The organism is Muricoccus nepalensis (genome assembly GCF_006438825.1).
Classification (GTDB): Bacteria; Pseudomonadota; Alphaproteobacteria; order Acetobacterales; family Acetobacteraceae; genus Roseomonas; species Roseomonas nepalensis.
The window spans coordinates 109,066-157,671 of the sequence record NZ_RCZP01000010.1; the positions used below are offsets into that span (position 1 = coordinate 109,066).

At 75.5% G+C, this 48,606-nt stretch carries 39 protein-coding genes and 1 pseudogene (1 of these 40 only partly in view); 17 read left to right on the forward strand and 23 right to left on the reverse strand.

Features of this window, described 5'->3' with window-relative positions; translation table 11 throughout:
* From EAH89_RS12820 to EAH89_RS12835, 4 genes are all read left to right on the forward strand, one after another.
* Nucleotides 1-1,400, forward strand: partial view of an NAD-glutamate dehydrogenase gene (locus EAH89_RS12820; RefSeq protein ID WP_140883608.1) — the 3' portion only. The gene continues 3,289 nt to the left of window position 1, outside the view; 1,400 of the gene's 4,689 nt are visible here — the last part of the coding sequence; its start codon lies beyond the left edge, outside the window; the stop codon is at nt 1,398-1,400.
* Between the two features lie 34 nt (nt 1,401-1,434).
* Complete coding sequence (locus EAH89_RS12825; protein ID WP_140883611.1) at nt 1,435-2,703, forward strand: MFS transporter; 1,269 nt, start codon at nt 1,435-1,437, stop codon at nt 2,701-2,703.
* A 97-nt stretch (nt 2,704-2,800) separates the two neighbouring features.
* Nucleotides 2,801-3,784 (forward strand): TAXI family TRAP transporter solute-binding subunit, encoded by a 984-nt coding sequence (locus EAH89_RS12830; protein ID WP_140883614.1) that lies wholly within the window; start codon nt 2,801-2,803, stop codon nt 3,782-3,784.
* A complete protein-coding gene (locus EAH89_RS12835; protein WP_140883616.1) occupies nt 3,784-5,838 on the forward strand; it encodes a TRAP transporter permease in 2,055 nt (684 codons plus the stop codon). Before EAH89_RS12830 ends, EAH89_RS12835 begins: the two co-directional genes overlap by 1 nt.
* Nucleotides 5,839-6,150: 312 nt before the next feature.
* Here EAH89_RS12835 and EAH89_RS12840 read toward each other — a convergent pair whose 3' ends face one another.
* Complete coding sequence (locus EAH89_RS12840; RefSeq protein WP_241666997.1) at nt 6,151-7,584, reverse strand: MFS transporter; 1,434 nt, start codon at nt 7,582-7,584, stop codon at nt 6,151-6,153.
* Nucleotides 7,585-7,685: 101 nt separating this feature from the next.
* Between EAH89_RS12840 and hemW the strand changes: the two genes are divergently transcribed.
* Nucleotides 7,686-8,891, forward strand: coding sequence for a radical SAM family heme chaperone HemW (gene hemW / locus EAH89_RS12845; RefSeq protein ID WP_241666998.1), 1,206 nt, complete (start codon nt 7,686-7,688; stop codon nt 8,889-8,891).
* A gap of 118 nt (nt 8,892-9,009) precedes the next feature.
* The gene (locus tag EAH89_RS12850) at nt 9,010-10,710 is read left to right on the forward strand and encodes a methyl-accepting chemotaxis protein (protein ID WP_140883621.1); all 1,701 of its coding nucleotides are present in this window, start codon (nt 9,010-9,012) and stop codon (nt 10,708-10,710) included.
* A 24-nt stretch (nt 10,711-10,734) separates the two neighbouring features.
* Here EAH89_RS12850 and EAH89_RS12855 read toward each other — a convergent pair whose 3' ends face one another.
* From EAH89_RS12855 to rsmI, 4 genes are all read right to left on the reverse strand, one after another.
* Nucleotides 10,735-11,490 carry an SDR family oxidoreductase gene (locus tag EAH89_RS12855; RefSeq protein ID WP_140883624.1) on the reverse strand — a complete coding sequence of 252 codons (756 nt, stop codon included), beginning with the start codon at nt 11,488-11,490 and terminating at the stop codon, nt 10,735-10,737.
* Nucleotides 11,487-13,829 (reverse strand): xanthine dehydrogenase family protein molybdopterin-binding subunit, encoded by a 2,343-nt coding sequence (locus EAH89_RS12860; protein ID WP_140883626.1) that lies wholly within the window; start codon nt 13,827-13,829, stop codon nt 11,487-11,489. The genes EAH89_RS12855 and EAH89_RS12860 overlap by 4 nt, the downstream gene beginning before the upstream one ends.
* A 119-nt stretch (nt 13,830-13,948) precedes the next feature.
* On the reverse strand, nt 13,949-15,106 hold the full coding sequence (locus EAH89_RS12865; protein WP_140883629.1) for a glycosyltransferase family protein: 1,158 nt from the start codon (nt 15,104-15,106) through the stop codon (nt 13,949-13,951).
* A 332-nt stretch (nt 15,107-15,438) separates the two neighbouring features.
* The gene (gene rsmI, locus EAH89_RS12870) at nt 15,439-16,287 is read right to left on the reverse strand and encodes a 16S rRNA (cytidine(1402)-2'-O)-methyltransferase (protein WP_140883716.1); all 849 of its coding nucleotides are present in this window, start codon (nt 16,285-16,287) and stop codon (nt 15,439-15,441) included.
* A gap of 98 nt (nt 16,288-16,385) precedes the next feature.
* Between rsmI and EAH89_RS12875 the strand changes: the two genes are divergently transcribed.
* From EAH89_RS12875 to murJ, 4 genes are all read left to right on the forward strand, one after another.
* The gene (locus tag EAH89_RS12875) at nt 16,386-17,603 is read left to right on the forward strand and encodes a penicillin-binding protein activator (RefSeq protein ID WP_161993566.1); all 1,218 of its coding nucleotides are present in this window, start codon (nt 16,386-16,388) and stop codon (nt 17,601-17,603) included.
* A gap of 19 nt (nt 17,604-17,622) precedes the next feature.
* Nucleotides 17,623-18,990 (forward strand): ATP-binding protein, encoded by a 1,368-nt coding sequence (locus EAH89_RS12880; protein ID WP_140883634.1) that lies wholly within the window; start codon nt 17,623-17,625, stop codon nt 18,988-18,990.
* 174 nt (nt 18,991-19,164) lie between these two features.
* Complete coding sequence (gene trpS / locus EAH89_RS12885; protein WP_140883636.1) at nt 19,165-20,166, forward strand: tryptophan--tRNA ligase; 1,002 nt, start codon at nt 19,165-19,167, stop codon at nt 20,164-20,166.
* A 13-nt stretch (nt 20,167-20,179) separates the two neighbouring features.
* On the forward strand, nt 20,180-21,709 hold the full coding sequence (gene murJ / locus EAH89_RS12890; protein WP_140883638.1) for a murein biosynthesis integral membrane protein MurJ: 1,530 nt from the start codon (nt 20,180-20,182) through the stop codon (nt 21,707-21,709).
* Between the two features lie 277 nt (nt 21,710-21,986).
* On the opposite strand, the gene EAH89_RS12895 is transcribed toward murJ, so the two are convergent.
* Entirely contained in the window at nt 21,987-23,300 is a 1,314-nt protein-coding gene (locus tag EAH89_RS12895; RefSeq protein WP_241666999.1) for a UbiH/UbiF/VisC/COQ6 family ubiquinone biosynthesis hydroxylase, read from the reverse strand.
* Between the two features lie 145 nt (nt 23,301-23,445).
* On the opposite strand from EAH89_RS12895, the gene EAH89_RS12900 reads away from it, so the two are divergent.
* The 3 genes from EAH89_RS12900 (at nt 23,446) to EAH89_RS12910 (ending at nt 26,881) form a co-directional block, all read left to right on the forward strand.
* Complete coding sequence (locus EAH89_RS12900; RefSeq protein WP_140883641.1) at nt 23,446-23,784, forward strand: P-II family nitrogen regulator; 339 nt, start codon at nt 23,446-23,448, stop codon at nt 23,782-23,784.
* Between the two features lie 38 nt (nt 23,785-23,822).
* A complete protein-coding gene (locus tag EAH89_RS12905; RefSeq protein ID WP_140883643.1) occupies nt 23,823-25,190 on the forward strand; it encodes an ammonium transporter in 1,368 nt (455 codons plus the stop codon).
* A gap of 122 nt (nt 25,191-25,312) precedes the next feature.
* Nucleotides 25,313-26,881 carry an ABC transporter substrate-binding protein gene (locus EAH89_RS12910; RefSeq protein WP_140883646.1) on the forward strand — a complete coding sequence of 523 codons (1,569 nt, stop codon included), beginning with the start codon at nt 25,313-25,315 and terminating at the stop codon, nt 26,879-26,881.
* A 6-nt stretch (nt 26,882-26,887) separates the two neighbouring features.
* Here EAH89_RS12910 and EAH89_RS12915 read toward each other — a convergent pair whose 3' ends face one another.
* From EAH89_RS12915 to lysA, 7 genes are all read right to left on the reverse strand, one after another.
* A complete protein-coding gene (locus EAH89_RS12915; RefSeq protein ID WP_140883648.1) occupies nt 26,888-28,600 on the reverse strand; it encodes a porin in 1,713 nt (570 codons plus the stop codon).
* 75 nt (nt 28,601-28,675) lie between these two features.
* Nucleotides 28,676-29,170: a MarR family winged helix-turn-helix transcriptional regulator gene (locus EAH89_RS12920; protein ID WP_140883650.1), complete on the reverse strand. Its 495-nt coding sequence runs from the start codon at nt 29,168-29,170 to the stop codon at nt 28,676-28,678.
* A gap of 6 nt (nt 29,171-29,176) precedes the next feature.
* Nucleotides 29,177-30,172 carry a tripartite tricarboxylate transporter substrate binding protein gene (locus tag EAH89_RS12925; RefSeq protein ID WP_161993567.1) on the reverse strand — a complete coding sequence of 332 codons (996 nt, stop codon included), beginning with the start codon at nt 30,170-30,172 and terminating at the stop codon, nt 29,177-29,179.
* Nucleotides 30,173-30,272: 100 nt separating this feature from the next.
* Entirely contained in the window at nt 30,273-31,925 is a 1,653-nt protein-coding gene (locus EAH89_RS12930) for an FAD-dependent oxidoreductase (protein WP_140883656.1), read from the reverse strand.
* 62 nt (nt 31,926-31,987) lie between these two features.
* Complete coding sequence (locus tag EAH89_RS12935) at nt 31,988-32,371, reverse strand: MAPEG family protein (protein ID WP_140883658.1); 384 nt, start codon at nt 32,369-32,371, stop codon at nt 31,988-31,990.
* A gap of 33 nt (nt 32,372-32,404) precedes the next feature.
* The gene (locus EAH89_RS12940; protein ID WP_140883661.1) at nt 32,405-35,230 is read right to left on the reverse strand and encodes a DUF4175 domain-containing protein; all 2,826 of its coding nucleotides are present in this window, start codon (nt 35,228-35,230) and stop codon (nt 32,405-32,407) included.
* Complete coding sequence (lysA, locus tag EAH89_RS12945; RefSeq protein WP_140883664.1) at nt 35,227-36,576, reverse strand: diaminopimelate decarboxylase; 1,350 nt, start codon at nt 36,574-36,576, stop codon at nt 35,227-35,229. The genes EAH89_RS12940 and lysA overlap by 4 nt, the downstream gene beginning before the upstream one ends.
* Before the next feature lie 243 nt (nt 36,577-36,819).
* On the opposite strand from lysA, the gene radC reads away from it, so the two are divergent.
* The gene (gene radC / locus EAH89_RS12950) at nt 36,820-37,857 is read left to right on the forward strand and encodes a RadC family protein (protein WP_408906292.1); all 1,038 of its coding nucleotides are present in this window, start codon (nt 36,820-36,822) and stop codon (nt 37,855-37,857) included.
* A 7-nt stretch (nt 37,858-37,864) separates the two neighbouring features.
* Here radC and EAH89_RS12955 read toward each other — a convergent pair whose 3' ends face one another.
* The 10 genes from EAH89_RS12955 to EAH89_RS31225 form a co-directional block, all read right to left on the reverse strand.
* Nucleotides 37,865-38,530 (reverse strand): glutathione S-transferase family protein, encoded by a 666-nt coding sequence (locus EAH89_RS12955; protein ID WP_140883667.1) that lies wholly within the window; start codon nt 38,528-38,530, stop codon nt 37,865-37,867.
* 130 nt (nt 38,531-38,660) lie between these two features.
* Nucleotides 38,661-38,897, reverse strand: coding sequence for a CsbD family protein (locus EAH89_RS12960; protein WP_140883669.1), 237 nt, complete (start codon nt 38,895-38,897; stop codon nt 38,661-38,663).
* A gap of 112 nt (nt 38,898-39,009) precedes the next feature.
* Nucleotides 39,010-40,410, reverse strand: a complete 1,401-nt coding sequence (locus tag EAH89_RS12965; RefSeq protein ID WP_140883672.1) for an amidase family protein — start codon at nt 40,408-40,410, stop codon at nt 39,010-39,012.
* A 25-nt stretch (nt 40,411-40,435) separates the two neighbouring features.
* Nucleotides 40,436-41,221 (reverse strand): enoyl-CoA hydratase/isomerase family protein, encoded by a 786-nt coding sequence (locus tag EAH89_RS12970; protein ID WP_241667000.1) that lies wholly within the window; start codon nt 41,219-41,221, stop codon nt 40,436-40,438.
* Nucleotides 41,218-41,871: a 3-oxoacid CoA-transferase subunit B gene (locus EAH89_RS12975; protein ID WP_140883674.1), complete on the reverse strand. Its 654-nt coding sequence runs from the start codon at nt 41,869-41,871 to the stop codon at nt 41,218-41,220. The genes EAH89_RS12970 and EAH89_RS12975 overlap by 4 nt, the downstream gene beginning before the upstream one ends.
* 14 nt (nt 41,872-41,885) lie before the next feature.
* Nucleotides 41,886-42,566, reverse strand: a complete 681-nt coding sequence (locus EAH89_RS12980; protein ID WP_140883677.1) for a 3-oxoacid CoA-transferase subunit A — start codon at nt 42,564-42,566, stop codon at nt 41,886-41,888.
* On the reverse strand, nt 42,563-43,396 hold the full coding sequence (locus tag EAH89_RS12985) for an isocitrate lyase/PEP mutase family protein (RefSeq protein WP_140883680.1): 834 nt from the start codon (nt 43,394-43,396) through the stop codon (nt 42,563-42,565). The genes EAH89_RS12980 and EAH89_RS12985 overlap by 4 nt, the downstream gene beginning before the upstream one ends.
* Nucleotides 43,393-43,995, reverse strand: coding sequence for a 3'-5' exonuclease (locus tag EAH89_RS12990; RefSeq protein ID WP_140883682.1), 603 nt, complete (start codon nt 43,993-43,995; stop codon nt 43,393-43,395). The genes EAH89_RS12985 and EAH89_RS12990 overlap by 4 nt, the downstream gene beginning before the upstream one ends.
* Nucleotides 43,996-44,041: 46 nt before the next feature.
* Nucleotides 44,042-46,192 carry an acetate--CoA ligase family protein gene (locus EAH89_RS12995; protein WP_206667540.1) on the reverse strand — a complete coding sequence of 717 codons (2,151 nt, stop codon included), beginning with the start codon at nt 46,190-46,192 and terminating at the stop codon, nt 44,042-44,044.
* Nucleotides 46,193-46,296: 104 nt separating this feature from the next.
* Nucleotides 46,297-46,506, reverse strand: a complete 210-nt coding sequence (locus EAH89_RS31225) for a hypothetical protein (protein WP_161993568.1) — start codon at nt 46,504-46,506, stop codon at nt 46,297-46,299.
* Between the two features lie 288 nt (nt 46,507-46,794).
* Between EAH89_RS31225 and EAH89_RS13005 the strand changes: the two genes are divergently transcribed.
* The 3 genes and pseudogenes from EAH89_RS13005 to EAH89_RS13015 form a co-directional block, all read left to right on the forward strand.
* Nucleotides 46,795-47,535: a MotA/TolQ/ExbB proton channel family protein gene (locus EAH89_RS13005; protein WP_140883687.1), complete on the forward strand. Its 741-nt coding sequence runs from the start codon at nt 46,795-46,797 to the stop codon at nt 47,533-47,535.
* A gap of 6 nt (nt 47,536-47,541) precedes the next feature.
* Nucleotides 47,542-47,985: an ExbD/TolR family protein gene (locus tag EAH89_RS13010; RefSeq protein ID WP_140883689.1), complete on the forward strand. Its 444-nt coding sequence runs from the start codon at nt 47,542-47,544 to the stop codon at nt 47,983-47,985.
* A 10-nt stretch (nt 47,986-47,995) separates the two neighbouring features.
* A pseudogene (locus tag EAH89_RS13015) lies at nt 47,996-48,606 on the forward strand (hypothetical protein); the annotation flags it as partial.

The following is a 48,606-nucleotide window of genomic DNA, read 5'->3' on the forward strand; positions in this document are numbered from 1 at the left end:
GGGGCGCCGAGAGCCAGGCGGAGGCCGGGGACCGCGCGAACGACGCGCTGCGGATCGACGGGCACGAGCTGCGCGCGCGCGTGGTGGGCGAGGGCGCGAACCTGGCGGTGACGCAGGCCGGGCGGATCGAGGCGGCGCGGGCGGGCGTCGCGATCGACACCGACGCGCTCGACAACTCCGCGGGGGTCAGCACGTCGGACCACGAGGTGAACATCAAGATCCTGCTGGCCGAGGCGGAGCGGGGCGGCGCGCTGACGCGCACGCAGCGGGACGCGCTGCTGGCCTCCATGACGGACGAGGTGGCGGCGCTGGTGCTGGCGGACAACGCCGCGCAGTTCGGCGCGCTGTCGCTGGAGCAGGCGGCGGGGGCGGAGGCGCTGCCGGCGCAGGCCGCGCTGATGACGCGGCTGGAGGGGGTGGGGCTGCTCGACCGCGCCGTGCTCGGCCTGCCCTCCGCGGCCCGGATGGCGGAGCGGATCGGGGCGGGGGACGCGCTGACGCGGCCCGAGATCGCGGCGCTGCTGCCGGTGGCCAAGCTGTGGCTGGCGGACGCCGTGGAGGAGGGCGCGCTGCCCGACGACCCCGCGCTGCTGCCCACCCTGCGAGGCTATTTCCCGCATCCGCTGCAGGAGCGGTTCCCGGCGCTGATCGAAGGGCACCGGCTGCGGCGGAACCTGGTGGCGACCATGCTGGCGAACGCGGCGGCCAACCGACTGGGCCCGGCGGGCGTGTCGCGGCTGGCGGCGGAGGGGGACGGCGCCTCGGTGGCGCGCGCCGCCTGGCTGGCGGACCGGCTGTTCGGGATCGCGGCGGCCGAGGATTCGCTCGACGCCGCGCCGGTGCCGCCCGCGGCGCGCCGGGCCGCGCTGCTGGTCCTGCGGCGGCTGCACGAGGACGCCGCGCGGGCGCTGCTGGGCGACGCCACCCCGCTGGCCGAGGCGGAGGCGCTGCTGCGGCCGGGGGTGGAGGCGCTGATCGCCGCGGTGCCGATGCCTCGTGACGGGGGGCCGCGGGACGGGGTGCTGCCGGAGGCCGCGGCGCGGCTGGTGGCGGGGGCGGGCTCGCTCTCGGCCGCGATCGGCATCGTGCGGCTGGCGGCGGGCGCCGGGGTCTCGCCGGGGCGGGCGGCCGCGGCCTGGGACGCCGCCGGGCGGGAGTTCGGGCTGGAGGCGCTGCGGGGTGCGGCCCTGGCCGCGGCGGCGCCAGGGGCCTTCGGGCCGAGGGCGCGGGCCGCGCTGCTGGAGGACCTCGGCGCGATGCAGGCGCGGGTGGCGCGCGCGGCCCTGGCCGGCGAGCCCGTGGCGCCGCCGGCCGAGGCCGTGCGGCTCGCCCGTGAGGCCGCGGGGCTGGGCGAGCTCTCGGCCGTCGCCGTCGCGCTGCGCGCGCTGGAGCGCGCGTGACCCCGGCGCGGCCCGCCTTCCCGGCCGCTCGCCCGTGAACCGCCGCGAGTTCGCCTGGTCGCTCTACGACTGGGCGAACAGCGCCTTTCCCACGGTGGTGACCACCTTCGTCATCGCCACCTGGTTCGCCCAGGCCGTGGCGCCCGACCCCGTGGCGGGGCAGACGATGTGGGGGTGGATGCAGACCGCGGCCGGGCTCGCGATCGCCCTGCTGTCGCCGGTGCTGGGGGCGGTGGCGGACGCGGGGGGCCGGCGGCGGCTGATGCTCGGGCTCTGCACGGTGGCGACCGCTGCCTGCACGGCCGCGATCTGGTTCGCGCGGCCGGAGGCCTCCTCGGCCATCTACGTGCTCGCCTGCGTGGGGCTGGCGACGGTGTTCTTCGAGGTGGGCACCGTCTTCTACAACGCGATGCTGCCGGAGGTGGCCTCGCCCGCGCGGATCGGGCGGGTCTCGGGGCTGGCCTGGGGGCTGGGCTACGCGGGGGGGCTCACCTGCCTCGTGCTGTGCCTCTTCGGGCTGATCCGGCCCGATCCCCCGCCCTTCGGGCTGGACAAGACGCAGGGGGAGACGATCCGGGCGGCGGCGGTGCTCGTGGGCGCCTGGATGCTGCTGTTCGGCTGGCCGGTGCTGGTGGCGCTGCGGGACCCGCCGGGGGTGAAGCCGGGCTGGAGGGAGGCGGCGCGGGCGGGGCTCGCGGAGCTGCGCGGCGTGCTGCGGGGGCTCACAGGGCGGCCCGACATGCTGCGCTTCCTCCTCGCGCGGCTGTTCTACACGGACGGGCTGAACACGCTGTTTGCCTTCGGCGCGATCTTCGCGGCCGGGGTGCACGGGCTCGGCTTCCAGGAGGTGCTGCTCTTCGGGATCGCGATGAACGTCTCGGCCGGGATCGGGGCGGCGCTGGGCGGGCTGGTGGAGGATCGGGTGGGGTCGCGGCGGATGGTGCTGGCCTCGCTCGCGGCGCTGGTCGCGATCGGCCTCGCGCTGGTGGTGGTGGAGGGGGCCGCGCTGTTCTGGGGCCTGGCGCTGGTGCTCGGGCTGTTCTTCGGGCCGGCGCAGGCGGCCTCGCGCACACTGATGGCCCGGCTGGCGCCCGAGGGGGAGATGGCCGCGCATTTCGGGCTCTTCGCGCTCTCGGGCCGGATCACGGGGTTCCTGGGGCCGGCGGTGTTGGCGGCGGTGACGCAGTGGAGCGGGAGCCAGCGCCTGGGCATGGCGACCACCGCGGGCTTCATGGCCCTTGGGGCCGTGCTGCTGCTGGGGGTGCGGGAGAGGCCGGGTGGAAACGGCGTAACGACACCGTAACGAGAGCCGGGGGCGCGGCCCTTCCGCCGCCTCCGAAGGGCGGGCTATGGTGCACCCAGGGAAACGGTACCCAGAAGCGAACCAAGGAGAACGGGCGATGGCAATCCCGCGTCGAGGCATCCTCGCGGCCGGCACGGTGCTGGCGGCGCCGACCCTGCTGGCATCGCGGCGCGCATCCGCGCAGGGGCAGCAACTCGCGATCGCGACGGGCACCACGGGCGGCGTCTACTACCCGCTGGGCGGGGCGCTGGCGAACCTCATCTCGCGGCAGATGCCGGGCATGTCGGCCACCGTGGAGGTGACGGGGGGCTCGGTCGGCAATCTCCAGCTTCTCGGCGCCGGACGCGTCGGGCTGATCTTCACGCAGGTGGACGCGGCGGTGGACGCGGTGCGCGGGAACGAGCGCTTCCGGGGCCGCCCGGTGCCGGCGCGGGCGATCGCGGTCATCTACACCAACCGCATGCAGGTGGTGACGGTCGCGAGCACGGGCATCAAGTCGATCCCGGACATGAAGGGCAAGCGCGTCTCCACGGGCGCGCCGGGCTCGGCGACCGAGGTGATGGCGCTGCGGCTGATCGAGGCGGCGGGGCTCGATCCCGCGAAGGACTTCCGCGCGCGCGAGCGCCTGTCGCCGGCGGAATCGACCAACGCGGTGAAGGACGGGAAGCTCGACGCCTACTTCTTCGTCTCGGGCATCCCGACGAGCGCGATCACGGACCTCGGCGCCAGCCCGGGCGTGCAGATCCAGATGATCGACCACGCCGAGTACACGGCGAAGATCGTGGAGAAGCACGGGCCGGTCTACTTCAACGAGGTGATCCCGGCCGGCACCTATCCGGGGCAGGCCACCGACAACAAGCAGATGTCGGTGGCCAACGTGCTGGCCGTTCGCGAGGACATGCCGGCCGAGATGGTGACGAGCCTGCTGAAGCTGACCTGGGAGGGGCGCGAGGACCTGGCGCGCACCCACGCGGAGGCGCGGAACTTCAAGCTGGAGGGGCAGAAGACCGCGGCGGCCGGCATCCCCTGGCACCCGGCGGCGGAAGCCTACTGGCGCTCGGCCGGCGCGACGCTCGCCTGATGCGCCGCGAGGAGGTGGCGGTTCCGTCGGACGGGCCGGCGGGCGCGGCCCCGGGGCTGGGCGCCGGGCTGCCCTTCGAGGTGGCGCCGGGCTCGCTGGACGCCGCCACCACCGCGCGGGTCGAGGCGCTGATCGAGGAGGAGGAGGGCGCGCAGCACCGCTTCCGCGGCGTGCTCGCCTGGATCGGCACGGCGATGGCGCTGGCGATGAGCCTGTTCCATCTCTGGGCGGCCTGGGACATCGTGCCGACGACGACGCTGCGCTTCGTGCACGTGGGCTTCGCGCTGGCGATCGGCTTCTTCCTGTTTCCCGTCTCCAAGCGATTCCGGCACCGCTTCATGGCCTGGGACGCCGTGCTGATCGCGGTGTCGCTCTACGTCATCTGGTATCTCGTCTCCGGCGGCGACGACCTGCAGGACCGGGTGATCTTCCCCGAGCCGATGGACCTCGTGGTCGGCTGGCTGCTCGTCGGGCTGGTGCTGGAGGTGACGCGGCGCACCACGGGGCCGGTGATGCCCGTCGTGGCCCTCGCCTTCATCGCCTACGCCTTCCTCGGCAACCACCTTCCCGCGCCCTGGACGCACCGGGGCTATGATTCCGAGCGGCTGATCCCGCATCTGGCGGTGGGGCTGGACGGCATCTTCGGGACGGCGGTGGACGTCTCGGCGACGCTGATCATCCTCTTCACCATCTACGGCGCCATCCTGCAGCTCAGCGGCGCGGGGAAGTTCTTCGTGGACTTCTCCTTCTCGATCATGGGGGGCAAGGCGAGCAGCGCGGGACGGACGGTGGTGCTGTCCTCCTTCCTGCTCGGCGGTCCGTCGGGCTCGGGGGTCGCGACCACGGTGACGCTCGGCACCGTCGCCTGGCCGATGATGAAGAAGGTTGGCTACAAGGCGTCGGACGCCGGCGGGCTGCTGGCGGCGGGGGGCCTGGGCGCCATCATCTCGCCGCCCGTGCTGGGGGCGGCGGCCTTCCTCATCTCCGAGTACCTGAAGATCGGCTACCTCGACGTGCTGCGCATGGCGATCGTGCCGACCTGCCTCTACTACGCCTCACTGCTGTTCATGGTGGAGCTGGACCAGCGGCGGCTGGGGGCGGCGGGCAAGGCGGTGGAGGTGCCCTCCGCCACCCCGGCGCGGGAGCTGGTGCGGAAGTACGGGTTCCACTTCTCCTCGCTGGTCGCGATCATCGTGTTCATGGTGCTCGGCTACAGCTCCACGCTGGCGGTGCTCTACGCGATGGCCGTCGCGGTGGTGCTGTCCTTCCTGCGGCGGGACACGGCGCTGGTGCCGAAGAAGCTGGTGGAGGCGCTGGCGATCGGCGCGATCCAGTCGGTCGGCATCGCGGCCACCTGCGCCTGCGCGGGGATCATCGTGGGCGTGATCACGCTGACGGGGCTCGGGCTGAAGTTCTCGGACATCGCGATCCAGGCGGCGAACGGGTCCATCCTGGGGACGGCGCTGTTCACGGGGCTGATCGTCTGGGTCATCGGCCTCGCGGTGCCGGTGACGGCCAGCTACATCATCTGCGCGGTGGTGGCGGCGCCGGCGCTGATGAAGCTCGGCGTGCCCGACTACGCCGCGCACATGTTCGTCTTCTACTACGCCGTGCTGAGCGAGGTCTCGCCGCCGACCGCGCTGTCGCCCTTTGCGGCCGCGGCCATCACGGGGGCGGGGCCCTACTCCACGACGCTCCAGGCCTGGAAGTACACCTTGCCGGCCTTCGTGCTGCCCTTCGTTTTCGTGACGGATCCGGAGGGCGTGGGGCTGCTGCTGAACCTGACGCCGAGCATGACCTGGCTGGACGTGGCCTGGCAGATCCTGCTGGCGACGCTGGGTCTCGCGGCCCTGGCGGCGGCCTGCCAGGGCTTCTTCCGGCGGGCGCTGAACGGGCTGGAGCGGGCGGGCTTCACGGTGGCGGGGCTGCTGCTGGTCTTCCCGGCGCTGCTCGAGGGGGTGCTGCCCTGGCTGCCGGCGCCGCACTGGATCGGCATGGCGCTGGCGGCGGGGCTGCTGGTGCTGCAGGGGCGCGGGCGGGCGGCGGTGCGGTGAGGGGGTGCGGGTGACTCCGGGAGGCGCTGCCTCCCAGACCCTCCGGGCAAACGCGAAGCGTTTGTCCCGAGCCGGGGAGCCGGCGGGCTCCCCGGACCTCGCGATCTGTTTTTCCAGGGCTGAACCGGCCGGGGCAGCGCCCTTGGATTATTCTTCAAGCCGCGTGGGTTGAGACGTCAGTCGCCGGAGGTCATCGACCTCCGGCGCGCGTCAAACCGGACGCGGGGTCCGGGGTGGCCGCCGCCACCCCGGCGGAGGGTTCGGGAGGCAGCGCCTCCCGAGAGTCACCCGCTGCAACAGTCCAGGCTCATCTCATCCCCGCGCCCGCAGCCGAAGCAGGCTGACGACGGCACCCAGCGCTGCCAGGGCGCAGCCGATGGCGAGCGCCGTCTTGGGTCCCGCGACGGCCATGCCGGGCATCCAGGCGAGGACGAGCCCGACGGTGGCCGCCCCGCTGGTCTGGCCGACGAGGCGGGCGGTGCTGAGCATGCCGCTGGCCCCGCCCGCGCGCTCCGGGGGCGCGGCGCCGACGAGGGTGCGGTTGTTGGGTGTCTGGAAGAGGCCGAAGCCGAAGCCGCAGAGGGCCATGCGCCAGACGATGTCGAGCGGCTGGGGCGAGGCGGGCAGCAGGGCCATGGCGCCGAGGCCGCCCGAGAGCATGGCCAGCCCCACGCCGCCGAGGAGGCCGGCCGGGAAGCGCTCCATCAGCCGGCCCGAGAGGGGGGCGGCGACGGCGGTCGCGATGAACCAGGAGGTCGTCAGCAGCCCCGCCGCGAAGACGGAGAAGCCGAGGCCGGTCTGCAGCAGGAAGGGCAGGGAGGCGAAGGCGAGCATCTGCGCCGCGAAGGAGCACAGCGAGGTGCCGATCGAGAGGGCGAAGATCGGGATCCGCAGCAGGTCCACCGGCAGGAGGGGCCGCGCCACGCCGGCCTGCCGGCGGACGAGCCAGACGCCCGCCAGGAGGCCGACGGCGACCTCCGGCAGGGCGGAGAGGGCGGAGCCGCCATGGGCGAGGGAATCAAGGCCGAGGATGACGAGGCCGAAGGTCGCGGCGGAGAGCACCGCGCTCAGCACGTCGAAGCGGTGCCGCCCGCGCGGGCTTTCGGGCAGGGAGCGCCAGCCGATGGCCAGCGCGAGGAGGCCGATCGGCAGGTTGACCGCGAAGATCCAGGGCCAGTCGGCGACGCCGAGGATGAGCCCCGCGGCCGTGGGCCCCGCCGCCGCGGCCGTGGAGACGACCATGGCGTTGAAGCCGAGCCCCCGCCCGAGATGGGCGCGGGGCTGGATGAAGCGGACGAGGGCGGTGTTCACGCTCATCAGCCCCGCCGCGCCCAGGCCCTGCACGGCGCGGGCGGCGACGAGGGCCTCGAAGCTGCCGGAGAGGGCGCAGAGGACGGAGGCGAGGGTGAAGAGGATCAGGCCGCCGAGGTAGATGCGGCGGTAGCCCACGATCTCGCCGAGGGCGGCCAGCGGCAGGAGGGAGACGGTGACCGCGAGCTGGTAGGCGTTGGTCGCCCAGATCGAGGTGGAGGGGGAGGTGTTCAGCTCCCGCGCGATGGTCGGCAGGGCGGCGCCGGCGATGGTGCCGTCGATGACGGACATGGCGATGGCGAGCGCGACCGCGAGGGTGGCCAGCCGGCGCCGGGGCGGGGGCAGGCCGTCCGGGATCGCCGGCGGGGCCGGGCAGGCGGGGCCGTCCCCGGCGGGGATGGTCGCGGCGGGGGCGATGTCGGGCGGGGGCGGCACGGGACCCTCTCTGCGCCCGGCAGCATGTGGGGGGCAACCGGGCGGCGCCATCCCCTTCGCCGCGCTTTGCCGGGCGGGGCGTGCGTGACCATATCCGCCGCGTGAGCGATGTCCTGACCCCTTCCCCGGCCGTGCAGCGCGAGGCGGAGCCGCTGGCGCTCTACGTCCACTGGCCCTTCTGCGCGTCCAAGTGCCCCTATTGCGACTTCAATTCCCATGTCCGGCCCGCGGTGGACGCCGCGCGGCACGGGCGGGCGCTGGTGGCGGAGCTGGAGCACGAGGCGGCGCGGCTGGCGGCCTGGGGCGGGCCGCGGCGGCTGGCCTCGGTCTTCTTCGGGGGCGGCACGCCCTCCCTCATGCCGCCCGAGGCCGTGGCGGCGGTGATCGGGCGGGCGCGGGCGCTGTTCGAGGCGGCGCCGGACCTCGAGGTGACGCTGGAGGCAAATCCCACGAGCGTGGAGGCGGGGCGGCTGCGGGAGTTCCGCGCGGCCGGGGTGAACCGCCTCTCGCTCGGCGTGCAGGCGCTGGACGCGGCCTCGCTCGGCTTCCTCGGGCGGAACCACTCGGCGGGGGAGGCGGTGGCGGCGCTGGAGCACGCGCGCGCGACCTTCCCGCGGCTCTCCTTCGACCTCATCTACGCGCGCCCCGGGCAGGGCGAGGCCGCGTGGCGGGCGGAGCTTCGCCGGGCGCTGGCGCTGGCGGCGGATCACCTCTCGCTCTACCAGTTGACGGTGGAGCCCGGGACGCGCTTCGCGACGGAACACGCGCGCGGGGCCTTCCACCTGCCGGAGGGGGACGAGGCCGCCGCCCTCTACGCCGCGACGGCCGAGGAGGCGGCGCGCTTCGGGCTGGCGCCCTACGAGGTCAGCAACTACGCGAAGCCGGGCGCGGAGAGCCGGCACAACCTCGCCTACTGGCGCTACGGCGACTACCTCGGCATCGGCGCCGGGGCGCACCAGCGGCTCTCGCGCGGGGGCGATATCCTGGCGGCGCGGCGGCACCGCGCGCCGGAGACGTGGCTCGAGCGGGTGGAGCGCGAGGGGCACGCGCGGGTGGAGGAGGAGGCGCTGTCGCCGGTCGACCGCGGGCGGGAGGCGATGCTGATGGGGCTGCGGCTCTCCGAGGGGGTGGACCCCCGGCGCATCGAGGCGCGGAGCGGGCTGCCCTTCGAGGCGGTGGTGGACGCCGGCATGCTCGAGGCGCTGCGCGAGGAGGGCTACCTGGCCTGGCTTCCGGACGGGCGGCTGGCGGCCACGACGGAGGGGCGGCTGCGGCTGGACGCGCTGCTGCCGGCGCTGCTGCGCTAGCCGAGGAGCGGGCGCGGGAGGGGTTCCTTAATCCCGTTCTGAAATTCTCCGCTCCGTTGCTCCTGGCCGAATCTCCCTGGCGCGGGGGAGCGGCGGGTGCCTGGATTCGGAGATCGGGATGAGCGTGGCGCGTTTCGTCGGGAACCGGTCGATCGGCGCGAAGATCGGCGTGGCGACGGGGCTGATGATCGTCACGAGCGTGGGGTTGCTGGTCGGCGCCCTGCTGGGGCTGGGCCGGCTCGGGGAGATGAACGCCGAGTTCGTGGATCGCCGCACGCCGCGCATGGTGCTCGCGCTCGAGACCGCCGCGGCGGTGAGCGCGGCGGGGATCGACGAGAAGAACATCATCATCGAGGCGGCGCGCCCGGCCGCCGTGCAGGAGCGGCTGGCGCGCTACAAGGAGGCGATGCGCAAGGGCTTCGGGAGCCTGGAGGCGCTGCAGGGCGTCGCACAGCCCGAGCGCCGGTCGCTGGTCGAGGAGGCGCAGCGCGAGCTGCGCGTCTACGCCGCCGCGGTGGAGCGGATCGTGACGCTCTCGCTCGAGGGGCGGCTCGAGGAGGCGAGCGCGCTGTCCGTCGGCGAGGCGCGGCGGGCGCGGCGGCGCGTGACCGAGATCGCCGAGCTCATCGTCGCCGCCAACCGCCAGGAGATGGCCGCGCAGGCGGTCGCCGCGCGCGAGAGCGGCGCCGCGCTGGAGCGCGGGCTGATCCTCGCCTCGGTGCTGGGCCTGGGGCTGGCGACGCTGATGATGTTCCTCGTCGGGCGGCTGGGCGTGCAGAAGCCGCTGCACCGGATCACGGGCGCCATGGGCCGCCTGGCCGCCGGCGACCTCGACGTGACGGTGGAGGGGCAGGAGCGCGGCGACGAGATCGGCGCGCTGTCGCGGGCGCTGGACGTCTTCCGGGAGAACGCCCTCGAGGCCCGGCGCCTGGCCGCGGCGCAGGCCGAGGAGCGGGCCGCGAAGGAGCGCCGCGCGGCGCGGCTCGAGGAGGTGATCGGGGGCTTCGAGGGCGCGGTGGGCTCGCTGACCGGGCATCTCGCCTCTGCCTCGACCGAGCTGGAGGCGACGGCGCAGTCGATGTCGCGGATCGCGCGCCAGACGACGGACAAGGCCGGCACCGTCTCCATGGCGGCGCAGGCGAGCAGCGGCGGCGTGCAGGCCGTGGCCGCGGCGACCGAGGAGCTTTCGGCCTCCATCGGCGAGATCAGCCGCCAGGTGTCGCAGGCCACCGAGGTGACGGGCCGCGCGGTGCGGGATGCCCGCAACACCGACGGCACCGTGCGCGCGCTGGCGGCCGCAGCGGGCAAGATCGGCGAGGTCGTGAACATGATCACCACCATCGCCGGGCAGACGAACCTTCTCGCGCTGAACGCGACGATCGAGGCGGCGCGGGCCGGCGAGGCGGGGCGCGGCTTCGCGGTGGTGGCGAGCGAGGTGAAGAGCCTGGCCCAGGCGACGAGCAAGGCGACGGAGGAGATCGGCGCGCAGATCGCGGAGATGCAGGCCTCCACCCAGGCGACGGTGGGCGCGATCGGCGCGATCGCGGCGGTGATCGACGAGGTGAGCGCGATCACCGTGAACATCGCGACCGCGGTGGAGCAGCAGAACGCGGCGACCGCCGAGATCTCGCGCGCGGTGGCCGCCACGGCGCAGGCGACCGAGGAGGTGACGCAGACCATCGGCGATGTCGGCCGCAACGCCGGCGAGACCGGCGCCGCCTCCGCCCAGGTGCTGGCCGCCGCCTCCGACCTGGCGGGAAGCTCGGAGCGGCTCTCGGCGGAGGTGCGGGGCTTCCTCGCCGACGTGCGGGCGGCCTAGCAGGCGCCGGGCCGCCCGGGGGCGCTATCCCTGGCCGGGCTTGTGGACGCGGAGCGGGCCGAAGCTCTGCGCCACGGGCATCACCTGCAGCGTGTTGACGTTCACGCGGGCGGGGCGGGTCGCCACCCAGTGGATGGCGTCGGCGATGTCCTCGGGCGTCAGCGCGTCGGCGCCCTGGTAGACGGCGGCGGCCTTGGCGTCGTCGCCGAAGCGGACGTTGCTGAACTCCGTGCCGCCGACGAGGCCGGGCTCGATGTCCGTCACCCGCACCGGCGTGCCGTAGAGGTCGGCGCGGAGATTGAGGCTGAACTGGCGGACGAAGGCCTTGGTGGCGCCGTAGACGTTGCCGCCGGGGTAGGGGAACTCGGCGGCGGTGGAGCCGATGTTGACGATGTGGCCGCGCCCGCGCGCGACCATGCCGGGCAGCACGGCGCGGGTGAGGTACATCAGCCCCTTCACGTTGGTGTCGACCATCGCGTCCCAGTCGTCGAGCGACGCCTCCTGCGCGGGGCCGAGGCCGCGGGCGAGGCCGGCGTTGTTGACGAGGACGTCGATCGCCGACCACTCGGCGGGAAGGGAGGCGATGGCGGCCTCGACGGCGGCGCGGTCGCGCACGTCGAGCGCGACCGGGTGGACCTTCTCCGCGCCGAGGTCGCGGCCCAGCGCCTTCAGGCGGTCGGCGCGGCGGCCGATGGCGACGATGCGGGCGCCGTCCTCGGCGAAGCGGCGGGCGGTCGCGGCGCCGAAGCCGGAGGTGGCGCCGGTGATGAGGACGATCACGCGGCGACGCCCTCGTGCAGCAGGCGCCAGACCTTCAGCGGCGTCGCGGGCATGTCCACGTGGGCGATGCCGCGCTCGGCCAGGGCGTCGACCACGGCGTTCATCACGGAGGGCAGCGCGCCCGCGCAGCCGGCCTCGCCGCAGCCCTTGGCGCCGAGCGCGTTGGTGCGGGCGGGCACGGGGTGGCTGGCGAAGCCGAGCGACGGCGCGTGCCCGGCGCGCGGCAGGCCGTAGTCCATGTAGGAGCCGCTGAGGAGCTGGCCGTCCTCGTCATAGGCGGTGTGCTCGGTCAGCGCCTGGCCGATCCCCTGCACGATGCCGCCATGCGCCTGGCCCGCGACGAGCATCGGGTTCACGAGCGTGCCGAAGTCGTTGACGGTGACGTAGCTCACGACCTCGGTCTCGCCGGTCTCGGGGTCGATCTCCACCTCCGCGACGTGGCAGCCGTTGGGGAAGGCGCTGTCCTCGTACTGGTCGGTGGTGGAGACATCCAGCGTGGCCGGCAGGTCGCCGGGCGGGGCGGGCAGGGTGCGGAGTTGGGCGGCCAGCTCCAGCAGGCCGATGCCGCGGTCGGTGCCGGCGATGGTGAAGCGGCCGGCGGAGAACTCGATGTCCTCGGCGGAGGCTTCGAGCGCATGGGCGGCGAGCTTCCGCCCGCGCTCGATGACCTGGGCGCTCGCGGTGGAGAGGGCGGTGCCGCTGGCCATCATGGAGCGCGAGCCGCCGGTGCCGCCGCCGGCGATCAGCAGGTCGCTGTCGCCCTGCATCAGCCGGATGCGATCGAAGGGGATGCCGAGGCGGTCCACCAGCACCTGGGCGAAGGGCGAGGCGTGGCCCTGGCCGTAGTCGAGCGTGCCCGTGAGGATGGTGACGCCGCCGTCCTCGTCGAAGCGGATGCCGCCCATTTCCTTCGAGGGTGGGGCCGTGACCTCCAGGTAGTGGCCGATGCCGATGCCGCGCAGCCGGCCGCGGCGGCGGGCCTCGGCGCGGCGGGCGGGGAAGTTGTCCCAGTCGGCGGCGGCCAGCGCCTCCTCCAGGATCGCGGGGAAGTCGCCGCTGTCGTAGTGCATGCCGGACGGCGCGTCGTAGGGGATCTGGTCCGGCTGGATGTGGTTGCGGCGGCGCAGCTCCACGCGGTCGATGCCCATCTCGCGCGCGGCGGTGTCGACCAGCCGCTCCATGTAGTAGTTGCCCTCGGGCCGCCCCGCGCCGCGGTAGGCACCGACGGGGGTGGTGTTGGTGAAGACGCAGCGCGTCGAGACCTCCACGAGCGGCGTGCGGTAGACGCCGATGACGTTCTTCACCGTGTTCATGGTCGAGGGCAGCGTCGTCGCGTTCGACAGGTAGGCGCCGAGGTTGCCGAAGCCGGTCAGGCGCACGGCGAGGAAGTGGCCCTCGGCGTCGAGCGCCAGCTCGCCGAGCGTGTCGTGGTCGCGGCCGTGGCTGTCCGACAGGAAGCTCTCCGAGCGCGTGTCGGTCCACTTCACGGGGCGGCCGAGGGTGCGGGCGGCGTGCAGCAGGGCGGGGTACTCGGGGTAGACGCTCGCCTTCATGCCGAAGGAGCCGCCGACGTTGCCGGTGAGCATCCGCACGCCCTCGACCTCGACGCCCATGACCTTGGCGAGGCCGCCGCGCATGCCGAAGACGCCCTGGCTGCCGGCGCGCAGCACGTAGCGGCCGTCCTCGTAGGCGCCGATGGCCGAGCGGGGCTCCATGGGCGAGACGACGACGCGGCTGTTGCGCAGCGGCAGGCGCACGACATGGGCGGCGCGGGCGAAGGCGGCGGCCACGGCCTCGGCGTCGCCGTAGTGGAAGTCGACCACGGTGTTGCCGGGCACGGCCTCGTGCAGGAGGGGGGCGCCGGGGGCCACGGCCTCCCGCGCCTCGGTCACGGCGGGCAGGGGGTCGACGTCGAGGAGCACCGCCTCGGCGGCGTCGCGCGCCTCCTTCTCGGTCTCGGCGACCACCATGGCCACGGGGTCGCCGACGAAGCGGACCTTGTCGGTGGTCAGCACGGGCTGGCGGGGCAGGCGGGGCGGCGAGCCGTCGCGGTTCTTCTGGCCGACGGTCAGCGACATGGGGCCGATGCCGGCGGCCTCGAGGTCGGCGCCGGTGACGATGGCGAGCACGCCGGGCATGGCGCGCGCGGCCTCCGTGTCGATGCCGCGGATGGTCCCGTGGGCGAAGGGGCTGCGGACCATCACCGCATGGGCCTGGCCGGGCAGGGAGAGGTCGTCGCTGTAGCGTCCCTCGCCCCGCAGCAGCACCGGGTCCTCCTTGCGGGAGACGGGCTGGCCGATGCCGAACTTGATCTGGGACGGGTCGAGCGCGGCGTTCATGCGGGCATCCTTGGCGGCGGGCGGCGGGGGCCGCCCTGCCGCCAAGGTGGGCGGTGACCCCGCGGGGCGAAACCCCCCCGCCCCCGGAAGCCGGCTGGCCGGCCTGGGAGGGGCCGCGGCTAGGGGGCCGGGGGGAGGGGGTTGCGGCCGCGGAACTCCCGGCTCGTCAGCAGGATCTCGCGCACCGTCCGGACGGAGTTCTGCCCGGCGTAGAGGTCGATCGCGGCCTCCTCGGGCTCGCGGTCGAGCAGCCAGCGGAAGAGGGCGGCCACGTCCTCGCGGGTGGCGGGGCGCTCGCGCTCGAGGCGCTGCCGGGACTGCTGCTCGATCAGGTTGGCGAGGTCGTCGCGGCGGAAGCGCTGCTGGCGCTTGCGGGCGTCGGCGACGATGCCGGCCACCTGGCTGCCGACGCCGGCCGCGACGTGGTGCTCCGGCCCCTCCACCCACTCCATGCGGTCGAAGCCGAGGTCGCGGAACTTCGCGCCGCGGAACGAGGCGCCCTCGGCGCCGATGTAGCGGCCGAAGCAGACGTCGGTCATGACGCGGGCGATGCCGAGGGCGTGGCAGCCGATGGTCTTCACCGCGTCCTGGGAGGTGTGCGGGCCGGCGGCCTCCAGGCCCTCCATCCAGCGGTAGATCGCCATGTGGTCGCGCCAGGCGTAGTCGGCCTCGGCCAGGATGCGGTCGTAGGGTTCCAGCCATTCGCGCAGGCGGCGCCAGGGCTCGCGCTTGAGGCCGAAGGCCCAGTGGTGGTCGAGCATGACCAGCCAGGCCTCGGGGCCGGGGGGCGCGGCCTTGTGGTCGCCGTAGGCGGCGAAGTAGCCGATGCGGGGGTCACGGTCCGCGACGGCGCGCAGCTCCTCCATGATGCGGAGGTACTCGGGGCCGAGCTCGAGGTCGTCCTCGAAGAAGAGGGCGCAGTCGGCGTCGAGCGCCTCGAAGGCGAGGACCTCGCCGCGGCGGATGTTGGCGGCGATCCCGAGGTTGGTGCGCGCCGCCGCCACCTGGCCGCGCGGAAAATGGGCGCGGAAGGCGGCGATGGAGGCCTCGATCTCCGCGTCCTCGGCGTAGCGGAGGCCGGTGCGGGCGGAGACGGCGCCGTCCTGCAGGAGGAAGACGCGGCGGGGGTCGAGGGTCACGCCCCGCTGGCGGAGCAGGGAGGCGCAGACGCGCTCGAGATAGGCGGGGCGGTTGAAGCCGACGAGGATGACGGGGATGTCGAGCACCCGCGGGGCGGGGTCGCCGTGGAGGGCCGGGGCGGCCAGCGGATCGCTCAACGGGGTTCTCCCTGTCTCGCGCCCTCGCTAGGCCGGGGCGGGCGGGATGGCAACGGGGGCGGGCGGGTTGCGCCGGTGGACCCTGGGAGGCTCTGCCTCCCAGACCCTCCGCCGGGGTGGCAGCGGCCACCCCGGACCCCGCGAGGGTTTTGACGCGCGCCCGAGGTCGATGACCTCGGGCGACCGGCGGGTCAGTCCGCGTGGCCGGGAAAATCCTCCAGGGGCGCTGCCTCTGCCGGTTCAGCCCTGGAAAAATAGATCGCGGGGTCCGGGGGGCGCGCTCGCCCCCCGGCGGAGGGTCAGGGAGGCAGAGCCTCCCTGGGGTCGACGGGTCACCCCTCCTCGCGCCCGAGTTCCAGCGCCCGCGCGTAGACCTGTCGCCGGGGCAGGCCGGTGGCGGTCGCGACCATGGCGGCGGCGTCGCGCAGGGACTGCCCGGCGGCGAGCGCCGCGCGGAGGCGGTCCTCCACCTCGTCGGCGCCGCCGGTGGCCTCCGGGGCGGGGCCGACGACGACGACGATCTCGCCCCGGGGGGCCTGGGCGGCGTAGTGGGCGGCGAGGTCCGGAAGGGACGCGCGGCGGACCTCCTCGAAGCGCTTGGTGAGCTCGCGCGCGACCGCGGCGGGGCGGCTGCCGAAGCCTTCGGCGAGAGCGGCGAGGCATTCGGCGAGGCGGTGGGGGGCCTCGAAGAAGACGAGGGTGGCGGCGAGGCCGGCGGCCTCGGCGGCGCGAAGGCGCCCGATCGCCTCGGCGCGCGCGCCGGCGCGGGGCGGCAGGAAGCCCATGAAGAGGAAGGGCTGGGGCGGCAGGCCGGAGAGGGTGAGGGCCATGACGGCCGCGTTGGGCCCGGGCACGGCGGAGACGGGGGCGCCGGCCTCGATCGCCGCGCGGGCGAGGCGGTAGCCGGGGTCGCTGACCAGCGGCGTGCCGGCGTCGGAGACGAGGGCGATGCGGGCGCCGCCGAGGAGGCGCTCGACCAGGCGGGGCACCTCGCGCGCCTCGTTGTGGTCGTGCAGGGGCTGGAGGGGGGCCGAGATGCCGTGGCGGGCGAGCAGGGGCGCCGTCACGCGCGTGTCCTCGCAGAGGATGAGCTCGGCGCCGCGCAGGGTCACGACTGCGCGGGAGGAAAGGTCCCCCAGGTTGCCGATGGGGGTGGCGACCAGCCATAACCCGGGGGCCAGGCCGGTCGACGCGCCGGTGGACGCGCCGGTGGACGCGCCGCTGGATGCGTCGGCAACTGGGCTCCCGGCACCCGATTCGTCACCTCGAGGGGGCTCGCGTGCATCCTGTTCCGTTCCGGGGCCCTGCCCTGCCGCGTCGTTCCCTGGCACCCCGCGCCCCCCGTCTCGGCGCCCTGGCGGCGCTGCTGGCCCTTGTGGGGCTCGCCGCCTGCGCGCCGCAAGGGCCGCGGGGCGGTTACGCCCGCCCCTCCGCGCCCCTCGTCGGCGGCGGCGCGCTGGCGGAGGCGCCGGTGACGCGGGTGGCGGTGCTGCTGCCGCTGAGCGGGCCGCAGGGCGCGCTCGGGCCGGCCATGCTGAACGCGGCCACCCTCGCGCTGTTCGACGCGAACCTGCGGGGCGTGGAGCTGATGCCGCGCGACACCACGGGCTCGTCCGGCGGCGCCTCGGAGGCGGTGCGCTCGGCGATCGCGGACGGGGCGCGGGTGGTGGTGGGGCCGCTGACGGGGCCGGAGACCACGGCCGCGGCCGGGCAGGCGCGGGCGGCGGGCGTGCCCGTGCTCGCCTTCACCAACGACGTGGAGCAGGGCGGCAACGGCGTCTGGGTGACGGGGGTAACGCCCTCGCAGCAGGTGCGGCGGCTGCTGGCCTCGGCCCAGGCGGCGGGGGTGCGGCGGATCGGCCTCGCGGGGCCGGAGGGGGCCTTCACGCGGCAGCTGGCCAACGCGCTCCGCAACGCCTCGCGCGAGGCGGGGATGGCGGCCCCGGTGATCGTGACCTACCCCGCCGCGGCCTCGCGCCCGCAGGTGGCCGGGCAGGTCGTCTCCCAGGCCGGGACCGAGGCGGTGGGGCTGATGATCATCGGCGAGAGCGGGGCGGGCGCGCGGGAGCTGGCGGCGGCGCTGGCCGCGGCCGGGATCGGCGCGCCGGCGACGCGGATCGGCGGGCCGACGCTCTGGGCGGGGGATGCCGCGCTGGCTGCGGAGCCGGCGCTGGCCGGGGCGCTGGTCCCGGGGCCCGACCCCGCGGCGCGCGCCTCCTTCGAGGGGCGCTACCAGGCGGCCTTCGGCGACCGGCCGCCGCGGCTTGCGGCCACGGCCTACGACGCGACCGCGGCCGCGCTGCGCTCGGTGCGGCCGGGCGACCCGACGACGCCCGCGGCGCCCCCGGTCGGCGAGGTGCTGCAGGGGGCGGACGGCGCCTTCCGGCTGCTGCCGAACGGGCAGGTGCAGCGGGCGCTCGCGGTCTATGCCCTGACGCCGGGCGCGGAGCCGCAGCCGGTGGAGCCGCCGGTGCTGCCGGGCGCCGCCGGGTCCTGAGGACGCGCGGCCCGCCCTGATGCCGCCGCGCCCGCCGCTCGCCGACGTGCTGCGCGCGGCGGGGCTGATGGGCGGGGTGCCGGCGGTGGTGCTGCTGGCGCTCGGCCTCACGGGGCAGGCGACGCCGCTCGGCGTGCTGCTGGGCCTGCTGGCGACGGGGCTGGCGGCGCTGCTGCTCGCCCGCTCCTGGACGGGAACCCTGGCGGGGCTGGAGGACCACCTGCGCGCGGCCGCGGAGGGGCGCGCGCCCCGGCCGGCGCCCCGGCCGCTGACGCGCGCGGCGGGGCGGGTGACGGACCTGGCCGCCCGGCTGGCGCGGAGCCTGACGGAGCGGGAGGCGATGGTCGGGCGGCTCCGCCGGGCGGACGCCGCGATCGTCGAGGCCCTGCCCGACCCCCTGATCGTGCTCGCCGAGGACCGCCGCCCGCTGCGGGCCAACGCCGCCGCCCGGCGCTTCTTCGGCGCGGGGGCGGGGGGCGGGGAGGAGGCCTTCCTCCGCCACCCCGGCATCGCCGGCGCCGTGGACCGGGCGCTGGCGGAGGGCGCGGTGCAGTCGGCCGAGGTGGTGCTGCCCGTGCCGGTGGCGCGCGACCTCTCCACCGCCGTGATCCCGCTCGACCCGCCGCTCTCGGACGGGGGGCGGCTGCTGGTGGTGCTGGCGGACCGCACCCAGGCGCGGGCGGCCGAGCGGATGCGGGCCGACTTCGTGGCGAACGCGAGCCACGAGCTGCGGACCCCGCTCGCCTCCATCATGGGCTTCGTCGAGACGCTGCGCGGCCCGGCGGAGGGCGACGCGGAGGCGAGCAGGCGCTTCCTCGCCATCATCGCGGAGCAGGCCGAGCGGATGCGGCGGCTGATCGAGGACCTGCTGGGCCTGTCGCGCATCGAGATGACCGAGCACCAGGCGCCGACCGGCGCCGCCCGGCTGGACGAGCTGGCGCGGGCGGAGGCGGAGGCGATGGCGCCGCTGTTCGCCGCGCGCGGGGCGCGGCTGGCGCTGGAGCTGGCGCCGGCCACCGCCGCCCCGGCCGATCCCGGCCAGCTCTCCCAGGTGCTGCGGAACCTCATGGAGAACGCGGTGCGCTACGGGCGCGAGGGCGGGCAGGTGGTGCTGAGCGTGCGCGCCCTGGCCGCGCCCGAGGGGCCCCTGCCGCCGGGGGTGCTGCTGCGGGTGGCCGATGACGGGCCGGGGATCGCGCGGGAGCACATCCCGCGGCTGACGGAGCGCTTCTACCGCGTGGACGCCGGGCGGGGGCGGGGCGCGGGCGGCACGGGGCTGGGGCTGGCGATCGTGAAGCACATCGTCTCCCACCACCGCGGGCAGCTGCTGATCGAGAGCGAGCCGGGGCGGGGGACGGTGATGCGGGTGTGGTTGCCCGGAGGCTGAGGGGCGCCGCCGCGCCACGCCGCCGCGGAATCCGCGCGCTCCGCGCGGCCCTGCCTTGACGCCGCCGCCCGCGGGCGGGACACCCCGCGCGCACCCCTCCTTGCGCGCTCCCGGCGCGCCGGGCCCACCATGCCCCCGGCGCTCCAACCGCCGGCCGGCCAGGAACCCCCTTCCATGCAGCGCGTGTTCTCGGGCATCCAGCCCTCCGGCGTCCCCACCCTCGGCAACTACCTGGGGGCCATCCGCAACTGGGTGCCGATGCAGGATACGCACGAGGCGATCTTCTGCGTGGTGGACCAGCACGCGATCACCCAGTGGCAGGACCCGCGGGAGCTGACGCGGCAGACGCGGGACATGGCGGCGGCGCTGCTGGCCTGCGGGCTCGATCCGGCGCGCTGCACGCTGTTCGTGCAGTCCCATGTCCACGCGCACACGCGGCTGGCCTGGATCTTCAACTGCGTGGCGCGGATCGGCTGGCTGAACCGCATGACGCAGTTCAAGGACAAGGCCGGCAAGGACCGGGACAACGCGGGCGCGGGCCTCTACGTCTACCCGAACCTCATGGCCGCCGACATCCACGCCTACCACGCGACGCGCGTGCCGGTGGGCGAGGACCAGAAGCAGCACCTGGAGCTGGCGAACGACATCGCCGAGAAGTTCAACCACGACTACGGCGCGGAGTTCTTCCCGCACATCGACCCGCACATCATGGGGGTCGCGGCCCGCGTGATGAGCCTGCGCGACGGCACGAAGAAGATGAGCAAGTCGGACCCCTCCGACCAGTCGCGCATCAACCTGAGCGACGACGCCGACACGATCTCGCTCAAGATCCGCCGCGCCAAGACGGACCCGGAGCCGCTGCCCTCCGAGATGCAGGGGCTGGAGAACCGGCCGGAGGCGCGGAACCTGGTGGGCATCCTCGCGGCCGTCACCGACGCGACGCCGGAGGAGGTGCTGCGCCAGCACGGCGGGCAGGGCTTCGGGACCTTCAAGGGCATCCTGGCCGACGCGCTGACCGCGCATCTCGCGCCCATCGCGGCCGAGACGCGGCGGCTGCTGGACGACCCGGGCGCGGTGGACGCGCTCCTGCGGCGGGGCGCGGAGCGGGCGCGGGCGATCGCGGAGCCGATCGTGGCGAAGGCGGAGGAGCTGGTCGGCTTCCTGCCGCCGCGCTGACGCGCCGCGCGCCATGCTGAGGGGCATCCTCACCGTCGGAAGCTGGACGCTGGCCAGCCGCGCGCTCGGCTTCCTGCGGGACATGCTGATCGCGGCGAGCCTCGGCGCGGGGCCGATCGCCGACGCCTTCTTCATTGCGCTGAAGCTGCCGAACCTGTTTCGCCGCCTGTTCGGCGAGGGCGCCTTCAACGCGGCCTTCGTGCCGGCCTTCGCGGGCACGCTGGCCGTGAACGGGCCGGCGCAGGCGCGCGCGCTGGCCGAGCGCATGTCGACGCTGATGACGCTGTGGCTGACGATGCTGACGGTGCTCGGCATCCTCTTCATGCCCTGGGTGATGCGCGCGCTGGCGCCGGGCTTCGTGGACGACCCGCTGCGCTTCGGGCTGGCCGTCGAGATGACGCGGATCACCTTTCCCTACCTCGTCTTCATCTGCCTCACGGCGCTCGTCTCGGGCGTGTTGAACGGGCTCGATCGCTTCGCGGCGGCGGCGGGCGCGCCGGTGCTGTTCAACATCCTCTCGATGGCGGCGCTCTTTGCGCTGACGCCTTTCGTGGCGACCCCCGGCCACGCGCTGGCCTGGGGCGTCACGGTCTCGGGCGCGGCGCAGCTCCTTCTCGTCTGGGTGGCGGTGGCGCGGGCGGGGATGCCGATGCGGCTCGTCTCCCGCCCAAGCGTGACGCCGGAGGTGCGGGCGGTGCTCAAGCGGATGGTGCCGGGGCTGATCGGCGCGGGGGTGACGCAGCTCAACCTTGCGGTGGACCTCGTCATCTCCTCGCTGCTGCCGCCGGGCGCGGTGTCCTACCTCTACTACGCGGACCGGATCGGGCAGCTGCCGCTCGGCGTCATCGGGGCGGCGGTGGGGACGGCGATGCTGCCGCTGCTGTCGAAGCAGCTGCGCGGCGGCAAGCCGCTCTCGGCGCACCGCACGATGAACCGGGCGCTGGAGCTGTCGCTGGCGCTCGCCCTGCCGGCGGCGGCGGCGCAGGCGCTGCTGGCCTGGCCAATCATCTCCGGCCTGTTCCTGCGCGGCGCCTTCGGGGAGCTCGAGGCGGCGGCCACGGCAGCGGCGCTGACGGCCTACGCGCTGGGGCTGCCCGCCTTCATCCTGGTGAAGACCTTCGTGCCGGGCTTCTTCGCGCGCGGCGACACGGCGACGCCGGTGAAGGTCGGGCTGGCGGTGGTGGCGCTGAACCTGGCGCTGAACCTCGTGCTCACGCGCTACCTCGCGCATGTCGGCATCGCGCTCTCCACCGGCCTGTCCGCCTGGGTGAACGTGATGGTGCTGGCCTGGCTACTGCGGCGGCGCCAGGCCTGGCGCCCGGACCGGCGCCTGCGGCGGCGCGTGCCGCGGCTGCTGATCGCGACGCTCGCCATGGCGCTGGTGCTGATCGCGCTGCGCGCGGTGGTGCCGGAGCCCGTGGGGTCCACGGCGCGGCTCCTGGTGCTGGCGATGTATGTCGGCGTGGGGCTGGTGACGTATTTCGGCATCGCGCAGACGATCGGCGGGCTGCACCTCGCGGAGATCCGGCGGCGGCGGGTCTGACCTCCTTCGCGGGCGGCTCCCGGGAGGCTCCGCCTCCCGGACCCTCCGCCGGGATGGCGACGGCCACCCCGGACCCCGCGTTCGGTTTGCAGCGCGCCTGAGGTCATGGACCTCAGGCGACTGACAGGTCAGCCCGCGCGGTCAAAAGAATTTTGCTCAAACACGCTGTCCTCGGCCAGCTCAGCGCTGAGAACAGGTCGCGGGGTCCGGGGAGCCCGCTGGCTCCCCGGCGGAGGGTTTGGGAGGCAGCGCCTCCCAAGGGCCGCCCTGAGCTACGTCAGGCCGCCGGCATGATCCCGCGCCCGCCGAGCAGCCCCGAGGCCGTGCCGCCCGCGAAGCCCATGGCGCGGCGGGCGAAGAAGCCCTTCAGCGCGGGGATGCGGTCCACCGCCGCGATGCCGAGGCGGCGCGCGAGGCGGACCGGCGCGAGGTCGTTCCCGAAGAGGCGCTCCAGCGCGTGGGTGGCGCCGAGCATGAGGATGGCGTCCGGCCGCCGCGCCGCCTGGTAGGCCGCGAGCAGCTTGGGGGCGCCGACGTCCTCGCCTGCGGCCTTGGCCACGATGATGAGCTCCGCGAGCGCGGCCACGTCGCGCAGGCCGACATTCAGCCCCTGGCCCGCGATGGGGTGGATGCCGTGGGCGGCATCGCCGACGAGGGCGAGGCGCGTGTCGGTGAAGCGCATGGCCTGGAGGGCGGAGAGGGGATAGGACCAGCGCCCGCCGACGAGGCGCAGGCGTCCGAGGTGGTCGCCCATGCGCCGCGTCACCTCGCGCGCGAAGGCCTCGGGCTCCATCGCCATGAAGTGGGGCGCGAGGCTGCTGCGCTCGGACCAGACGATGGCGGAGGCGTGGGGGAAGCCCTCGCGCGCGGCGCGGGCGCGCTCGCCGTCGCCCTCGGGCGAGGCGTCGGGCAGGGGAAGCTGCGCGAAGGGGCCGTTGGGCAGGAAGGCCTCGAGCGCGGTGCCGTGGTGCGGGCGCTCGTGCGCGATGGCGCAGACGATGCCGGACTGGCGGTAGTCGACGCGCGCGGCGCCGATGCCGGCGGCGCTGCGAAGCGCGCTGCGGCGGCCCTCGGCGGAGATGGCGAGGCGCGCTCGGATCGTGCGGCCGTCCGAGAGGCGGGCGACCACTCCCTCGGGGCGGCGCTCCACCTCGGCGGTCATCGGGGCCGCGAGGTGCAGGTCGGGGAGGGCGGCGAGGCGCGCGTTGAGGGCGACGCGGAGGGAGCGCGCCTCGACCATCCAGCCGAAGGCCTCCTCGCCCATCGCCGCGGCGTCGAAGTGGAGGTGGAGGGGGGAGGCGCGCTCGCCCGGGCGGCTGTCGCTGACGCGGATGCCGGTGATGGCGCAGGGATCGGCCGGCAGGAGGTCCCAGAGGCCGGCGGCGGCGAGGAGGTTGCGGCTGCTGGCCGCGACCGCGTAGGCGCGCCCGTCGAAGGCGGGCAGCTCCATGGGCCGGAGGGCCTGGGCGTCCACGACCGCGACGGTCACGCCGGCCGTGGCCAGGGTGGTGGCGAGGGTGCCGCCGACGGGGCCCGCGCCGATGACGAGGACGTCGAGGTCAAGGTCGGCAGCGGCGTCGCGCGTCGTCATCGGGTCTTCCTGCATCACGGAACGGTGTCTTGCCCAGTATTTAGGCACGAACCCGCGGGGCAACAGCCCCCATGGACCGTAACGGGTCTGGCACGCAACTCGCATCACCGCCCCTGTTCTAGCGGAGGAAGGGGGCCGCGTAGCGATGAAGTTGGTGATGGCGATCATCAAGCCGTTCAAGCTGGACGAGGTGCGCGAGGCGCTCACCCCGCTCGGCGTGCAGGGGCTGACCGTGACCGAGGTGAAGGGCTTCGGCCGCCAGAAGGGGCAGACCGAGATCTACCGCGGCGCGGAGTACCAGGTTTCCTTCCTTCCGAAGCTCAAGATCGAGGTGGCCGTGCCGGCCGAGCTCGCCGACGCCGTGGTGGAGGCGATCGCCACCACCGCGCGCACCGGCAAGATCGGCGACGGCAAGGTCTTCGTCATGGACCTGGAGCGCGCGCTCCGCATCCGCACCGGCGAAACCGATGAGGGCGCCCTGTGAGCACGATGCCCGAGACGATCATGCATAAGGATACGACGATGCGACCCCACTCCCGCGGCCGTGCCCTGGCCGCCGCGGCCTTCGGCGTGACCGCGCTGCTCGCGGGCGGCGCCCTCGCGCAGGACACGCCCGGCGCGGCCGCCGCGGCGGAGGCGACCGTGAACACCGGCGACACCGCCTGGATGCTCACCTCCACCGCGCTCGTGCTGATGATGACCATCCCGGGCCTCGCGCTCTTCTACGCGGGCATGGTCCGCAAGAAGACCGTGCTGGCGACGATGATGCAGTCCTTCGCCATCACCGCGATCGCGACGGTGGTGTGGATGGTGGCGGGCTACAGCCTCGCCTTCGGCGAGGGCGGCGCCTATGTCGGCGACCTCTCGAAGCTGCTGCTGCGCGGCATCGCGGAGAACTGGGACAAGCCCTTCACCCTCGGCTCGGGCGACGCGGCGGTGGCCTTCACCATCCCCGAGACGGTCTTCCTGATGTTCCAGATGACCTTCGCGATCATCACCCCCGCCCTGATCACCGGCGCCTACGCGGACCGGATGAAGTTCTCGGCGATGGTGCTCTTCACCATCCTCTGGCTGCTGGTCATCTACTCGCCCATCGCGCACTGGGTGTGGCACCCGAACGGCTGGATCTTCGCCCTCGGCGCGCTCGACTTCGCTGGTGGCACGGTGGTGCACATCAACGCGGGCGTCGCGGGCTTGGTCGCGGCGGTCGTCCTCGGCAAGCGCGTGGGCTACGGGCACGACAACATGGCGCCCTTCTCCCTCGCGCTGGCCGTCATCGGCGCCTCGCTGCTCTGGGTGGGCTGGTTCGGCTTCAACGCGGGCTCGGCCGGCGCGGCCGGCGGGCGCGCGGGCATGGCGATGCTGGTGACGCAGCTCGCGGCGGCCATCGCGGCGCTGGCCTGGGTGTTTGCGGAGTGGGCGGTCAAGGGCAAGCCCTCCGTTCTCGGCGCGATCTCGGGAGCGGTCGCGGGGCTCGTCGCCATCACGCCCGCCGCCGGCTTCGTGCTGCCGGTGCCGGCGCTGATCATCGGCGTGGTCGCGGGCCTCACGGGCTTCTGGGGCGCGACGGCGCTCAAGCACTGGTGCGGCTACGACGACAGCCTGGACGCCTTCGGCGTGCACGGCCTCTGCGGCATCGTCGGCGCGCTGCTGACGGGCGTCTTCGCCTACGGCCCGCTCTCGGCCACGACGGCGCTGCCGGACGGCACCTCGGGCAGCGTCGACCAGCTCATCATCCAGGCCTACGCGGTGGCCGCGGTGTTCGTCTACACGGCGGTCGCGACCTGGATCCTGCTCAAGATCGTGGACGTCGTCGTCGGCCTCCGCGTCACCGAGGAGGAGGAGCGCGAGGGCCTCGACGTCGCGCTGCACGGCGAGCGCCTCGGCTGATCCCCGCGCGATCGGCGTGAACCGGGCCCCGGCGGAGCGATCCGCCGGGGCCTTTCTTTTCCTCCCGCCACGGGCACGCGCCGTGCAAGGCTCCGGCGCCCGCCCCTCGCAGGAACACCGCCATGACGCTGCGCCGCTCCCTCCTCCTGTCCGCGCTGCTGGCCCTGGCGCCGGCGGCCGCCGGGGCGCAGACCACGCTGCGCATCGCGCTCTCCCTGCCGGTCTCGACGCTCGATCCCGTGCAGTCCACCGCGGCCACGGTGCGCAACCACGGCTTCTTCATCTACGACCAGCTCTTCGCCCTCGACAGCAAGGGCGTGCCGCGGCCGCAGATGGTGGACCGCCACACGGTGTCCGACGACCGCCTGACCTGGCGCTTCACGCTGCGCGACGGCCTCGCCTTCCACGACGGCGCGCCGGTCCGCGCGGCCGATGCGGTGGCCTCCATCCGCCGCTGGGCGCAGCGCGACGTGGTCGGCCGCGCGCTGGCCGCCGCGACGGGCGCGATGGAGGTGGTGGACGAGAAGACCTTCGAGATCCGCCTCGCCCGGCCCTTCGCCCTGGTGACGGAGGCGCTGGCGCGCCCTACGGGCAGCGCGCTCTTCGTCATGCCCGAGCGCGTGGCGAGCACGCCCGCCTCCACCGCGATCACCGACACCACCGGCTCCGGCCCCTTCGTGTTCCGGGGCGCCGAGTGGCGCGCGGGCGACCGTGCCGTCTACGCCCGCAACCCCGCCTACCGACCGCGCGACGAGGCGCCGGACGGGCTGGCCGGCGGCAAGGTCGTCGGCGTGGACCGGGTGGAGTGGCTGGCGATGCCGGACGCGGCCGTCGCGGTGAACGCGCTGGCCAACGGCGAGATCGACTTCCTCGAGCAGCCGCCGCCCGACCTCGTGCCGACGCTCGAGCGCAACCGCGCGGTGCGGGTCGCGCCGGTGAACCCCGTGGGCAGCATGGCCTGGCTGCGCCTGAACCACACGCAGCCGCCCTTCAACGACCCGCGCGCGCGGCAGGCGCTGCTCTACCTCGTGAACCAGAAGGACGTGCTGGAGGGAATGGGCATCCGGGCGGCCGAGCAGGTGCCCTACTGCCCCGCCTACTTCATGTGCGGCACGCCGCTCGAGACCGACGCCGGCGCGCGCGGGCTGCGCGAGCCCGACGTGGAGCGCGCCCGCGCGCTGCTGCGCGAGGCCGGCTACGACGGGCGCCCCGTGGTCTTCCTCAACGCGACCGACAACGGGCTGAACAACGCCTCCACCCTCGTGATGAGCGAGGCCTTCCGGCGCGCGGGGCTGGCCATGGACGTGCAGGCGATGGACTGGGGCACGCTGACCGCGCGGCGCAACCGGCGCGAGGCGCCGGCGGCGGGCGGGTGGAACCTCTTCGTCACCATCGCCAACGTGCTCGACGCCGAGAACCCGCTCTCCAACCTCTATCTCGCCAGCACCTGCGACGCCGCGCCCGCCGGCTGGCCCTGCGACGAGGAGCTGGAGCGGCTGCGCCTCGCCTGGTCGCAGGAGGGCGACGCGGGGAAGCGGCGCGCGCTGCTGGAGCGCGTGCACGCGCGCGCCTACGAGGTGCTGCCCTACATCAACGCGGGGCAGTTCCGCGCGAACGCAGCGTGGCGGACGAACGTCACGGGCATCCGCCCGACGACCGTGCCGGTGTTCTGGGGCGTGACGAAGGGGTAGGCCCCCTCAGAACCGCACGATCGCCGAGGCCTGCACGCGGTCGGAGCGCCCGCCGCGCACGCCGTTCGCGTCGCGGTTCTGGAGCGTGCGCTCGGTGTGGATGTACTCGAGGCCGAGGTCGATCGGCTTCACCGGGCTCCAGATGAGGTTAACCGCCCCGGCCCAGATCTGCTCGTTCACGGCGTCGCAGGCGGCGCCGGCGCCCGCGCCCGCGCAGCCCGCGAAGGCGCGGACGTAGTCGGGGTAGCTGAGGCGCACCCCGTGCAGCGAGACGTTGCTGCGCAGGCTCGGCGTGAAGTGGTACTGCGCGCCGACGAGCCCCGCGACGACGCCGACCGTGTCGATGTCGCGCCCGCCGCCGGCCGCCGCGGAGAGGCCGAAGTTGGACACGGCGCCGAAGCCGGCCGCGCTGGAATCGAGGTAGCGGCCGAGCCCCTCGCCGTACTGGACGCTGCCCGCGAGGATGAGGCGCTTCTCGAGCAGGTTCAGCGCGCCGGTCGCGCCGATGCCGAAGCCGAGGGCGGAGTCGGTGTAGCGCGCGGCGGGGCTGGCCGCGCCGCGGTTGTCGACGCGCACCTGCCGCAGCACGCCGCGCAGCGCCGCGAAGCCCCAGCCGCCCTCCACGATCGCCTGCGCCGTCAGGTCCGGCACCTGGTTCACGCCGAAGCCTGCGCCCCCGTTCGCGTCGGGGAAGCTCGAGCCGGCGGTGGCGGTGATGTCGCTGTAGCTGTTCTCGAGCGCGGCCTTGATCGTCACGCCGCCCTCGAGGCGCCGGGAGTAGCGGATCTGCGCCTGGCGCACGTTGCTCGTGCCGAGCGGCGTCCAGTCGTTCAGCCACTGCAGGGGCAGCAGCGTCGCATCGCCGAACAGCGTGTTCGACTGGCCGACGAGCACCGTGCCCCAGCCGCCCTCGTTGAACTCCCCGAACTCGGCGAAGGCCTGGCGCAGGCGCGGCGTGTAGGCGTTGGAGGTCCCCTGGGTCGTGAGGTCGACGTTCTGGCCGGCGAAGTCGAACTCCACCTGCGTCCGCACCTCGCCGAAGCCCTCGAAGGGGGTCCGCGTCTCGATGCCGAGGCGGGAGCGCCGGGCGCTCGCCTGGAAGTCGCCGCCGGTGCGCGCGCCCGCCGCGCCGCGGTCGAGCGGGATGGACTGGCCGGAGATGGCGTCCGAGCGGTTCCGCGGCCCGATGTCGCCGGACATGTTCAGCTTCGCGAAGCCGTAGAGGCGCACGGAGGTGTCGGTGCCCGGCACGCGGAAGGAGCCGGGGAAGGAACCGCGCCACGGTGTCGACGGGTCGTCCCGCTGCGCCTGCACGGGGATGGCGGAGGTGACCTGCGGCGGCCCGCCCGTCGGCGTCTCGCGCGAGAGGCTGTTGCCGGGCGAGGTGTCGATGCCGGCAGGCGGCGCGGGGGCGGGACGCGCGGCGGCGGCGGTCCCGCGCGGCGCCTCGCGCGCGTCGCCCGCGGCGGCCGGGCGCGGGGAGGGGCGCTGCTCGGCCCGGCGCTGCGCGGCCTCGAGCTGGTCGATCCGGCGCTGCAGGGCGTTGAGCTGCGCGCGCAGCTCCCCCACCGTCTGCGCGGCGGCGGGGCGGGCGGGAAGCATCAGCGCCGCGGCCGCGCAGGCTGCGAGCAGCCCGAGGCGCCCGGCGGGGCCACGCGGGGCGGGGCGCGCCCGCGTCGATGAGGGCCCGGGCACCGCCGCCGTCCGATGAGGGGTCACGCGTCCATCCTGTCGCAAGCCTGACGATCGCGGCCCCGGGCGCAGCGGAAGGCGGCGCGGGACCGTTTCCCGTCTCTAGGCCTGGCCGCCGCGGGGGGCGCCATCACAAGTTGGCGCCTCGCCGTCGGGCCGCGCGTAGTCCCGCAGCGCCGAGAGGAGGGCGTCCAGCCGCGCCTCGCCCAGCCGCCCGCCCATCTCCGCCTGCGCCTCGGCCACGGCGCGGCGGAACTCGTCGAGGAAGTGGAAGCCGTGCGCGGTGAAGCGCACGGTCTTGGCGCGGCGGTCCGCCGGGTCCGTCTCGCGGCTCACGAGGCGCAGCGCGACGCATTGCTCGATCAGTTCGCCCATGGCCTGCTTCGTCATGCTCGCGCGGCGGGCGAGCTCGGTCGCGCGCGTGCCGGCGGTGTCGAGGTTGCGCGTGACGCCGACATGGGCGAGGCGCACCTCGCCGAAGCCGCGCGCGGCGAGGCGGGCGAGCACGCGGCTCTCGAAGCGGTGGACCGCCTCGTGCAGCAGGCGGCCGACGTTGTCGCGCCGCCACGCGTCTTCCGCGGTTGGGACGTCCTGCACCCCGCGCTAGTCGGCGGAGATGTTGCCGCGCTTGATCACCTCGGCCCAGCGCGCCAGGTCGCGCTTGGCGAGGTCGCCCAGCGCCTCGGGCGGGCCGCCGGCGGGCTTCATGCCCTGCGCCAGCAGCGCGTCGCGCGTGCGGGGCTCGGCCAGCCAAGCGTTGAGGTCGGCGTTCGCGCGCGCCACGAACTCCGCGGGCAGCCCGGCCGGGCCGAAGAGGCCGAACCAGAGGTCCGCCTGCGCGCCCGGGAAGCCGCTCTCGGCGAGGGTGGGCACGTCGGGCGCGACGTCGCTGCGCTTGTCGCCGCAGAGGGCCAGCAGGCGGATCTGCCCGGCCTGGGCGAGGGGCAGCGCGGTGTGCACGGGCAGCACCATGGCGACCAGCCGCTTGCCGATGAGGTCCTGCAGCGAGGGGGCGGCGCCGCGGTAGGGCACGTGGTTCATCGTGACGTTCGCCGTCAGCCCGAAGAGCGCCATGGCGAGGTGCTGCGGCGTGCCGACGCCGGGGGAGCCGTAGTCGAGCTCGCCCGGCTTCGCCCGCGCGAGGTCGGCGAGCTCCTTCGCGTTGCGCGCGGGCACGTCGGGGTTCACCACCATCACAAGGTCGCCGGTGCTGAGCTGCACGATCGGCACGAAGCTGTCGATGGGGTCGTAGGGAACCTGGCGGAAGAGGCTCGGGTTCATGATGAAGGTGTTCGGCTGCAGCATCAGCGTGCGCCCGTCCGGCGCCGCGCGGGCGACGAACTGCGTGCCAATGTTTCCGCTGGCGCCGGGGCGGTTGTCCACCACCACGGGCTGGCCGAAGCGCGACCCGAGTGGCGCCGCGATGAGGCGCCCGAGGATGTCGGGCCCCGTGCCGGGCGTGTAGGGCACGATGATCGTCACGGGGCCGTCGGGGATGCGGCCCTGAGCCCTTGCGGCGCGGGGGGCGAGGGCGGCGAGCGGCAGGAGGGCCGCGGCGCGCGCGAGGTGCCTTCGTCCGGGTCCGTGTCGGTCGGTCATGCTGGTTCCTCCGGTCCGGCCCGCGGCGCCGCGGCGGGCGGGCGTTTGTTTCGCGGCAGCATAGCGCGGATCCCGCCCCGTCGTCGGCATCCGGGCGCAGTCAGGCCGGGAGCCCGGCCGCGCGCGCGAGCACGGCCGCAGCCCCCGCGGCGTCGTCGCCCCGCCAGGCCACCATGTGGTCGGGTCGGATGAGCACGAGGTCGCGCTGATAGAGGTCCCGCAGGCCATCGTGGCCGGGCGAGGCCACCCGCAGGTCCAGCCCCGCCGCCGCGGCCGCGCGGGCGAAGTCCTCGGCGGGGGCGGGGCCGAGGCGCAGCAGGGTCCATTCCGGGCCGAAGAGGTCGTAGAGCGAGCGCCCCTCGCCGAGCCAGGCATGGGGCGGGCGCCCGCCGGGGCAGGCGGTGGGCTCGTAGCGGTTCGGCGCGTCCGGCGGCGGGTCGGTGCCGTCGGGGAGGACGATGGGGGAGCCGTCGTAGCGGCCACCGAAGGTGATGCCGGGGATGTCGAACTCCATCCGGGCGTGGGCGGCGAGATGCGCGCCCGCCTCGGCCCGCGCGGCCTCGCCCGCGGGCGTGTCGCTCTCCAGCGCGGGATCGGCGGGGCGCCAGGCGAGGGAATCGGCGAGGCGGCGGGCGTAGGCGGTGTTGCGCCGGGCCAGCGCCCCGCGCTCCGCGCCGTAGCTCTCCAGCAGCGAGGGCGCCGCGATGCCCTTCACGACGGAGGCGAGCTTCCAGCCGAGGTTCACCGCGTCCTCGACCGCCGTGTTGTAGCCGAGCCCGCCGGCGGGGGTGAAGAGGTGCGCGGCGTCGCCGGCCAGCAGCACGCGGCCGCGCCCGAAGCTCTCCGCCACCAGCGCGTGGCCCGCGGTCCAGGCGGAGCGGGAGAGGATCTCGGCCGCGACCGGGCGCCCGACCGCGCTCTCGAACAGCGCGCGCGCCTCGGCCTCGGTGATCGCGTCCTCGTCCTCGCCGTCGCGGAGCTGGGTGTGGAAGGCGAATTCGCCGGCGCCGTCCACCGCCGCCATGAAGGCGCGGCGGTCGCGGTTGTAGGTGACGTGCATCCAGGCCTTCGCGTGGGGCACGGCCGCGTGGAAGCCCGGGCAGCGGAGGTAGAGCGCATACATGCGCCCGCCCATGAAGTCCCGCGCGACGCCGGAGGAGCCCGCGTAGCGGATACCGAGCCGCGCGCGCACGAGGCTGCGCGGCCCGTCCGCGCCGACGAGGTAGGCCGCGAGGAAGCGGCGGCGCGCGCGGCCGTCCACCGCCTCGGCCTCGGCGAGCACGCCCTCGGGCCCGTCCTCGAACCCTGTCAGGCGCCAGCCGTAGAGGAGGGTGGCGCCGGCTTCCTCCGCCTTCGCGCGCAGCACGCGCTCGACGAACTTCTGCGACACGCGGTGCGGCAGCTCCGCCGCGCTCCAGGAGCCCGACAGGCCTGCGACGCGCGCCCGCGCCTCGCGCGCGGAGGGAAGGTGGAAGCGCGCGAGCTCGTGGGTCGCGAAGCGGGTGAAGTAGGCGATGTCCGTCGGGTAGTCGTCGGGCATGCCTAGCGCCCGGATCTCGTCGGCGAAGCCGAGGCGCCGGTAGTGCTCCATGGTGCGCGCCTGGGTGGCGTTCGCCTGGGGGTTGAAGGCGGTGCCGGGCTTGTCGTCCACCACCACGACGCCGACCCCGCGGCGGGCGAGCTCGAGGGCGAGCACGAGGCCGCAGGGGCCGCCGCCGGCAACGAGCACGGGGATCCGCTCCGGGTCGTCCACGCCGTCCTCCCCCTTTTCCGTCGACGGTAAGGTTGCCTGACCAAAGGGGTCAAGCCGCGGGCTCAGCGGAGGGCGGTGGCGAGGCAGGCGAGGGAGAGGGTCACCAGGGCGGCGAAGGTGAGCGCCATGCCCCCGGCCCGGAGCGGCATGCTTCCCGGCCCGCTGAGCGCGACCGCGTGGGAGAGGCGGCCGAGCAGGAGGAGCAGGCCCGCGAGGTGCAGCAGCCAGCCCGGGGCCCCCGAGAGCTCGGCCGCGAGCATCAGCAGGAGGGCGAAGGGGGCGTATTCCGCGAAGTTCCCGTGGGCGCGGACGGCGCGCTCCAGCCCGGCGTCCCCGCCGGTGCCGAGCGAGACCCGTGCCCGCCCGCGCGCCCGGATGACGAGGACCGAGAGGGCGATGAAGCCGAGGCCGAGCAGCCCGGCGTAGAGGGGCGTGATGCCGCGCATCGGCGGGTCCTTTGCTGGGAGACCAGCGCCGCCTCAGAAGAGGCGGAGCAGGCGGTCGATGTAGTCCAGCTCCTGGGCCGGGCGCTCGCGCTCGGCGTGGCGGCGGCGGAGCTCCTCCTGCAGGCGGCGGGTGCGGAGCATCTCGGCCTCCTCGGGCACGCGGGTGTCGCCGCCCTCCTCCGCGGTGCCGGTGCCCTCGCGCAGGCGGCGGCCGAGAGGGTCGCGCCCCTCGCCGTTCTGGGCCATGCGGTCCTGGCCCTCGCCGCCGCCCTCGGAGCCGTCGGCCATGGCGTCGCCCTGGCCCTCCCCCTCGCCGTCGCCCTCCCCCTCGCCGGGCTGGGGGCGGTCGGGCCGGCCGAACTGGCGCTGCATGCGCTGGGCCATCTGCCGGCCGCCCTCCGAGAGTTCGCGGATGGCGCGCTCCTGGTGGGGGCGGGGGTCGGTGCCGGTGCCGAGGGCCTCCGCGCTCTCGCGCATCGCCTGGTCGGCGCGGCCGAGGGGAGCGGGGACCTCGCCGGTCAGGTCGCCCTGCTGCTGCATCAGCTCGCCGAGCGCGCGGCGGAGCGCCCGCTGCACGCGCGCCTCGGCCGCGGCGTCCGGCACGGGGGCCTGGGCCGGGGGATCGGGCGGCAGGTTGCGGTTCCAGGGGAAGGACTGGCGGCGCTCCCGCTCGCGCCGGGCGGCCTCGGCCTCGCCGCGGCGGTGGGCGCCGTCGAGAAGGCCGGATTCGCGGCGCACCATGTCCTGGATCACGCCCATCTGCTGTTGGCCGCGCTCGCGGCGCTGGCGGCGCTCCTCGCGGTTGTTCTGGGCCATCTGGCCGTTCTCGAGGTCCTCCAGCATCTTCTCGAGCTCGGCCAGCTCGCGCTCGGCGTCCTCGGGGCGGTCCTGGCGGTTCTGCTCGCGCATGCGGTCGGTGCGGCGGTCGGCCTCGCGCCGGTCCTGCGGCCGGGCCTGGGGCGGGGAGCCCTCGGGCGGGTTCTCGCCGTTCTCGCGCTGGATGCGCTCGGCCAGGGCGTCGAGGTGGCGGCGCACGGCCTCGCGCAGCTCCTGGATGCGGCGCTCGGTCTCGGTGCGGGCGGCGTCGCGCTGCGCGTCGCGCTGGGCCCTCTCGGCCTCGCGGCGCTCAGCCTCCTGCCGCCGCTGCTGCTCGCGGGCGGCCTGCCGGTTCTCGCCGGGTGGCTGGCCCGCCTGGTTCTCCTGCGCCTCGTTCTGCTGCGCCTCGTTCTCCTGGGCCCCGTTCCGGCTCGCCTCGTCCTGGCGGCGCTCCTCGGCCTCGCGCGCCTCCGCCTCGCGCCGCTCCTCGGCGCGCTCGCGCTCCTGCTCCTGGCGCTCGCGCAGCGCCTCGCGCAGGCGCTCGCGCGTCTCGGCCAGGGCGCGGGCGGTGCGGTCGGCGCGGCCTTCCTCGAGGGCGAGGGCGGTCTCCCACATCGTCTGCTGCACCTCGCCCACCGCCTCGGGGCGGCGGTCGCCCTCCAGCCGCGCGCGGGCGGAGCGCAGGGCGAGGGCGGTGGCGGTGTCGTTCTCGAAGGCCTCGGGCCGCTCCGCCAGCCGGTCCAGCCCCTCCATCGCCGGCGCCCGCGCCGCGGGGTCGAGCGAGAGGCCCTTGCGGAGGAGGATCAGCCCGCGCGCGACCGGGTGGTTGAAGGCGCGCTCCGGCAGGGTGAGCCCCGCCTCCTCCGAGCGGCCCTCCTGCCCGGCGCCGTCCCGCGCCAGCAGGGTGACGCGCACGGGCAGGCCGGCCCAGGGATGGGCGGAGAGGTCGGGCTGCGCGACGCCGCGCGGGGCCTTGGGCGCGCCCGGCGGCAGCGGCAGGTCGAGGGCGAGCGGCGGCGCGTCGGGGCGCGCGGCGAGGCGCATCTCGGCGCCGGCGCTGGCCACCCCCCAGTCGTCCTCGGCGCGCCAGGGCAGGCGCGTGGCGAGGCCGCGCGCGGCCGGGGCGGGGGGCTCGGCGAAGGCGATGCGCGGCGGCGCGTCGGCCTGAACGGCGACGGACCAAGCCGCGACCTCCCGCCCGCTCTGGCGGACGGCGATCCGCCCGGCGGCGTCGAGCGGCAGCTCCGCGCTGTGGCTGCCGGGGCCGAGGGCCTGGAAGGGGGCGGCGGGCTCGCCGTCCCGCAGAAGCTCGGGCGCGCCGGCGCCGCCCGAGAGCGCCGCGCGCAGGCGGCTGCCGGCCGGCACCGTCACCGCGCCGCCGGCGGGGTCGAGGAAGAGGGGGGCGGCGCCGGTGTAGGCGGGCGGTGTCACCCAGGCCTCCAGCCGCGCGGCGAGGCCAGGGGCGGCCGCGGGGGCGTCGGGCCAGAGGGCGCGGCGCAGGCGCTCCGGCGCCTCCGGCCCCGCGGCGACGAGGGCGGCGACCAGCGCGACCGCGAGGCCGATCCGCAGCGCGCGGGGGTCGCGGGCGGGAAGGCCGGGGCGGGGCGCGCCGGCGCGCAGCGCGCGGATCCGCGCGGCCTCCCGCGCCTGGTGGACCTGCCAGAGGGCGAGCGCGGCCGCGTCGCCCCCCGCGGGCCGGTCGTGCAGCGTGGCGAGCGGGCGGTGCGGCAGCCCGGAGGCGCGCTCCAGCCGCCGGTCCGCCGCCGGCTCGTCCGGCAGGGCGAGGCCGCGCAGCCCGCGGAGAGCGGCGACGATGAGCGCGGTGATGAGCACCGCGATGAGGACGAGGTGCGGCAGCGGGTGCAGCAGCAGGAAGACGCCCGAGAGGGCGAGGACGAGGAAGACCCCGACCACCCCCAGCACGGGCCAGAGCCGCGGCCAGAGGGCCTCCCAGAACAGCGCGGCCCGGGCCCGGGCGCGCAGCCGGCCCAGGCGGCGCAGCGCCCGCCCGGCTTCCGGCGCGCCCGGCCCGGGCGGGCTCACGCGGCGGCCCCGAGCCAGTCCGGCACGACCTGGTTCGCCAGCAGCGCCTCGTGCGACTGGCGCGGGCGCGTCACCGCCCAGCGGTGGCCGTCCACCAGCACCTCCGCGGCCAGGGGACGGGCGTTGTAGGTGGAGGACATGGTGGCGCCGTAGGCCCCGGCGTCGAGGAAGGCGACGAGCGCGCCGGGCGGCAGGTCCGGCAGGGCCCGACCCCGCGCGAAGGTGTCGCCGGTCTCGCAGACCGGGCCCACCACGTCGGCGGGGGCCAGCGGCGCGTGCAGGGCGTCGGGGGCGAGCGGCAGGATGCCGTGCCAGGCCTCGTACATGGCGGGGCGGACGAGGTCGTTCATGGCGGCGTCCAGCACCACGAAGCGGCGGTTCTGCCCGCGCTTCTGCAGCACCACGGAGGCCAGCAGGACGCCCGCAGGCCCCGCGATCCAGCGGCCGGGCTCGAGCATCACCGGCAGGCCGAGCGGGCCGAGGGTGGCGCGGATGGCGCCGGCCAGCGCGGCGGGGGTGGGGGCGATCTCGTCGCGGTAGGGGATGCCGAGGCCGCCGCCGCAGTCCAGCCGCTCGATCGGCAACCCGCGCGCGAGCAGGGCGCGCGCGAGGTCCGCGACGCGGGCGTAGGCCGCGCGGTAGGCGGCCATGCCCTCGGTGATCTGGCTGCCGATGTGCACGGCCAGCCCCGTGGGGCGGATGCCCGGCAGGGAGGCCATGCGGGCGTAGAGCGCGGCGGCGTCCCCGTAGGCGATGCCGAACTTGTTCTCGGCGAGGCCGGTGGAGATCTTCGCGTGGGTGCGGGCGTCCACGTCGGGGTTGATGCGGAGGGTGACCGGCGCCTCGCGGCCCGTGGCGGCGGCGACCTCGGCGATGCGCTCCACCTCCTCCGCGCTCTCGGCGTTGATCTGGAGGATGCCCTCCTCCAGCGCGAGGGCGATCTCGCGCGCGGACTTGCCGACGCCGGAGAAGACGATGCGGGACGCCGGGATGCCGGCGGCGCGGGCCGCGCGAAGCTCGCCCTCGCTCACCACGTCCGCCCCCGCTCCCTCGTCGCCGAGGACGCGCAGCACGGCGAGGCTGTCGTTCGCCTTCGCCGCGAAGTGGATAGAGGCCGCGAGCCCGGCCTCCCGCAGCGCGTCCCGCAGCGCCGCGTGGCGGCGGCGCAGCGTGGCGGCGGAGTAGACCCAGGTGGGCGTGCCGGCCTCGCGGGCGATGTTCACCAGCGGCACGTCGTCCATCACCAGGCCGTCCAGCACATGGGCGCGCAGGTGGGGCCGTTGTGCCAGCAGGTCGGCGAAGTCGGGGTCGGGCGTGTCGTGCGGGGACGCGAGCGGAGAGGCCATCCTCTTATTCTGGGGTCGGCAGGGCGACTCGGGAAGCGTTACTTGGCCGCGCCCGGCGGCCCCGCCCGGCCGCCCGTGGCGGCCTTGGGTGCCCGGGCGCGCCCCGCCTCTCACAAAGTTGTGTTCAATACCGGAACGAATCGAGAAGCCGAGCAATGATCGCTTGAGCGCAACTTCCGGTGGAGGAATGATACGAAGGCGCCACCAGGACGGGGCGCCGGCGACCAAAACGGGGTGCGGGGCATGTGGCTGGGACGGATCTTCGGCGGGCGCAGACGGCCCAAGGCGGCGCCCGCGCTGCTCTACGCCGAGGCCCCCGCCGGCCCGGCGCGCCGCGGCTTCGCCGAGGACCTGAGCGGGCGCGAGTTCGGCCGGGCGCCGCGCTTCCTGCCCTCCGGCGAGATGAGCACCGCCGAGCCCGTGTTCGGGGGAGGCGCGCTGGGAGAGATCGGGCTGGGGGAGGCCGGCCCCAGCGATACCGGCCGCGCGCGGCGGGGCCCGGGCCGGCCGCCCGGGCGCAAGGGGATGCTGGCCGGGGCGGGCGAGGCGCTGGCGCGGGGCGTGGCCGGCATCGTGCCCGAGGCGAGTTCCTTCCCGAGCCCCTTTCCGAGCACGGGGCCGCAGGGGCATCGCTCCCGGATGCGGGCGAAGCTCCTGGAGCGCGGGCCGGACGCGCTGGCCGACTACGAGCTTCTCGAGATGCTGCTCTTCTTCGCCTTCAAGACGGGCGACACCAAGCCGCTCGCGAAGGCGCTGATCAACCAGTACGGCAGCTTCGCCGGCGTGCTCGCGGCGTCCCAGGCGGAGCTGCTGGCCACGCGCGGCCTCGGCGAGCACAGCGTGGCGGCGCTGAAGCTCGTGCAGGCGGCCGCGCTGCGCCTGGCGAAGGCGGAGGTGTTGGAGCAGCCGGTGCTCAACAACTGGGACCGGCTGATCGCCTATCTCAGCGCCGCCCTCTCGCGCGAGAAGGTGGAGCAGTTCCGCATCCTGTTCCTCGACAGCAAGAACCGCCTCATCGCGGACGAGGCGCAGGCGAAGGGCACGGTGAACCACACGCCCGTCTACCCGCGCGAGGTCATCCGCCGCGCGCTGGACCTGCACGCGACGGCGCTGATCCTCGTCCACAACCACCCGAGCGGCGACCCGACGCCGAGCCGGGCGGACATCGAGATGACGAAGGAGATCCGCACGGCGGGGGAGGTCTTCTCGGTGGTGGTGCACGACCACCTCATCATCGGGAAGGGGCGGCACCTTTCCTTCCGGCGGGAAGGGCTGCTGTGAGCGCCCCTCAGGCGTAGGCGTAGGGCCCGCCGCGCTCCAGCGCCCGCTGGTAGGCGGGGCGCGTGTGGACGCGGGCGAGGAAGGCGCCGGGGTTCGGCCGCGCCTCGCCGAAGGGGGAGCGGGAGGCGGCGGCCTCCAGCGGGAAGCTCATCATGATGTCGGCGGCGGTCATTTCCGGCCCCGCGAACCAGCCGGTCGCGGCCAGGGCCTCGTGCCAGTAGGTCTTCAGCCGCTCGAGGTTGGGGGCGAGGAAGCCCGCCTGCAGGCCCTCCACCATCCCCCGCGCCATCGGCTGCGCGGCGGGCGGCAGGCCCGCGGGCAGGCGGCCGAGAACGAGCGACATGACCAGCGGCGGCATGGCCGAGCCCTCCGCGTGGTGCATCCAGTGGCGGAAGCGCCACCAGTCCGCGCCGTCGCGCGCGGGGGCAAGGCGGCCCGCGCCGTGGCGCTCGAGGATGTACTCGACGATCGCGCCGGTCTCGGCCACCACGAGGTCGCCCTCGGCCAGCACGGGCGCCTTGCCGAGCGGGTGGACGGCGCGCAGCGCCTCGGGCGCGAGCATCGTGGCGGCGTCGCGCTCGTAGCGGCGGATTTCGTAGGGGACGCCCAGCTCCTCCAGCAGCCAGAGCACGCGCTGGGAGCGGGAGTTGTTCAGGTGGTGGATGGTGATCATGCGAAGTCCCCACGGCGCGCGCCGGGGCCGGCCGGCGCCTTTCGGCAACGGCCGTCCCCGGCATCCCGGCCGTGGCGCCCCGGGAGATAACCCAGGAGGCGCCCGGCCGGGGTCCGCGCGGCGGTCCGGATCAGATGATGCGCAGGCGCCCGAGCAGCCAGCCGAAGCCGACCGCGATGGCGGCGGCGGTCAGCGGCTGGTCGCGGATGTAGTCCTCGAGCTGGCCGATCTGGTTCTGCGCCTCGCCCTTGGCCTGGTTCATCTTGCCCTCGGCCTGGGTGCGGTTGTCGCCGATGAGGCTGCCGATGCCCTCCTGAACGTCGCCCGCCGCGGACTTGCCGGCGCCGATGATGCGATCGCTGTCCATAGTGTCTCTCCTCGTTGATCCATGGGGCCGCGGCGCCGTGCGGCCCGCGGGGGTCCAAACGTGGGGAGGGGGCGCGGGTTGAGGGACGATCTGATTCGGCGGCGCGACGGCCCTAGGCCCGGACGGGGTCCACGGGCGCGAGGGGCGGCCCCGCCGCCTCGATGACGGTGCCGGCCGCGAGCAGGATGTCCTCTCGGTAGCGGCCGCCGACGAGCTGCACGCCGAGCGGGGCCGGGCCCGAGGCGTCGGTCGTCACCGTGAGCCCCGGCAGGCTCATCAGCGGCAGGCCGAGCTGCGGCAGGATGGCCTCCACCACCCGGTCGAAGGCCTCAGGCGACTCGAGGTCCAGCAGGTCGGGGAAGGGCGGCTCGGCCGAGACGGGCATGAGGGCGACGGGGTAGCGCTCGAGGAAGAGGTTCCACTCGCGCGCGAAGCCCGCCCGGACCTGGAGCGCGTCCTGGAAGGCGTTCATGTCGGGCGCGGGGCAGAGGCGCTCCATCTGAGCGAAGACGAAGGTCGCGTCGGGGTCGTCCTCCTCCAGCAACGCCTTCTTCAGCCCGCGGCGGCTCTCGGCGAGCCAGAGCATGGCCTGGAGCCGCCCGGGCTCGCGCAGCGGCGGCAGGGGGGTCTCGACCACCGTCCAGCCGGCGTCCTGCAGCCGGCGCCCGGCGTCGCGCAGGGCGGCCTCGACGGCGGGGGTGGTCGGCATCCCCTCGGGGCGGACGCAGAGGGCGGCGCGCTTCGGGAAGGCCGGTCCCTCCAGCGGCGCGGGCACCCACCAGGGATCGCGCGCGTCCGGCATCGCCATGGCCGCGAGGGCGAGGCGGATATCGGCGATGCTGCGCGCGATCGGGCCCGAGACGGCCATGAGCTGCGCCCCGATCGCCCGCTCCGCGCCGCCGGGGTTCCAGGCGGGCACGCGGCCGATGGTGGGGCGCAGCCCGTGCACGCCGCAGGCGTAGGCGGGGTAGCGGATGGAGCCGCCGATGTCCGTGCCGTGCGCGATCGCCCCGATCCCGGCCGCGACCGAGGCCGCGGCGCCGCCCGAGGAGCCGCCGGGGGTGAGGGCGGGGTTGCGAGGGTTGCGCGTGTGGCCGTGCAGCGAGTTGCGCGTGAACCAGTGGAGCGAGAAGGCCGGCGTGTTGGTCCGCCCGACGATCACCGCGCCCGCGCGGCGCAGGTTGGCGACCACCGGGTTGTCGGCGTTGGCGACGAGGTCCTTCTGGATGCGGAGCCCGTTGGTGGTGGCGAAGCCCTTCTGGTCCACGTTCACCTTGGTGGTGACGGGCACGCCCGCGAGCGGCCCCGGGTCCTCCCCGCGCGCGATCGCGGCGTCCACCGCGCGGGCGGCGGCGAGGGCCTCCTCCGGCATGAACTGCACGACGGCGTTGATGGCGGGGTTGGCGGCCTCGATCCGCGCCAGGGCGTCGCGCGCCACCTCCTCGGCCGTCAGGTCGCGCGCGCGGACGCGAGCGGCGATCTCGCCTGCGGTGAGGCGCCAGTGATCGGTCATGCTCGCTCCATCCCTCGCCTGGCCCTCAGCCCCCGAAGCGCGGCTTGCGCTTCTCCATGAAGGCCGTGCGGCCCTCGCGGTGGTCGGCGGTGAGGAACAGCGTCGCCTGGTGGTGGCGCTCCACCTCCAGCGCCGCGTCCAGCCCGGCCGCGAGCATGGACTTGGTCAGCGCCATCGGCGCCGGCGCCTGCTCGGCCAGGAAGCGCGCGCGCTCGGTCGCGGCGGCGAGGGCCCCGCCAGCGGGCACCACCTCGTCCACGAGGCCGATCCGCTCGGCCTCGGGCGCCGCGATCTGCTCGTGCAGCATGAGGATGCGCCGCGCGCGCCCGGCGCCGACGCGGGCGGGCAGGGTGAAGGGCAGGCCGAGGTCGCCCATCAGCCCGACCTTGCCGAAGCCCGCCATGAAGCGCGCGTCCTCGGCCGCGACGACGAGGTCGCAGGCGAGGGCGAGCGAGAGCCCGGCGCCGACGCACCAGCCCTCCACGGCGGCGACCACGGGCTTGGTGCCGGCGGCGAGCAGCCGGATCGTGCGGTGCGCGCGCCGGAGACGCTCGCGCCCGGCCAGCGCGTCCGGCACGTCCATCGAGGAGATGTCGCCGCCCGAGCAGAAGACGCCGCCGGCGCCGGTGATGACGATGGCGTGGACGGAGGGGTCGCTCTCCACGGCCTCCAGCACGTCCGCCATGCGCTCGCGCAGCGGAAGGGCGAGCGCGTTGCGGCGCGCGGGGTAGTCGAGGGTCAGCGTCAGAACCGCGCCGTCGCGCGCCTCGCGGAGCGCCATGCCGTCCGGCATGGAAAGCGCCGCGCTCACGCCACGGCCTCGCGCGCGTCGGCGAGCGGCGCGGCCGTGACGGAGCGCAGGTGCTCCATCGTCACGCCCGGCGCGAGGTCGCGCACGGCGAAGCCCGCCTCCGTCACGTCGAGCACCGCGAGGTTGGTGTAGACACGCGAGACCGCGCGCATCGCGGTCAGCGGGTAGGAGCAGGCTTCCACCAGCTTCGGGCGGCCGTCCTTGGTCGTGTGCTCCATCATCACCCAGACGCGCTTGGCGCCGGCGGCCAGGTCCATCGCGCCGCCGACGGCGGGCGCGCTGTCGTTCTCGCTCGTCGCCCAGTTGGCGATGTCGCCGTTCGCCGCCACCTCGAAGGCGCCGAGCACGCAGAGGTCGATGTGCCCGCCGCGGATCATGCCGAAGCTGTCGGCGTGGTGGAAGTACGACCCGCCGGGGTGCAGCGTGACTGGCTGCTTGCCCGCGTTGATCAGCCACCAGTCCTCCTGCCCCTTCTCCGGCGCCGGGCCCATGCCGAGGATGCCGTTCTCGGAGTGCAGCACCACCTCCCGCCCCTCCGGGATGTGGTCGGCGATGAGGGTCGGCATGCCGATGCCGAGGTTGCAGTACCAGCCGTCGGGGATGTCGACCGCGGCGCGGCCGGCCATCTGGGTGCGGGACCAGGGTTGCATCGCGCGCTCCTCCTTCAGGCCCACGGCGCGCCGCGGCGCACGTTGACCACGCGGTTGACGAAGATGCCGGGCGTGATGACTTCCTCGCCCTCGATGGCGCCGAGCTCCACGATGTGCTGCGCCTGCACGATGGTGAGCGCGGCCGCCATGGCCATCACCGGGTTGAAGTTCCGTCCGCTGCGGCGGTAGGTGAGGTTGCCCCAGCGATCCGCCTCCCAGGCCTCGACCAGCGCCACGTCGCCGGGCAGGGCGAGCTCCATGACGTGGGGGCGGCCGTTGAACTCGCGGGTCTCCTTGCCCTGGGCGAGCTTCGTGCCGGCGGCGGTGGGCGTGTAGAAGGCGGGGATGCCGGCGCCGGCCGCGCGCATCCGCTCGGCCAGCGTGCCCTGGGGGACGATCTCGAGCTCGATCCGCCCGGCCTTGTACAGCTCCTCGAACACGACGGAGCCCGCGCTGCGCGGGAAGGAGCAGATGATCTTGCGGACGCGCCCGAGCTCCATCAGCCGCGCGAGGCCCGTGCGGCCGGAGCCCGCGTTGTTGCAGACGACGGTGAGGTCCTTCGCGCCCTGCTCGATCAGCCCGTCGATGAGGTCGTCGGGCTGGCCGGCCGCGCCGAAGCCGCCGATCAGCACCGTGCTGCCGTCGCGCACGCCCTCCATCGCGGCCGCCATGTCGCGGACGATCTTGTCGATCACGTCGGTCTCTCTCCTGAACGCATGTGGGGCGCGATCTCGCCGTAGGGGGTCAGCGCGGCAATGGCGGCCATGTCGCCGCGCGCGAGCGCCCGCCCGGCCTCCAGCGCCGCGCCGTAGGCCGCGCGGGCGAGGGCGCCGCCGACGCTGACCCGGCGCACGCCGAGGGCGGCTAGGCGGTCGAGCGGCACCGCGCCGCTGCGGGGGCCGATGAGCACGTTCACCGGGCGGGGCGCGACCGCTCGCACCACGGCGCGGATCGCGCTCTCGTCGGGCAGGCCCGGCGCGTAGAGGCAGCTCGCGCCGGCCTCGGCGAAGGCCGCGAGGCGGCGCAGCGTGTCGTCGAGGTCGGGGCGGCCGTGGAGGAAGTTCTCGGCGCGGGCGGTCAGCACGAAGGGGTGCGGCGCGGCCCGCGTGGCCTGCACGGCGGCGGCCACGCGGGCCACGGCGGCGTCGAAGTCGTGGATGGGGCGCGCGGGGTCGGCCGTCGTGTCCTCGATGGTGCAGCCGCAGAGCCCGGCCTGCGCCGCCGCGGTCACCGTGGCCGCGACCTCCTCCGGCGAGGGGCCGAAGCCGTCCTCGAGGTCGGCCGAGACGGGGAGGTCCACCGCGGCGATGAGGGCGCGCGCGTTCCCGAGCGCCTCCGCGCGCGTCACCGCCGCCTCGCCGTCCCGCCGCCCGAGGTGGAAGGCGAGGCCGGCGGAGGTCGTCGCCACGGCCTCGAAGCCGAGGCCCGCCATCAGGCGCGCGCTGCCGGCGTCCCAGGCGTTGGGCAGGGCGAAGCAGCCGGCGTCGTGCAGCGCCCGGAACCGCTCCGCGCGCGCGCCGATCACGCGGCCATCTCCCCCGTCAGGTCATTCGTGAAGCCGTGCAGGCGCATCGGCGCGGGGTCGAGCCCGTGCAGGGCGCGCAGCAGGTTGGCGGCGAGCCAGGCGTCCTCCAGCGCGCCGTGCAACGCCGTCTCGCGCGCGAGGCCGCAGGCGGCGGAGGCGTGGGCGAGGCCGGAGCGCTCCCCGGGGCGGTGCCGGCGCCAGGCGAGCGTGGTGCAGAACTCGCCCTCCCAGGGATGGGGAAGCTCCAGGCGCTCGAACTCGCCGCCGAGCATCCGGCGGTCGAAGGAGAGGTTGTGCGCGCAGCCCACCGCGCCGCCGAAGAAATCCGCGACCTCCGCGGCGTGGGCGGAGAACGGCGCCTGGCGCGCGAGGTAGGCGTCCGACAGGCCGTGCACGCGGTAGGCGCCGAAGTGGCAGCGGATTCCCGGCGCGAAGACGAGGTGCAGCGTGGCCTCGGGCTCCAGCACGGCATCCAGCCGCACGGCGCCGAGGGAGACCACGCGGTCGTCGCGGGTGCAGCCGGTGGTCTCGGTGTCGAAGACGATGACGGGGCGGCCAGGGATCACGCGGGGGATCACGCGGGGGGTGGGGTCCTGCATGGGGGGAAATTGCGCCCGGGGAAGGGAGGGGGGCAAGGCCGGCGCCCTAGCCGAGCTCGATCACCGCGTCCGCCGCGAAGGCGCCCTCCCCCTCCGGCAGGACCAGCACGGGGTTCACGTCCACCGAGGCCAGCCGCTCCCCCGCCGCGGCGGCGAAGGCCGAGAGGGCGGAGAGGGCGCGGGCCAGGGCCGGCACGTCCGCCCGCGGCCGCCCGCGCGCGCCGTCGAGCAGCGGGAAGCCGCGGAGCGAGCGGATCATCGCCTCGGCCTCCGTCACGTCCACGGGGCAGCGGCGCAGCGCCACGTCGCGCAGCACCTCGATGAAGACGCCGCCGAGCCCCACCATGGCCACGGGGCCGAAAACCGGGTCGCGGGCGATGCCGAGCGCGACCTCCACCGCGCCGCTGACCTGGCGGGCGACGAGGATGCCGGTGACGCGGGCGCTCGGCGCGTTGGCGGCGGCGTTGGCCATCAGCCGCGCGTGCCCGGCGCGCACCGCGGCCTCGTCCGCGACCCCGAGCAGCACGCCGCCGACCTCGGACTTGTGGAGGATGTCGGGCGAGAGAAGCTTCATCACCACGGGGAAGCCGATGCGCCGCGCGGCCTCCACCGCCTCCTCCACGCCGGCGGTCGCGGCCTCGGGCACGGCGGGAAGGCCCGCTTCCTCCAGCAGGCGCTTGGCGCCGGCCTCGTCGGGCGCCTCGGCGGGGAGGGTCACCGTGGGGAGCGGCACGGCGGCGCGCGGGGGGCGGGCGAAGGCGGCGCCGAAGCGGCCCTGGGCGGCCAGCGCCACCACGGCGCGGGAGGGGTCCTCGAAGACGAGATAGCCGTCGGCCTCGTATTCCCGCACGCGCTCGGGGGGCGCCAGCACGCTCAGCACCCAGAGGCGGTCCGGGTGGTCCGCCCGCACGGCGTTGAGCTGCGCGCGGAGCTTGGCCGCCAGCGAGGGCGAGGCGCCGACCTGGGTGAAGAAGGCGATGAGGCTCGTGTAGCCGCCGTCCTCGACCATGGCGCGGGCGAAGGCGCCGACGAGGGTCATGTCGTTGAAGACCTGCGCGGTGCAGTCCACGGGGTTGGCGGGGTTGCAGTAGGGGATGAGGACGCGAAGCCGCTCCTGCGCGTCCTCGGGCATGGGCGGCATGGGCATCGCCTGCTCCTCCGCCGCGTCCGAGATCATCACCCCCGCGCCGCCAGAGATGGAGACGACGCCGAGCGTGTTGCGCGCGGGGTAGATGCGGGGCGTCGCGGCGTAGGCGACGTCGAGCATCTCCTCGGTGTTGCGGGCGCGGTGGACGCCGAACTCCTCGAGCACCGCGCCCGTCACCGCGTCGTCGCCGGCGATGCTCGCGGTGTGGGAGCGGGCGGCGTGGGCGCCGAGCGCGGAGCGGCCGACCTTCATCATCACGACCGGCTTTCGTGCCCGCCGCGCCGCCTCCAGCGCCTCCAGGAAGCGCGGGCCCTCGCGCACGCCCTCGGAATAGGCGGCGATCACCTCGATGCCGTCGTCCTCGGCCATCCAGCCGATGACGTCGCCGAGCGTCACCTCGGCCTCGTTGCCGGTGGTGACCACCACGGGGGTCGCGATGCCGCGGTTGCGGGCCGCGCCGAAGAGGTGCGTGCCGTAGGCGCCGGACTGGCTGGCGATGCCGACGCGCCCGCGGCCGGGCAGGGGCTCGGCGGGCCAGCCGTTCTCGAAGGAGGCGGTGAAGATCGGGAAGTAGCCGAGGGGCGCGTTGAACAGGCCGAGGCAGTTGGGGCCCAGCAGCCGCATCCCGTGGCCGCGCGCGATGGAGACGAGCCGCGCCTGGGCCGCCTGCCCGGCCTCGTCCACCTCCGCGTAGCCGGCGGTGAAGACGATGGCGGCCGGGCAGCCGCGCCGCCCGAGCGCCTCCACCGCCGCCTCGGCCAGCGCGCCGGGCACGGCGACGATGGCGGCGTCGGGCACGCCCGGCAGCGCGTCCACGTCGGGGAAGGCGGCCAGGCCCTGCACGCGGTCGCGCTTGGGGTTCACCGGCCAGACCGGGCCCGCGAAGCCGCGGGAGATCATGTAGGAGAGGGGGCGCCCGCCGATGCGCGTGGGGTCGTCCGAGGCGCCGATGACCGCGACGCTCCGCGGCGAGAGCATGGGGGCCAGCGAGGAGAAGCCGGGGGAGGAGAAGCCCGCCGGCGCGCCCGTGCCCGTCCCGCCATCCGCCATGTCGCGCGTCCCCCGTTCCCTGGCCGCTTGCGGGCCGTTCCCGGGCGCAAGCTGCCCCCGACGGACCCGCGCGGCAACCCTCGGCCCCGGCCTGGCAGGGGCGCTCAGGCGTCCTCGATCTTCTCCTCGTCGTCCTCGCCGTAGTCGATCTCGGCGCCGCCGACGACGGCCAGGCAGTCCGCGTAGGTCGAGAGGATCCAGTCGCGGTCGTGGGTCTCCTTGTCCCTCGTCGCGTCCATGATGATGCGGAGCAGGGCGAGGGCGACCGCCGGCTCGGTCGAGCCCTCGATATCGATCTTCGGCAGGTCGGCCATGGCGCGCTTCCTTCCCATGCGGCGTGCCCGGGGCAGGGGACCTGCCCCGGATTCAGCACGGGGCTTCTACGCGGGCGGCGGCGGACGGATGCGCGCCGCCCGGCGCATCACGGGGAGTTGGGGGCGGGGGCGCGGCACCGAATCAAATGCAAATTGTTCTCAACCGCGTTGCGGCCCGGGCCCGCCTGCGGTAAGCACGCGGCCTCCGGCTGCGGGAGACCCCCTCGGCCGGCCAGGACCGGCCCCTGCCGGGCGGGCCGGGGCAGGACAGACGAGGGACGAGCGACGATGAACCCCACCGGCGGCCACGACCTCTCCCCCCTCGCGCTGTTCCTGCAGGCGGACGTGGTGGTGAAGGCGGTGATGGTCCTCCTCGCCCTCGCCTCGGTCGCCTGCTGGGGAATCATCATCGAGAAGATCGCCGCCGCCCGCCGCCTGCGCGCCGAGGCCCGCCGCCTGGCCGAGGCCGCCGCCGGCGGCACCCCGCCCGCCGAGGGGATGGCCGCGGAGGCGATCCGGGCCGGTGCCCGCGAGTGGCACGAGGGGCGCGACCCCTCCGAGAGCCGCGGCGAGTACCGCCAGCGGATCGAGGCGGCCATGCGCGCGCCCCTGACCGCGGCGCTGCGCGCCGCCGAGCCCGGGCTGCCGCTGCTGGCCACCATCGGCGCCGTCGGCCCCTTCGTCGGGCTGTTCGGCACGGTCTGGGGCATCATGAACTCCTTCTCCGGCATCGCGGCGAGCGGGGACACGAGCCTCGCGGTGGTGGCGCCGGGCATCGCGGAGGCGCTCTTCGCGACGGCCATCGGCCTGGCCGCCGCCATCCCCGCCGTGATGGCCTACAACCGCTTCGTCGTGACCTTCGCGCGCATCCGCCAGGGGGCGGTGGCCTCCATCGCGGCCCTCGCGGCCGGCATGGCGCGCCGCCCGGCGCCGGCGCGGGAGGCGGGCTTCCCGGCCGGGGCGCCGGCCATCGGGCCGGAGAGCGCCGGGCGCGGCCGCCACGGCGCGCTCGCCCAGGCGGCGGAGTAGCGCCGGATGGCCATGCTCCTCGGCGGCGGCGCGGGCGAGGACGACGACGACGCCTCGCCCATGGCGGAGATGAACGTGACGCCCCTGGTGGACGTCATGCTCGTGCTGCTCATCGTCTTCATGGTGGCCGCGCCGCTGATGACGGTCGGCGTGCCCGTGAACCTGCCCCGCAGCGCGGCGGCCCGCGCCGCCTCCTCCAACCCGCCGCTGGTGCTGACGGTGGCGCCCGGGAACCACGTCTTCATCCGCGAGGAGGAGGTGACGGAGGAGGCGCTGGCCCGGCGCCTGCAGGCGCTGCACGAGGCCGACCCGGAGGCGCCCGTCCATGTCCGCGGCGACCGCAGCGTGCCTTATGGCGACGTGCTGCGGGTGATGGGCCGCGTCACCCAGGCCGGGATCACCCGCGTCTCGCTCATCGCCGAGGCCGAGCCGGCCCCCGCGGCGCGCTGAGCGGCGGCCGGTGGACAGCCTCCTCGCCGAGCGGCCGCGCGCCGCCCCGCTCCCCGCCCCCCCGCACGGCCTGCTCGAGGCCGCCCTGGCGACCGCCGCCGCGGCGCCGCCCGCGCCGCCGCGCCGGGGCTGGCGGCGGGTCGTCCGCCCGCTCGCCTGGGGGGTCTCCGCCCTGCTGCACCTCGGCGCGCTGGCGCTGGTGCTGACCTACGAGCCGCTGCCGCCGCCCGCCCTGATCGCGGTGGAGATGGAGACGGAGCCCGCCCCGGAGCCGGCGCCCGAGCCCGCCCCCGAGCCGCTTCCCGAGGCCGCGGCCCCGCCGCCCGTGGCCGAGTCCGCGCCGCCGGAACTCGCGCCGGCCGAGCCCCCGCCCGTCACCGAGGCCCCGCCGCCGGAGCCGGTCGCCGAGCCGCTGCCCGACGCGCCCGCGATGGCCGAGCCCAGGCCTGAGCCACCGCTGCCCGAGCCACCGTTGCCTGAGCCTCCCGTGGCCGAGCCGCCGCCCGAGCCCCTCCCGCCGCCCGACGAGGCCGCGGCCGAGCTGCCCCTGCCGCCGCCGGTCGCCCCCCCGCCCACCACGCCGCCGCCCGCCGCGCCACCGCCCCGGCCGCGCCCGGCACC

What these genes read in the sequence shown, in the direction of transcription:
- EAH89_RS12830 (WP_140883614.1), top strand. Translation starts at nt 2,801, where the DNA reads ATGGCAATCCCGCGTCGAGGCATCCTCGCGGCCGGCACGGTGCTGGCG.
- EAH89_RS12835 (WP_140883616.1), top strand. Translation starts at nt 3,784, where the DNA reads ATGCGCCGCGAGGAGGTGGCGGTTCCGTCGGACGGGCCGGCGGGCGCG.
- EAH89_RS12850 (WP_140883621.1), top strand. Translation starts at nt 9,010, where the DNA reads ATGAGCGTGGCGCGTTTCGTCGGGAACCGGTCGATCGGCGCGAAGATC.
- EAH89_RS12860 (WP_140883626.1), bottom strand. Translation starts at nt 13,829, where the DNA reads ATGAACGCCGCGCTCGACCCGTCCCAGATCAAGTTCGGCATCGGCCAG.
- EAH89_RS12880 (WP_140883634.1), top strand. Translation starts at nt 17,623, where the DNA reads ATGCCGCCGCGCCCGCCGCTCGCCGACGTGCTGCGCGCGGCGGGGCTG.
- trpS (WP_140883636.1), top strand. Translation starts at nt 19,165, where the DNA reads ATGCAGCGCGTGTTCTCGGGCATCCAGCCCTCCGGCGTCCCCACCCTC.
- murJ (WP_140883638.1), top strand. Translation starts at nt 20,180, where the DNA reads ATGCTGAGGGGCATCCTCACCGTCGGAAGCTGGACGCTGGCCAGCCGC.
- EAH89_RS12895 (WP_241666999.1), bottom strand. Translation starts at nt 23,300, where the DNA reads ATGACGACGCGCGACGCCGCTGCCGACCTTGACCTCGACGTCCTCGTC.
- EAH89_RS12900 (WP_140883641.1), top strand. Translation starts at nt 23,446, where the DNA reads ATGAAGTTGGTGATGGCGATCATCAAGCCGTTCAAGCTGGACGAGGTG.
- EAH89_RS12905 (WP_140883643.1), top strand. Translation starts at nt 23,823, where the DNA reads ATGCGACCCCACTCCCGCGGCCGTGCCCTGGCCGCCGCGGCCTTCGGC.
- EAH89_RS12910 (WP_140883646.1), top strand. Translation starts at nt 25,313, where the DNA reads ATGACGCTGCGCCGCTCCCTCCTCCTGTCCGCGCTGCTGGCCCTGGCG.
- EAH89_RS12925 (WP_161993567.1), bottom strand. Translation starts at nt 30,172, where the DNA reads ATGACCGACCGACACGGACCCGGACGAAGGCACCTCGCGCGCGCCGCG.
- EAH89_RS12935 (WP_140883658.1), bottom strand. Translation starts at nt 32,371, where the DNA reads ATGCGCGGCATCACGCCCCTCTACGCCGGGCTGCTCGGCCTCGGCTTC.
- lysA (WP_140883664.1), bottom strand. Translation starts at nt 36,576, where the DNA reads ATGGCCTCTCCGCTCGCGTCCCCGCACGACACGCCCGACCCCGACTTC.
- radC (WP_408906292.1), top strand. Translation starts at nt 36,820, where the DNA reads ATGTGGCTGGGACGGATCTTCGGCGGGCGCAGACGGCCCAAGGCGGCG.
- EAH89_RS12955 (WP_140883667.1), bottom strand. Translation starts at nt 38,530, where the DNA reads ATGATCACCATCCACCACCTGAACAACTCCCGCTCCCAGCGCGTGCTC.
- EAH89_RS12960 (WP_140883669.1), bottom strand. Translation starts at nt 38,897, where the DNA reads ATGGACAGCGATCGCATCATCGGCGCCGGCAAGTCCGCGGCGGGCGAC.
- EAH89_RS12965 (WP_140883672.1), bottom strand. Translation starts at nt 40,410, where the DNA reads ATGACCGATCACTGGCGCCTCACCGCAGGCGAGATCGCCGCTCGCGTC.
- EAH89_RS12975 (WP_140883674.1), bottom strand. Translation starts at nt 41,871, where the DNA reads ATGCAACCCTGGTCCCGCACCCAGATGGCCGGCCGCGCCGCGGTCGAC.
- EAH89_RS12990 (WP_140883682.1), bottom strand. Translation starts at nt 43,995, where the DNA reads ATGCAGGACCCCACCCCCCGCGTGATCCCCCGCGTGATCCCTGGCCGC.
- EAH89_RS12995 (WP_206667540.1), bottom strand. Translation starts at nt 46,192, where the DNA reads ATGGCGGATGGCGGGACGGGCACGGGCGCGCCGGCGGGCTTCTCCTCC.
- EAH89_RS31225 (WP_161993568.1), bottom strand. Translation starts at nt 46,506, where the DNA reads ATGGCCGACCTGCCGAAGATCGATATCGAGGGCTCGACCGAGCCGGCG.
- EAH89_RS13005 (WP_140883687.1), top strand. Translation starts at nt 46,795, where the DNA reads ATGAACCCCACCGGCGGCCACGACCTCTCCCCCCTCGCGCTGTTCCTG.
- EAH89_RS13010 (WP_140883689.1), top strand. Translation starts at nt 47,542, where the DNA reads ATGGCCATGCTCCTCGGCGGCGGCGCGGGCGAGGACGACGACGACGCC.